This window comes from Myroides sp. N17-2, from assembly GCF_002286775.1.
Classification (GTDB): Bacteria; Bacteroidota; Bacteroidia; order Flavobacteriales; family Flavobacteriaceae; genus Flavobacterium.
In genome coordinates, this window is sequence record NZ_NSGJ01000013.1 from 1 (window position 1) to 57,671 (window position 57,671).

At 34.8% G+C, this 57,671-nt stretch carries 54 protein-coding genes, 2 tRNA genes and 1 riboswitch (1 of these 57 running past the window's edge); of the genes, 33 read left to right on the top strand and 23 right to left on the bottom strand.

Annotation, left to right across the window (positions count from 1 at the left end; all coding sequences use genetic code 11):
• Positions 1–87 precede the first annotated feature (87 nt).
• Positions 88–558, bottom strand: coding sequence for a GNAT family N-acetyltransferase (locus tag CF599_RS07075; RefSeq protein WP_121965344.1), 471 nt, complete (start codon positions 556–558; stop codon positions 88–90).
• Between the two features lie 107 nt (positions 559–665).
• Between CF599_RS07075 and CF599_RS07080 the strand changes: the two genes are divergently transcribed.
• From CF599_RS07080 to CF599_RS07115, 8 genes are all read left to right on the top strand, one after another.
• Positions 666–1,118 (top strand): MepB family protein, encoded by a 453-nt coding sequence (locus tag CF599_RS07080; RefSeq protein WP_121965345.1) that lies wholly within the window; start codon positions 666–668, stop codon positions 1,116–1,118.
• 57 nt (positions 1,119–1,175) lie between these two features.
• Positions 1,176–1,356: riboswitch (cobalamin riboswitch) on the top strand.
• Positions 1,357–1,469: 113 nt separating this feature from the next.
• The gene (locus CF599_RS07085; RefSeq protein WP_121965346.1) at positions 1,470–3,539 is read left to right on the top strand and encodes a TonB-dependent receptor; all 2,070 of its coding nucleotides are present in this window, start codon (positions 1,470–1,472) and stop codon (positions 3,537–3,539) included.
• A complete protein-coding gene (locus CF599_RS07090) occupies positions 3,536–4,672 on the top strand; it encodes a YncE family protein (RefSeq protein ID WP_121965347.1) in 1,137 nt (378 codons plus the stop codon). Before CF599_RS07085 ends, CF599_RS07090 begins: the two co-directional genes overlap by 4 nt.
• 16 nt (positions 4,673–4,688) lie before the next feature.
• Positions 4,689–5,642 carry a PKD domain-containing protein gene (locus tag CF599_RS07095; RefSeq protein ID WP_121965348.1) on the top strand — a complete coding sequence of 318 codons (954 nt, stop codon included), beginning with the start codon at positions 4,689–4,691 and terminating at the stop codon, positions 5,640–5,642.
• 71 nt (positions 5,643–5,713) lie between these two features.
• Positions 5,714–6,754 carry a PKD domain-containing protein gene (locus tag CF599_RS07100; protein WP_121965349.1) on the top strand — a complete coding sequence of 347 codons (1,041 nt, stop codon included), beginning with the start codon at positions 5,714–5,716 and terminating at the stop codon, positions 6,752–6,754.
• 35 nt (positions 6,755–6,789) lie between these two features.
• Positions 6,790–7,896 carry a DUF4465 domain-containing protein gene (locus CF599_RS07105; protein ID WP_121965350.1) on the top strand — a complete coding sequence of 369 codons (1,107 nt, stop codon included), beginning with the start codon at positions 6,790–6,792 and terminating at the stop codon, positions 7,894–7,896.
• A gap of 18 nt (positions 7,897–7,914) precedes the next feature.
• The gene (locus CF599_RS07110; protein ID WP_121965351.1) at positions 7,915–9,015 is read left to right on the top strand and encodes a DUF4465 domain-containing protein; all 1,101 of its coding nucleotides are present in this window, start codon (positions 7,915–7,917) and stop codon (positions 9,013–9,015) included.
• Positions 9,016–9,074: 59 nt separating this feature from the next.
• Positions 9,075–9,884 (top strand): DUF4465 domain-containing protein, encoded by an 810-nt coding sequence (locus tag CF599_RS07115; protein ID WP_121965352.1) that lies wholly within the window; start codon positions 9,075–9,077, stop codon positions 9,882–9,884.
• Positions 9,885–9,940: 56 nt separating this feature from the next.
• Here the strand turns inward: CF599_RS07115 and CF599_RS07120 are convergent, their stop codons facing one another.
• A complete protein-coding gene (locus tag CF599_RS07120) occupies positions 9,941–10,774 on the bottom strand; it encodes a hypothetical protein (RefSeq protein ID WP_121965353.1) in 834 nt (277 codons plus the stop codon).
• A 270-nt stretch (positions 10,775–11,044) separates the two neighbouring features.
• Here CF599_RS07120 and CF599_RS07125 point away from each other — a divergent pair, with 270 nt between their 5' ends.
• From CF599_RS07125 to CF599_RS07145, 5 genes are all read left to right on the top strand, one after another.
• On the top strand, positions 11,045–11,470 hold the full coding sequence (locus CF599_RS07125; protein WP_121965354.1) for a hypothetical protein: 426 nt from the start codon (positions 11,045–11,047) through the stop codon (positions 11,468–11,470).
• Positions 11,467–11,835 (top strand): BlaI/MecI/CopY family transcriptional regulator, encoded by a 369-nt coding sequence (locus CF599_RS07130; RefSeq protein ID WP_121965355.1) that lies wholly within the window; start codon positions 11,467–11,469, stop codon positions 11,833–11,835. The genes CF599_RS07125 and CF599_RS07130 overlap by 4 nt, the downstream gene beginning before the upstream one ends.
• 3 nt (positions 11,836–11,838) lie before the next feature.
• On the top strand, positions 11,839–13,029 hold the full coding sequence (locus CF599_RS07135; RefSeq protein ID WP_121965356.1) for a M56 family metallopeptidase: 1,191 nt from the start codon (positions 11,839–11,841) through the stop codon (positions 13,027–13,029).
• A gap of 68 nt (positions 13,030–13,097) precedes the next feature.
• Positions 13,098–13,826, top strand: coding sequence for a hypothetical protein (locus tag CF599_RS07140; protein ID WP_254050253.1), 729 nt, complete (start codon positions 13,098–13,100; stop codon positions 13,824–13,826).
• 69 nt (positions 13,827–13,895) lie between these two features.
• A complete protein-coding gene (locus CF599_RS07145; RefSeq protein ID WP_121965357.1) occupies positions 13,896–14,369 on the top strand; it encodes a TonB C-terminal domain-containing protein in 474 nt (157 codons plus the stop codon).
• Between the two features lie 76 nt (positions 14,370–14,445).
• On the opposite strand, the gene CF599_RS07150 is transcribed toward CF599_RS07145, so the two are convergent.
• The 6 genes from CF599_RS07150 to ruvC form a co-directional block, all read right to left on the bottom strand.
• The gene (locus tag CF599_RS07150) at positions 14,446–14,976 is read right to left on the bottom strand and encodes a GNAT family N-acetyltransferase (protein WP_121965358.1); all 531 of its coding nucleotides are present in this window, start codon (positions 14,974–14,976) and stop codon (positions 14,446–14,448) included.
• A gap of 15 nt (positions 14,977–14,991) precedes the next feature.
• Positions 14,992–15,360, bottom strand: coding sequence for an MmcQ/YjbR family DNA-binding protein (locus tag CF599_RS07155; protein ID WP_121965359.1), 369 nt, complete (start codon positions 15,358–15,360; stop codon positions 14,992–14,994).
• A gap of 1 nt (position 15,361) precedes the next feature.
• Positions 15,362–15,733: an MmcQ/YjbR family DNA-binding protein gene (locus CF599_RS07160; protein ID WP_121965360.1), complete on the bottom strand. Its 372-nt coding sequence runs from the start codon at positions 15,731–15,733 to the stop codon at positions 15,362–15,364.
• 2 nt (positions 15,734–15,735) lie between these two features.
• Positions 15,736–16,506, bottom strand: a complete 771-nt coding sequence (locus CF599_RS07165; RefSeq protein ID WP_121965361.1) for a cyclase family protein — start codon at positions 16,504–16,506, stop codon at positions 15,736–15,738.
• 218 nt (positions 16,507–16,724) lie between these two features.
• On the bottom strand, positions 16,725–17,852 hold the full coding sequence (gene hemW, locus CF599_RS07170; protein ID WP_121965362.1) for a radical SAM family heme chaperone HemW: 1,128 nt from the start codon (positions 17,850–17,852) through the stop codon (positions 16,725–16,727).
• The gene (gene ruvC, locus CF599_RS07175) at positions 17,852–18,409 is read right to left on the bottom strand and encodes a crossover junction endodeoxyribonuclease RuvC (RefSeq protein WP_121965363.1); all 558 of its coding nucleotides are present in this window, start codon (positions 18,407–18,409) and stop codon (positions 17,852–17,854) included. The genes hemW and ruvC overlap by 1 nt, the downstream gene beginning before the upstream one ends.
• Positions 18,410–18,547: 138 nt before the next feature.
• Between ruvC and CF599_RS07180 the strand changes: the two genes are divergently transcribed.
• Entirely contained in the window at positions 18,548–19,495 is a 948-nt protein-coding gene (locus CF599_RS07180) for a lysylphosphatidylglycerol synthase domain-containing protein (RefSeq protein WP_121965364.1), read from the top strand.
• A gap of 221 nt (positions 19,496–19,716) precedes the next feature.
• Here CF599_RS07180 and CF599_RS07185 read toward each other — a convergent pair whose 3' ends face one another.
• On the bottom strand, positions 19,717–20,196 hold the full coding sequence (locus CF599_RS07185; protein ID WP_121965365.1) for a hypothetical protein: 480 nt from the start codon (positions 20,194–20,196) through the stop codon (positions 19,717–19,719).
• A 47-nt stretch (positions 20,197–20,243) separates the two neighbouring features.
• Here CF599_RS07185 and CF599_RS07190 point away from each other — a divergent pair, with 47 nt between their 5' ends.
• Entirely contained in the window at positions 20,244–20,753 is a 510-nt protein-coding gene (locus CF599_RS07190; RefSeq protein ID WP_121965366.1) for a DUF456 domain-containing protein, read from the top strand.
• 67 nt (positions 20,754–20,820) lie between these two features.
• On the opposite strand, the gene CF599_RS07195 is transcribed toward CF599_RS07190, so the two are convergent.
• Entirely contained in the window at positions 20,821–21,147 is a 327-nt protein-coding gene (locus CF599_RS07195; protein WP_121965367.1) for a hypothetical protein, read from the bottom strand.
• A 201-nt stretch (positions 21,148–21,348) separates the two neighbouring features.
• Entirely contained in the window at positions 21,349–22,218 is an 870-nt protein-coding gene (locus CF599_RS07200) for a DMT family transporter (RefSeq protein WP_121965368.1), read from the bottom strand.
• A 1,106-nt stretch (positions 22,219–23,324) separates the two neighbouring features.
• Between CF599_RS07200 and CF599_RS07205 the strand changes: the two genes are divergently transcribed.
• From CF599_RS07205 to CF599_RS07215, 3 genes are read left to right on the top strand one after another with little or no spacing between them, the layout of a single operon-like run.
• A complete protein-coding gene (locus tag CF599_RS07205) occupies positions 23,325–23,531 on the top strand; it encodes a hypothetical protein (RefSeq protein ID WP_254050254.1) in 207 nt (68 codons plus the stop codon).
• A gap of 14 nt (positions 23,532–23,545) precedes the next feature.
• Positions 23,546–24,316 (top strand): energy transducer TonB, encoded by a 771-nt coding sequence (locus tag CF599_RS07210; RefSeq protein WP_121965369.1) that lies wholly within the window; start codon positions 23,546–23,548, stop codon positions 24,314–24,316.
• Positions 24,317–24,338: 22 nt separating this feature from the next.
• A complete protein-coding gene (locus tag CF599_RS07215; protein WP_121965370.1) occupies positions 24,339–24,752 on the top strand; it encodes a hypothetical protein in 414 nt (137 codons plus the stop codon).
• A gap of 89 nt (positions 24,753–24,841) precedes the next feature.
• On the opposite strand, the gene CF599_RS07220 is transcribed toward CF599_RS07215, so the two are convergent.
• A complete protein-coding gene (locus CF599_RS07220; protein ID WP_121965371.1) occupies positions 24,842–26,416 on the bottom strand; it encodes a hypothetical protein in 1,575 nt (524 codons plus the stop codon).
• A gap of 450 nt (positions 26,417–26,866) precedes the next feature.
• On the opposite strand from CF599_RS07220, the gene CF599_RS07225 reads away from it, so the two are divergent.
• Complete coding sequence (locus CF599_RS07225; RefSeq protein WP_121965372.1) at positions 26,867–27,661, top strand: DUF4261 domain-containing protein; 795 nt, start codon at positions 26,867–26,869, stop codon at positions 27,659–27,661.
• Positions 27,662–27,692: 31 nt separating this feature from the next.
• Positions 27,693–28,151, top strand: a complete 459-nt coding sequence (locus tag CF599_RS07230; protein ID WP_121965373.1) for a hypothetical protein — start codon at positions 27,693–27,695, stop codon at positions 28,149–28,151.
• Positions 28,152–28,225: 74 nt separating this feature from the next.
• On the opposite strand, the gene CF599_RS07235 is transcribed toward CF599_RS07230, so the two are convergent.
• Positions 28,226–28,807, bottom strand: coding sequence for a tRNA-(ms[2]io[6]A)-hydroxylase (locus tag CF599_RS07235; RefSeq protein ID WP_121965374.1), 582 nt, complete (start codon positions 28,805–28,807; stop codon positions 28,226–28,228).
• Positions 28,808–28,914: 107 nt separating this feature from the next.
• Here CF599_RS07235 and CF599_RS07240 point away from each other — a divergent pair, with 107 nt between their 5' ends.
• A complete protein-coding gene (locus tag CF599_RS07240) occupies positions 28,915–30,168 on the top strand; it encodes a glycosyltransferase family 4 protein (protein WP_121965375.1) in 1,254 nt (417 codons plus the stop codon).
• Between the two features lie 36 nt (positions 30,169–30,204).
• Here CF599_RS07240 and CF599_RS07245 read toward each other — a convergent pair whose 3' ends face one another.
• Positions 30,205–30,510, bottom strand: a complete 306-nt coding sequence (locus CF599_RS07245) for a cupin domain-containing protein (RefSeq protein ID WP_121965376.1) — start codon at positions 30,508–30,510, stop codon at positions 30,205–30,207.
• Positions 30,511–30,648: 138 nt separating this feature from the next.
• Here CF599_RS07245 and CF599_RS07250 point away from each other — a divergent pair, with 138 nt between their 5' ends.
• On the top strand, positions 30,649–31,566 hold the full coding sequence (locus tag CF599_RS07250) for an AraC family transcriptional regulator (protein WP_121965377.1): 918 nt from the start codon (positions 30,649–30,651) through the stop codon (positions 31,564–31,566).
• Positions 31,567–31,630: 64 nt separating this feature from the next.
• Here CF599_RS07250 and CF599_RS07255 read toward each other — a convergent pair whose 3' ends face one another.
• Positions 31,631–33,019, bottom strand: a complete 1,389-nt coding sequence (locus tag CF599_RS07255) for a dipeptidase (protein ID WP_121965378.1) — start codon at positions 33,017–33,019, stop codon at positions 31,631–31,633.
• A 131-nt stretch (positions 33,020–33,150) separates the two neighbouring features.
• On the opposite strand from CF599_RS07255, the gene CF599_RS07260 reads away from it, so the two are divergent.
• The 4 genes from CF599_RS07260 (at position 33,151) to CF599_RS07275 (ending at position 36,044) form a co-directional block, all read left to right on the top strand.
• Positions 33,151–33,232, top strand: a tRNA-Leu gene (locus CF599_RS07260).
• Positions 33,233–33,898: 666 nt separating this feature from the next.
• A tRNA-Leu gene (locus tag CF599_RS07265) sits at positions 33,899–33,980 on the top strand.
• A gap of 268 nt (positions 33,981–34,248) precedes the next feature.
• Complete coding sequence (locus CF599_RS07270; protein WP_121965379.1) at positions 34,249–35,088, top strand: mechanosensitive ion channel family protein; 840 nt, start codon at positions 34,249–34,251, stop codon at positions 35,086–35,088.
• 65 nt (positions 35,089–35,153) lie between these two features.
• On the top strand, positions 35,154–36,044 hold the full coding sequence (locus CF599_RS07275) for a glycoside hydrolase family 25 protein (RefSeq protein WP_121965380.1): 891 nt from the start codon (positions 35,154–35,156) through the stop codon (positions 36,042–36,044).
• A 65-nt stretch (positions 36,045–36,109) separates the two neighbouring features.
• Here the strand turns inward: CF599_RS07275 and CF599_RS07280 are convergent, their stop codons facing one another.
• Positions 36,110–37,195, bottom strand: coding sequence for an ABC transporter permease (locus CF599_RS07280; RefSeq protein ID WP_121965381.1), 1,086 nt, complete (start codon positions 37,193–37,195; stop codon positions 36,110–36,112).
• Position 37,196: 1 nt separating this feature from the next.
• Positions 37,197–39,431 carry a carboxy terminal-processing peptidase gene (locus tag CF599_RS07285; protein ID WP_121965382.1) on the bottom strand — a complete coding sequence of 745 codons (2,235 nt, stop codon included), beginning with the start codon at positions 39,429–39,431 and terminating at the stop codon, positions 37,197–37,199.
• A 184-nt stretch (positions 39,432–39,615) separates the two neighbouring features.
• Here CF599_RS07285 and surE point away from each other — a divergent pair, with 184 nt between their 5' ends.
• From surE to CF599_RS07310, 5 genes are all read left to right on the top strand, one after another.
• Positions 39,616–40,383: a 5'/3'-nucleotidase SurE gene (gene surE / locus CF599_RS07290; protein WP_121965383.1), complete on the top strand. Its 768-nt coding sequence runs from the start codon at positions 39,616–39,618 to the stop codon at positions 40,381–40,383.
• A 1-nt stretch (position 40,384) separates the two neighbouring features.
• A complete protein-coding gene (locus tag CF599_RS07295; protein ID WP_121965384.1) occupies positions 40,385–40,663 on the top strand; it encodes a hypothetical protein in 279 nt (92 codons plus the stop codon).
• Positions 40,664–41,788, top strand: coding sequence for a lipid-A-disaccharide synthase (lpxB, locus tag CF599_RS07300; protein ID WP_121965385.1), 1,125 nt, complete (start codon positions 40,664–40,666; stop codon positions 41,786–41,788).
• Between the two features lie 21 nt (positions 41,789–41,809).
• Positions 41,810–42,436, top strand: coding sequence for a C40 family peptidase (locus tag CF599_RS07305; protein WP_121965386.1), 627 nt, complete (start codon positions 41,810–41,812; stop codon positions 42,434–42,436).
• A gap of 196 nt (positions 42,437–42,632) precedes the next feature.
• Positions 42,633–44,654: a ComEC/Rec2 family competence protein gene (locus CF599_RS07310; RefSeq protein WP_121965387.1), complete on the top strand. Its 2,022-nt coding sequence runs from the start codon at positions 42,633–42,635 to the stop codon at positions 44,652–44,654.
• Between the two features lie 31 nt (positions 44,655–44,685).
• On the opposite strand, the gene CF599_RS07315 is transcribed toward CF599_RS07310, so the two are convergent.
• The 6 genes from CF599_RS07315 to CF599_RS07340 form a co-directional block, all read right to left on the bottom strand.
• Positions 44,686–45,138 (bottom strand): DUF255 domain-containing protein, encoded by a 453-nt coding sequence (locus tag CF599_RS07315; protein WP_121965388.1) that lies wholly within the window; start codon positions 45,136–45,138, stop codon positions 44,686–44,688.
• A 19-nt stretch (positions 45,139–45,157) separates the two neighbouring features.
• On the bottom strand, positions 45,158–47,266 hold the full coding sequence (locus tag CF599_RS07320; RefSeq protein ID WP_121965389.1) for a peptide MFS transporter: 2,109 nt from the start codon (positions 47,264–47,266) through the stop codon (positions 45,158–45,160).
• Positions 47,267–47,906: 640 nt separating this feature from the next.
• On the bottom strand, positions 47,907–49,544 hold the full coding sequence (locus tag CF599_RS07325) for an MFS transporter (protein WP_121965390.1): 1,638 nt from the start codon (positions 49,542–49,544) through the stop codon (positions 47,907–47,909).
• Between the two features lie 340 nt (positions 49,545–49,884).
• Complete coding sequence (locus CF599_RS07330) at positions 49,885–51,423, bottom strand: peptide MFS transporter (protein ID WP_121965391.1); 1,539 nt, start codon at positions 51,421–51,423, stop codon at positions 49,885–49,887.
• A 39-nt stretch (positions 51,424–51,462) separates the two neighbouring features.
• Positions 51,463–53,232 (bottom strand): peptide MFS transporter, encoded by a 1,770-nt coding sequence (locus tag CF599_RS07335; protein ID WP_121965392.1) that lies wholly within the window; start codon positions 53,230–53,232, stop codon positions 51,463–51,465.
• An 81-nt stretch (positions 53,233–53,313) separates the two neighbouring features.
• On the bottom strand, positions 53,314–55,479 hold the full coding sequence (locus tag CF599_RS07340; protein ID WP_121965393.1) for a S9 family peptidase: 2,166 nt from the start codon (positions 55,477–55,479) through the stop codon (positions 53,314–53,316).
• A gap of 213 nt (positions 55,480–55,692) precedes the next feature.
• Here CF599_RS07340 and CF599_RS07345 point away from each other — a divergent pair, with 213 nt between their 5' ends.
• Complete coding sequence (locus tag CF599_RS07345) at positions 55,693–57,009, top strand: hydroxymethylglutaryl-CoA reductase, degradative (protein WP_121965394.1); 1,317 nt, start codon at positions 55,693–55,695, stop codon at positions 57,007–57,009.
• Positions 57,009–57,671, top strand: the 5' portion of a protein-coding gene (locus tag CF599_RS07350) for a GYDIA family GHMP kinase (protein WP_121965395.1). The gene runs 258 nt beyond the window's last position; 663 of the gene's 921 nt are visible here — the first part of the coding sequence; the start codon lies at positions 57,009–57,011; its stop codon lies beyond the right edge, outside the window. The genes CF599_RS07345 and CF599_RS07350 overlap by 1 nt, the downstream gene beginning before the upstream one ends.

The window sequence follows — 57,671 nt, forward strand, 5'->3', positions numbered from 1 at the left end:
TAAAAACTCAGGTAAAATCATTTTTATAAACTCAATATAGTTTTCCACGTTTATTATTTATCATTACAAAGATCTGTAGTTTTTAATTCACACACAACTTTTGAGATTGATCCCTTCTTTATCATTCTTCACAAAAGTGTAGTTCATATAAATAGCATTTCGCGTATTTCTTTTATTATAAGCACTCACTTTAGTAAAACCAAGGCTAGTGTATATCGCATTCTGACCATCTAACTCCTTGAAGGTTTCTAAATATATGGATAGTGCTCCTTTTTTTTGTGCTTCAAGTATAACATATTGACATAATTTGTAGCCTAGGTTTAAACCTTGGTAATCTGGAGTGATATATAGTTGACCTATTTCATAGTTTCTATCTGTCAAACGCGTTAAGGTAATACACCCAGCCTGAACACCATTTACTAATATAACGTATAGATTATTGTGAGAAGAAGTAGGATAGCTATGATTTAGTATTTTGGTTAAGTTCTTCTGTTGTTCTAATAGTAATTTTTTAGAATCATCATTATCTATTGTTGTTTCTATTATAAGTGTTGACATGACTTTAATCTATGTTAATAAAGGTAAATGTACAAAAAGGTTTATTATATAGATTGGTTTAATATGGTTTGAAAGCTTTAATTTTGGTTACTTCAAAGTAGATTGTTATGTTTCTTAAATCTCTTATTACTTCTTTAAATAAAGTATTCTCTTATGAAGGTGATACTATAATTAGTTCAGTTCAGATGATGTCTGAAAAGAATGAATACAGTGCGTGTACTTTTATAATAGGAGATAAGCGAATTATCTATAGGGAAGCGAAGGTTACCCCTAAGAAGATTGGATTGTTCGTTGCTATTTGGCAACGCAATACTGTAGGAGTGACAGTGCCATATCATGTGGAGGATGAATTTGACTATATGATGATCGGTGTGAAGACAGATACTGATTTGGGCTATTTCTTATTTCCGAAGGCAGTATTAGTTAATCTAGGTATTATCTCTACAGAGACAAAGGAGGGTAAGCGTGGAATGCGTATCTATCCTAATCTAGAAGAAGGGATGAATAAGCAGGCATTGAAAACTTATCAATCGCAAGTGTCTTTTTTCTATAAAGATTAAATTATCTTCAATAAATGCACATTAACAGATTAAATACTTTCCATTAACCTTTTTTTATATATTTGCAATAAGACTGGTTATCAAATTGATATTAAGGGGGAATTAGGTGAGAATCCTAGACAGACCCGCTACTGTAAGCTCATAAGATGTAATGAATCAAGTCGTCCTCTGTCGTTACGAGGGGGAGGATATTCGTTAAGAGCAAGTCAGGATACCCGCCAATCTACAATAAGTTTTGATGTTTTCGAGGAATAAGACATTAGGCGTTCAAAAGGGTAGGCATTGGTGACAGTGTGTTTTGGTGCGTTTATGTTTTCTTGAATTGTCAAGATTAACAAGCCAAAAACAATTATGACCAAGACGCAATTACTATCAATAACTACTTTAATGTGTGTGGCTAGCTATGCTGTACACGCTCAGAGCCCTAAAGACAGTATCACTTCTCTTAAAGAAATCGTGATACAAAAAGAGGTGTTTAAAGATCTAATCCCTGTACAAACTTTAGATGGTGCTAAACTAGAGCGCCTAAATAGCCATAGTGTAGCTGATGCTCTAAGATACTTCGCTGGAGTTAAAATTAAAGATTTCGGTGGTATGGGAGGACTTAAGACTGTAGATGTCCGTAATATGGGGACACATCACGTAGGTGTATTCTATAATGGAGTACAGGTAGGTAATGCTCAGAACGGTATCGTAGATTTGGGTAAATTCTCACTAGATAACATCGAGACTGTGAAGCTATATAATGGTCAACGCAGTGCTATATTCCAATCAGCAAGAGAGTTTGCATCTGCCTCTACAGTTTATCTACAAACAAAGAAACCAGTATTCGAAGAAGGAAAAGACGTAAATATATCTGCTAAGTATAAAGCTGGTTCTATACAGCTAGTCAATCCATCTGTGCGTACAGATATCAAAGTTAATGATAATGTGAATACATCTATCAGTGCTGAATACATCTACTCGAATGGTGATTATAAGTTTAGACAGAAACGCCATAATATAGATGGTACAGTGGCTTATGATACGATAGGACATAGACAGAATAGTGATATAAAAGCTTATCGAATCGAGAATAGTTGGTTCGGTAAGACAGAGAAAGATACTTGGCAGGCTAACCTTTATTATTATCAATCAGATAGAGGACTTCCGGGTGCTGTAATCAAGAAGAGTGATGTTACTTTAGAGACTGAAAACATCAATGAACGTCAGAGTGATAAGAACTTTATGGCGCAGGGAGAGTGGACTAGATTTGTATCTGATAGATACCAGTTCCAACTCAAAGGAAAATATGCTTATGATGAGATGCACTATCTATCTCGTAAGACAGTGGATTTTGAAGGAGAAGAGGTGACTTATAATCCTCAATTTGATAATACTTACTTCCAACAAGAATATTATGTCTCAGCTGCACATCTGTATAAGATAACTGATATCTGGGATGTGGCTCTAGCAACAGACTTACAATACAATAAACTTAATGCTACACGTATAGGACAAGGAACTCCGTTTACTTATCCTGAACGTTATACCTTTTTAACTTCGTTAGCGACTTCTGTGAATCTAGGTAAGGTGAAAGCTCAGGCTAATATCTTAGGAACATTTACTAAAGAGAAGGTACGTTATAATTATGAAGCACCAGATCGTCAGTTTTGGGCACCTTCTATCTTCTTAAGTTATAAACCATGTGATAACGAGAATTTCGTAGTACATACATTTTATAAGTACATCTATAGATTACCTACGTTTAATGATTTATACTACACACAGCTAGGTACTGCTAACTTAAAACCAGAGGCTTCTAAGCAGATAAACTTAGGATTCACTTATAATAAACAGTTTAACAATGCTTTGTTTGAAGAGGTGCATTTATCAGTAGAATCGTACTTCGCTAATATAACGGATAAGATTATCGCTACACCTACCTCTAGTATGATGAGATGGATGATGACTAATCTAGGGAAAGTGGAGAACTATGGGATAGAGACAAATGTAGGAACTACTGTAAGGTTAATGGAAGATTTGCGATTAGGTGTTAATTTAACTTATGAGTACACAGTAGCGAAAGATAAGAGCGAGACACTATATGGTAAGCCATCATACTATGGAGATCAAATACCGTATGCTCCTTGGCATTCTGGTTCTTCTATCGTGAGCCTTGATTATAAAGATTGGTCTCTTAATTATAGTTTTATCTATGTAGGGGAACGTTATAATGGTAATAAAAATAATATTAAGCGAAACGAGATACAGCCGTGGTACACACACGATGTGTCATTATTAAAAAGTTTCAAATGGCGTGATTATAGATTCAAGGCTAGTGTAGAAGCTAACAATATCGCTAATCAGTACTATGAGGTAGTGAGTAACTTCCCTATGCCTGGACGCAACTTCCGTTTCACTTTAAGCTTTGATATATGAGATTTAAAAATATAATAATGCTTACTGCTGTTTTACTAGCGGTAGTAAGTTGTCGAAAAGATGAGATGATATTCTTATCTGATAGTTCTGATGTGTCTATTCCTGTTAGTACGGAGAAGTACAGTGGATTCTATTTGCTGAACGAAGGGAATATGGGAATGAATAGAGCCTCTATAGATATGTTCGAATATCATACAGGTACTTATACGAGGGATATATTCTCAGAGCGTAATCCTCATATTACAAAAGAACTTGGGGATGTAGGTAATGACATCAAGATATATGGTAAGAAAGTGTATGCGACTATCAATGTGTCTAACTTCGTAGAGGTATTCGATGTAGAAACAGGTAAGCATATTAAGCAAATACACGTTCCTAACTGTCGTTATTTGGCTTTTAAGGATGGTAAGGCTTATGTAAGTTCGTATGCTGGTAAGGTAGAGATAAATCCAAATGCAGAGAAGGGATTCGTCGCTGAGATAGATACTTTGTCTTTAGAAGTTACGAGAAGAGTGACTGTGGGTTATCAACCTGAAGAGATGGTAATCAAAGGCAATAAGCTTTATGTAGCTAATTCGGGAGGATATCGCGTACCGAACTATGATACGACTGTGTCAGTGATAGATATACCTAGCTTCACAGAAACAAAGAAGATAGATGTAGCGATAAACTTACATCGTATGCAGATAGATAAGGCAGGAGACATCTATGTGTCGTCAAGAGGTGATTATTATAATGCGGAACCTAATCTGTATGTGATAGACTCGAATACGGATAAGGTAAAACAACAGCTCGATATACCAGTGTCTAATATGACGATGGATGATGACAAGCTTTACTACTATGCTACGTCTTATAAACACAATACAGGTGCTAATAGGGTCACCTATGGGATACTGAATACACTGACTAAAAAGGTGATCACGGATAATATCATTAAAGACGGTACAGATAAGAAGATACAGATACCTTATGGGATAGCTGTGAATCCGGAGACTAAAGAGATATTTATGACAGATGCTCAGGATTATGTAGGAACGGGGTTTGTATATTGTTTCTCTCCTGAGGGAATGTTGAAATGGAAAACAACAGGTGGGAATATTCCTGCTCACATAGCATTTATAAAGAAATAATACCAATAACTAAATAATGAAGACAACAAGAATTAGATTAAGCTTAATAGCGACGTTATGCTTATCTGCAATGACATTTATCGGGTGCTCTAGCGATAGTAGTTCTGATGATAAAAAGGGTGAAGGAGGAGCAATAAGTTACGATTATAGCGATGTGACTAAGGTGTTTGACTTCCGTCCTGCGCCAGGTCAGTTCGTTAATACAATGCCTAAGTATGCTGCGGGAGATACGCAAGAGACTATGAATGCCAAAGCTCTTAAGGTTGTCTCTGGTAAAAAGCCTAGTGGAGTAAGTTTAGGTGGATTTGGAGGGTATATCGTGATGGGATTTGCAGAACCTATAAATAATGTTGCAGGACAACGTGATTTCTCTGTATTAGGAAATGCGTTTACTAATAGCTCAGAGCCTGGTATTATCTTAGTGTCTTATGATAAGAATGGAGACGGACTACCTAATGATGAATGGTATGAGATAGCTGGTAGTGAGTATAAGAATGCTAAGACTATTCGCGATTATGAGATAACGTTCTACAAGCCAACTAGTGAGCCTATAGGCAATGTCGCCAACTATATCAAGTATAAGAATAACCAAGGAGAGGAAGGGTATAAACCTAAGAATCAGTTTCACGAGCAAAGCTATTATCCAATGTGGATAAAAGAAAATACTATGACATTTAAAGGAACGAAGGTACCGAACAATGCTTTTATAAATAATACTAGTGAATTATGGGAGTTACCTGCTTTATTATACGGGTATGCAGATAATCATATTAATGGTGAGGCAGATGCAGCTATGGATATTGATTGGGCTGTAAATAGTAACGGGAATAAAGTGAAGTTAGAGAAGATCCACTTTATTAAGATATATACTGGTATGGATCAGGACGCAGGAAGGCTAGGAGAGACTTCTACAGAGGTAATGGGTATTATTGATCTTCATAAAGCTAAAGTAAACGTACCAACTAGATAGTGAATACAAACTAATCAATCCCCACTAACCCCCAAAACTAACAACCGATTAATTAACCAAAATTATCTATTATGAAAAAAAGTTTAATAAGAGTAAGTACTTTCTTACTCTTTGGAATTACTTTAATTACGGGGACACTGTTTATAGGGTGTTCTAGTGATAGTAATGAAACTACTGAGATTATTGATCCACCAGCTGAAATAAAATACAATTTTAGTGATATCACTAAAGTATTTGATTTTCGCCCTGCACCAGGACAGTTCATAAATGAACTTCCAAAGTATGTAAAAGGTGATACTCAGGAAGTAATGAATGAGAAGGCTCTAAAAGCTATCTCAGGTAATAAACTTTCTATGGTTTCTTTAGGTGGTTATGGTGGGTATATAGTTGTGGGATTTGATCAAACAATACAGAATATAGATGGACAAAGGGATTTTAAAGTTTTAGGGAATGCTTTTTGGGCTGATGCAAACCCAAATCCTAGTGCTAGTAAAAGAGGTGGTAGCTGTGAACCAGGTATTATTATGGTAGCTTATGATAAGAATAAAAATGGGATGCCAGATGATGATGAATGGTATGAAATAGCAGGAAGTGAATATTATAAAGTTGAAACGAATAAGAATTATAAAATTACTTATCATAAACCAGACCCGAGTAAAGCAGCTGTAAAGGATCCTAATAATAATTGGGCGACTGATATAGAGTACTTTAAATGGGAAGATAATACAGGTGATAAAGGATGGAAAACTAAAAATAGTTTTCATCATCAAAATTATTATCCAGAATGGTATGTTGAAAATGAAGTTTCTTTTAGTGGAACTAAACTTGCTAATAATGCAAAAGACGAAAGTGGAAAGGGATCTTATTGGGTACTTTATTCTTATCCTTGGGGCTATGCTGACAATGCGCCTAACAATGATGATGAGTCTGCTATTGATATTAATTGGGCTGTAGATAAAGATGGTAATAAAGTTCATCTAACTGGGATAGACTTTGTTAAGATATATACAGGTATAAATCAAGAGTCTGGGTGGTTGGGTGAAGTTTCAACTGAAGTAGTCGGAATTGTTGATTTACATAAAGCAAAAATAAAAATACCAACAAGAAAATAATGCTATAGAAACACTATTAACCTTATAATACAATTATGAAAAAACAATTAACTAGATTAAGTACTTTCTTATTACTTGGTTTGACACTTTTGACAGCTAACACATTTGTTAGTTGTTCAAACGATGATAATGTACCTTATTCTATTCCTACTCCTAGGGGTAGTGTAGCGTCAGTTACATTCGATGAAGTTACTATCGATCCTGCTTTAAATAATGCTGGCGCTTCTTACAGATGGATAAATAACGCTACTCAGGAAGTATTATCAACTCAATCAGTATTTAAATATACTTTTAATACTCCAGGGACATATAGCTTAGTATTATCAGAGCAACAAGGAAGTTCTTATAATTATTACACATATACTGTAGTAGTTGGTAAGAGTTATAATTACAATTATGTAACACTAGATTTGTCTTCATTTAATTTAAGTGATGGTGAAGATAGACAGGGTGGTAAGATTTGGAAAGATACTTACACAAGTAATGTATTGTTTAAGTCACAAATATTTACTTTCGCTCATACTGCTGAAAAAAGTTGGAATTATTGGGATGGATTTACTGTGTCTAATATTAAAGATAATGCGACACATTCTAATGATGGCTCTTCTAACGGATGGTTAGATAGTCAATGGGGAGCAATGCCTAAAGGAGGAGTAAAAGGTGAAGGCACACCTTATGTAGTTGGATATTGGGGATATTATATGAAAGATTGGCAGGCAGATGAAACAATATTTGATGAAAAACAATATTCTAATTGGATTAAGATTGGAGATAAAACAGATTCTTATAATGCTGTTAGTGTTTCGTTAGCAAACCACCCTTGGCCTTATTGGGGAAATTTAAATGGAGATGGTTTTGCAACTAAATTTGAAAAAGGAGATTATTTTACAATTACAATTAAAGGGGTTGATAAAAATAACAAAGTTAAGTCAAATTCAATTACACATTATTTGGCTGATTATCGTGGGGATAAGTTAATAATGTCAAAAGAATGGGAAAAAATTGATATTTCTTCTTTAGGAGAAGTAAGTTATATTTTCTTCCAATTAGATTCAACTGATGAGTTGCCTGGGTTTGGACCAAATACAGCTGTATACTTTTGTGTGGATGCACTTACAGTAGACAAGATAGAGAAGAAATAGTTTAATAGATAACTAACAATGAAAAAAACAATTACAAGAATAAGTAGCTATGCCTTTTTAGGACTAGCATTATTAACAACATCGGTATTCACTAGCTGTTCTAGTGATGATAATGTACCATACTCTATTCCTACTCCTAAGGGGAATGTAGAGTCAGTTACATTTGATGAGGTTACTATTGATCCTGCATTAAATAATGCAGGTGCATCTTACAGATGGATTAATAATGCAACTCAACAAGTATTATCAACTCAAGCGGTGTTTAAATACACTTTTAATACTCCAGGGACATATAACTTAGTCTTATCAGAACAACAAGGTAGTTCTTATAAGTATTATACGTATACTGTAGTAGTAGCGAAGAGTTATAACTACAATTATGTTGCATTAGATTTATCTACATTTAATTTAGCTGATGGAAAGGCGACTGCTGGTGGTAAGATATGGAAAGATACCTTTACTGAAGAGGCAGTTTTAAAAAGCGGTATTTTTAACTTTAATCACATAGCTATAGAAGATTGGAATACTTGGATGGGATTCACTGTGTCTAATAGCAATGATAATTTAAGTCACTACACTACTAATGATGGTGGTTGGGTAGCAAATCAATGGGGTACAATGCCTCAAGGAGGAGTAGCAGGAAAGGGTTCTCCATTCTTGGTTTCTTTTGCTGATCATAAACCTGCAGAAGGTATACTAGTTCCTAATCAACCAATAGACCTTGAGAGGTTCTCTGCTGTGGTAACTATCGACGATACTAATAGATATAAAGCTGTTAGTACAAGTTTAGCAATCAGTCCTTGGCCTTACTATGGTGTTTTGAATGGTGATGCATACTCAACTAAGTTTAAAAAAGGAGATTATTTTGCTATTCATATCTATGGAGTAGATAAAAATAATAAACTTACTTCAGCTAAGCCTGTAACGCATTATTTCGTTGACTTTAGAGGAGGAGAAAATAAAATAGATACGAATTGGAATAAAGTTGATTTATCTTCTTTAGGAGAGGTTAAGCATCTATTGTTTTTCTTAGAAACTACTGATGTAGGAAAGTGGGGAGCTAATACAGCACTTTACTTTACTATGGATAATCTAGTAGTAGATAAAATAGAAAAATAAGATATTACCAAAGACAGTCGCTAAGGCTGTCTTTGGCTTTTAAATACAAATAACTAAGAATGAAAAAAACAATTACAAGAATAAGTAGCTATGCCGTATTAGGATTAGCCTTATTAACAACATCGGTATTCACTAGCTGTTCTAGTGATGATAATAGTTCAGACTCTTATAATGAGTTGTCATTAGACTTGTCTAAGGTTCCTTTAGAGATTCCAACAGAAGGAGGGAAGATATGGAGTGAGACACTTAAAGAGAATACACCTTTAGTAACTGCTCCATATACGTTTAGTCATAAGGTAACAACTTCTGAGTATGGTTCATTTTGGAATGGATTTACAGTTTCAAACAGTACAGATAAAAAGGATCACAAGGGAGATTTTTATTTAAAGATGTATGGTACTATGGCAGAGACAGCTAATAATATGCCATTTTTAGTAGCAAATACAGAGGAGGTATCCGAAAAGTACGTTAAAGGTACATCTATAGATATTGATAAAGCTTTAACAGTGGTTACTTTAGAAAATAATTATACTCCAGTAGCAGTAGAGTTAGCATTGAGTCCTTATACTTATCATTCTACTCAACGTGGGGATCAGTTTGCTAAGAAGTTTGAGAAAGGAGACTTCTTTAAAGTTGTAGTTTTCGGATTAGATGAGAATAAAGTTATTATTAATTTACCTGTAGAATATTATCTGATTGATTATCGCAATGGTGTTGTAAAGGTAGATACTAATTGGAAAAAGGTTAATTTGAAAGCACTAGGTAAAGTAAAGTATTTAGTGTTCTATATTGATTCATCAGATAAAGGAGAATGGGGAGTAAATACTCCGGCATACTTTACTGTTAAGAATTTAGTTGTTTCGAAATAGATTTAAATAAACAGAAATGCCTCATCAACGGATGAGGCATTTCTGTTTTTATATAGTTACTTATTTACAGTCATTTGATTATAGCTAAACTGCTCTTTTTTGATTCCTCTATTGTTTTTAGTAACACTAGAGATAGGGTAGTTATCTTCGTTGTATTCATAAGTTAAATCACCTACTGTGGAGTTATGTATATTATAAGACTGAATGTTATTAGTTGGTTTATAATAATACATAATGTCAAAAGCAGTAGTGTTTATATAATGTAGAGGTATATTAATAGGCATATTTTTAAAGGGATTATTGTGCTGATCGTATGTATATGATTCTACTATATTCGCATTGTCATTTTCTCCTGCATTTATTAAGTTTCCATTGTGATCATATTCGAAGTTAGTAGTGGAAACTAATTTATTACTTAGATACATTGCTTCAGTAATTTGCTTACTTGAATTATGCTTAAATTCTAAAGTAATGTTATTGTCAATATCTATACTTTTAGTCATCTGACCTTTAGTATCATATTCAAAAGTATAGTTCTTTACTCGCTTGTTTTTGTCATTAACTTCTACTATACCTATTAGTTGTTTTTTATTGTTGTAGGTATAGGTGCATTCAGACTTACTCTTAGTGGTAGTATTGCCGGCTTTTGCTTCATAAGTAGTATAGTGATTTGTCACATTTCCTGCATCATCATAGGTAAAGTCTACAATAAATGTATCAGAATCTCCTTTGTAAGTTTCAGTACTAGTGTAGTTTTTAAGTACAGTAATATTCTTTTTGTTCTCTTTTGTAGGACCATCATTCTTTGGTATATCATTGCTATCAGTACTACAACTCATAGGGATTAATGCTACCAAGATCCATAAAGTGGTGGGTATGATCTTTTTCATAATTCCTTTAATTTAACTCTTGTTATTAACTGCAAAATTATATATAATAATGTGTTTTTTATATTTTGTGGTTTATTATTGTGGTTGTTTTAATGGATTTTGTGATAGACAAAAGAAATGTTGTAATAAAATAGCATTTAGATATGTTTAATGTGCTTTCAGCGTGTTTAGATAATTAATTGTTAGTTTTTATTATATTTAAACAGTTGTTTATTTGGCTGTTATACTTATTGTTCTATATTTGTAGAACAACATCTACAAATACTATTTATGAGAGATACTAGACTAGTAATTGCGTTATTTATTATAATGCTATTTGGCTCGTGTAAGGTGAACCAAAAAGCGAATGGTGAGAAAGTAGGGAGGTGGGTATATACAACTACTGTAGAGGGAAATAAGGAGGTACATCGTGGGAAGTATCGTCAAGATGGTTTTCAAAAAGGAACTTGGAGATATAAGCGCAATGGCAAGTTATATAAGAAGGAGGTCGTTAAAGATTCCATTGTAGAGATAACGTATTATTATCCTAATCACAAAGTAGAATCGGTAGGGCAAAGCATCTATATAAAAAAGGATAAAGGCTTACACTATTATTACACAGGGTCTTGGTTTTTATATGATCCTAAGGGGATGCTGATAGGAGTAAAGCATTATAAAGAGGGAGTATTAGAACATTATACAATCGTAAGACAATGATAAAGTTACCACAGACAGAAGAGCAGTTAATGGAATATATATGGGAGATGCAAGTGGCATTTACTAAAGATATTATCGAGAAGTATCCTTCTCCTAAACCTGCTCAAACTACTATAGCAACACTATTAAAGAGATTAATAGATAAAGAATTTATAGCTTATAAGGTGTATGGCAATTCTAGAGAGTATTATCCTTTGATAAAAAAGGAGGATTATTTTGAAAAGCATATTAATACGATGGTAGAGAACTTCTTTGATAACTCAGCATTGAGTTTTGCTTCATTCTTTACTAGGAAGAGCAAGATGACGAAGAATGAATTAGAAGAACTAAAGAAAATAGTAGATGAACAATTAAAGAACTCTTAGCTTATGCTGTTATACTTAACCAAAATAACACTCATTCTCTCTGTTTCAATTATAGCGTATAAGCTATTCTTAGAAGATACGAAAGTGCACGTTTATAAGCGTTTTTATCTACTGATAACGTTGATAATGGCATTAGTATTTCCATTTATTATTATTGAATCTAGTATAGTGTCTGCTGATCAGACTTTTGAACAATTAGGCGATATTGTCATTGCTCCAATTACTCAGGTTACTACAATGAGTATTAATTGGACTGTTATTTTAATCGTAGGATATGCAATAGGAGTTGTAGTAGTAGCTAGCAAGAGTGTTTTAGAAATTGTTAAGATTTATCAGATTAAAAGTCAAGGCTCACTTATTAAGTTTAATGATTCGAAGATAGTATTGTCAAGTCAAATAAGCAGTGCATTCTCTTTTTGTAATATTATTTATCTTCCATTGAGTGAAGAACTTTCGGAAGGAAATAAAATACTTATTCACGAACAAGTACATATAAGACAGGGACACAGTATAGATATCCTATTGATAGAACTGTTAAAGGTTGTCTTTTGGTTTCACCCTCTATTTTATTACTATAAAACGTGTATTGCTTTAAATCACGAATTCTTAGCAGATAGTAAGAGTGTGGATTCGGAAGAGGACGTAAATCAGTATCTACAACTACTATTAACGCAGACCTATAAACAGAGTGAATTAGGTATTACAAGTTCATTTAATTTTAACCTGACTAAGAAGCGGTTTTTAATGATGACTAAAAAGAATATACCATGGAAAAATAGAGTAGGTATTAGTATGTCTTGCATTCTTTTTTTACTGGTTAGCACACTTGCTATTCATGCTAAGACAACTAATCAGAAAGTGACATCAGATACAGCTAATATACCTTTTCAAGTAACAGATACTCGAGCTCAGTATCCAGGAGGAATGAATAAGTTCACGAATGACTTTGTTTTAAAGTTTATAGATCCATATCCATATTCAGAAGAGGACGAAGCTAAAATAGTAGTGCAGTTTACTGTTGAGATAGATGGGACATTAGAGAATATAAAGGTTTTAAGAGATCCACTTGGAGTAGGACAAGAGATAATTAAGACCTTAAAGAGTATGCCCAAATGGTTTCCTGCACAACATAATGGAGAGGTAGTCAGTACGGTATTTACTTTACCAATAACTTTTAAAAGAACAACGCAATGAGATCAATAGCTACAATGTTTTCATCATTTAAACTTTATTTTACCTTTGTCACAACTCTATGAGGAGGTATGCTAACAAGCATGGGACAAGAGGTATTAGAGGATTACAATAACTTTCTAGCACTTGAAAAAGTTGAGCTATCTTCAGGTAAAGTGCGTTTTTTAAAAACTGTAAAAGAAGTGGACTCTAATATTAAAGGATCAGAGTATATTAATAAGCATCGTTTGTTTTGGGAATATCTTGTAGTGAACTTTTCAGAACCTTTACAAGAGAATACATTTGATCCAAATACAGAGATTAGTTTATTACAGAATAATTTTCTCTCTATGATGGTTACGGATACTATTTTTAGTCCTCTAGTAGAAAGATATAGCTCACAAGTGGTAAAGAGGAATAGTATAAAGGATACTATTTCTATAGATCAAGTACTTAATGTCGCAGTCAAGTTCTTTAGTATAGAGAAGATTACACCTGAGGGAGATTATTCAGCGAGGATCTGTGTAGGACTAAATGGTATCAAAAATACAGAGGCTGTACGTATGCCTTTTGTTGAAGCTTTTGCTTTTTATGCTATAATGAAGAATCTTAGAAATGAACAGTATAATGTATATACTTACTTTATAAATGCAATAAAAGGAATCTATAAGTTAAACCTTGGTATTGATAAAGAAGAAAGATTACTTCGTGCTCAGGGTGCCCTTTTTATACAGATGCTTCAAAGTGATAGATTGATGGAGTTATTAGTAGATGAATATCAGAAGAATAAAGATATACTACCATTTGCTCTTAGTTTATAGAATTATTTTATTGGCTATTTCATTTCTATATTTCAATAATCCGTACTTTAGTTGAAAATTCTTAAAACAATGAATGGTAAGTATATTGCATTGACAGTAGCTGTGCTTAGTATGGCGATTAGTTATGCTCAGAAGAAAACAGTGATACCTGCACACACTCCTAAATCTGCTACAGTATGTGCTAGGTCTAATACAGATACGATAGAATTTACCCACAACAAAGATTTTAAGCCAGCACATTCTCGCATAGCTACTAATCAGTTGTCGATTAACTTCTCTAAACATTTTACTCAAGCCTTTCCTGAAAAGCCATTGAGTAATAATGCTTCTGTGATTTTTGAATTACAGATAGAGACAGACGGTTCTATTAGTTCTGTGAGTATATTACGCAGTGGATTTAAGTCAGAGTATAATGATAAATTAAAAGAAATAGTGCGCACTGTGACAGCTGATACTTGGTCACCAGCTACCTATAAGGGAAGTAAGATACGCTCACAGTATACATTGCCGATTACTATTTTTGCAAATGTAAACGAACTATAACAGAGAGGTTTATATAGAGTGGATAGATAAAAACGAATATAACAGAGACCGTTTATCATTAACTCGATCTCTGTTTTTACAGCTCTATTTCATATAACACATGTGTACGGTAAGGGTGATCTATAGGAACTAAGGGATGGTTAAAATCCTTTACATACTTCATTCCTACTTTTTGCATTACATTAGAAGAGCGAATGTTCGTAGTCGTAGTAAATGAGTATACTTTATTTAAACCTAAAGTATCTTTCGCAAATACTAAGCACGCTCTAGCAGCCTCAGTAGCATATCCTTTACCCCAATATTGTGGTAGTATACGCCACCCTATCTCTACTCCAGGAGTGAAGTCTACATCAAAAGTTATATCTAATAATCCAACAAACCCTATAAACTCACCACTGCTTTTTTCTTCTACAGCGAAGAATGCATATCCTTGACTATCTATCTTATTTTTAAAACTGTGAAAAGCAGCTGTTGATTCTTCAGCAGTTCTCTTACCTAAGAAGAACTCCATCACCTGATCATCTTGGTTCATTGCTATCATAGCAGGTAAATCACTGTCTTTGTATTGGCGTATTAATAATCTATCTGTTTCTATAAATACTTTCATCTTCTTTGTTTGTGTTTATCGTAGAGCGGTAATCTCCTCTTTTAATTTTTTAGTCAGGCTATTAAATACCAATTCATACGAATGATCTATCAGTTCTTTTAATAGTCCCCACTGTACCGAACCTCCTAATATCACACTGTTCCAGTGTTTCTTACTCATATGGTATCCAGGTACTATCTCGTTATAGTCTGCACGTAGCTCTTCTGATCGTTCGGGGTCGCACTTAAGATTAATAAAGCGATTACCTTGCTCCCACTTTGTCAAGTTTAAAAGCAAGTATATTTTGCCACCTACCTTGAAAGTTAGTGTTTCTTCATCAAAAGGAAATTCTTCTGTTGTTCCTTTTTTGCTTAGACAGTAATCATATATCACATTAATATCCATACTATAGTTTCTTTTTAGGTAAGTTTAAAAGTTCTTTTCTTGTGAACGTATCATATACTAAATCATACGAGAGATCTATCCATTCTTTGATTTGAGTAGGAGAGAAGTCTCCTCGCATATAGACTGTATTCCAATGTTTTTTGTTCATCGTATAGCCATAGGTGATATCCTCATATTGTTCACGAAGTTCTATTGCCAAATTAGGTGGACACTTAAGAATGATATTCCTGTCTCCTTGTTCCCAATAGTGTAACGCAATCATAGCAAATATCTTTCCTCCTATTTGAAAAGTAAGTAAGTTCTTATCAAATGGAAATCCACTATCTACATATAGTAATGTGGAGCAATATTCGTATAACTCGTCTAGTTCCATAGCTAGATGATTTGATATAATACAGGCTTACTAGGGCTAGCATCATTTACAAAAGAAGCCAACTGAATATTTAAGAAGTACATCCCATCCTTTATCTCATTTGGCACGTAGATCATCTCTGTGATTGTAGCTTCTAATCGAGCATCTTCGTTAAGATGGCGAGTGTCTTTTACATTCCAGAACGCCTTATGTGCTAGTAGTTGTCCCTCGTCTTGTTCTCTATCTACACTAGGCAAATCTATAAGCAGATGATCTATACCCTGCTCTCTAAAAAACACAGCTGCCTGAGCCTCTAGATAAGGAGGATTAGTATGAGAGTACTTGGTATGCGTCTTTGTTATTTCATTTGGAGTAGTACGGATGATAACAGCTTTTTGATTATTACCCTTCCATACGTTCTTTACCTGATCTAGCGTGATTATATAATCTCCATTCTCTTGAAATTCGGGGCTAATCGTAATTAACTGAGCGAAGAAGAAGTAATTCTTCAAGCTGTCATTTACATTGTAGAAGTCATAGGTGATATGTCCTAAGCACTCTGTATGCGTACCGTGTGCGTGAGGGTTAAACGCGATATTATTAAAGTTAGTCGAAGATTTTCCTTCACTGACTTTCCCTATCCAGTCATCCATCATCACAGGAGATATCTCAGGAGCATCGAGATACCACGCTATAGGATTAGCGGCTGTGTTGACTAGAGGTATAGAGATATCTATCGCTTTAGTTAAGTCGATTAGGTACTCCTTACCAGTATAGGTTATCGTAGCTCTCATTGTTTTATTTCAAAGCTAATTAAAATAATCCAAACTTTTTGCTCCGAATTATAGCTATTACCTTAAATCTGCAGATAACATTTAAACGAGAATGAATTATACAAAACAGAGCGAAATTAGTGATTAAAGCACACTGTAGTTTGGTTTTAGAGCTAATTGAAGCTATGTAAAGTAGAATTTATTCGCAGTAAATGGTGGTTGCAGATTTAAGGTATTACTTAAGCGATATAAAACAAATCAGAGGCAATACCATCACTTAAGAACTTTCCTTTATCTGTAATCGTAAGAATGTTATGCTCATTTCTCATCAAGTCATCTCCTATAAATCCAGCAGATAATTTGACTAAGTAATCGTGATATACTGTCCCGAACTCCTGCTCTACACGTGATAGATCCACTCCCCAGATGGTGCGCAGTCCAGTCATAATATATTCATTATAGCGGTCTGTGACACTTAGCTTTTCTACCTCTAGAGGAAGTTTGTCCTCGGATATATCTTTGATATAAAGACTATTATTAGCGATATTCCAACTGCGGTATACACCATCGAAACTATGCGCCGAAGGGCCTATACCTAGATATTTTTTCCCAAGCCAATACGCTGAATTGTTCTTAGAGAAGTAACCAGGTTTAGCGAAGTTAGATAGCTCATAGTGGATATATCCATTAGCTTTCAAGGTTTCTATAAGCAACATAAAGTGCTGATGTGCCACCTCTTCTTCAGGGCTAGGGATAACCCCTTTTTTTATCAATTTATTTAATGCCGTGCGCTCCTCTACAGTCAGCGCATAACACGAGATATGTGGAATACCAAGGTCTAATACACGTTGTACATTGGATAACCAGCGCTCATTAGTCATATTCGGAATACCGTATATCAAGTCAATCGAAATGTTGTCAAACAGCGTAGTTGCTAACTCTAAACATTCGATAGCCTCAGTAGAGTTATGAGCCCTATTCATCATCTTCAAATCCTCTTCATAGAACGACTGAATACCGATACTTAATCTATTTACTTTAGACTCGGCTAGTTTATATACAGTTGACTTATCCAAATCATCAGGATTGGCTTCTAACGTTATTTCAGGAGAATCGATGACCTCAAACAAGTTGTATACCGTTTGGATCAAATCATTAATTTCACTGACCTCTAATATACTAGGAGTACCACCACCGAAATAGATAGTCTCGATGATCTCACCTGCTAATTTGTCCTTGCGCAAGTATAGCTCTCGTTTAATGCTGTCGAGCATATCTTCTTTCTTCTTTAAGGAAGTCGAGAAGTGAAAGTCACAGTAGTGACACGCCTGCTTACAGAACGGAATATGTATATAGATACCTGCCATTATTTCTTTACTCTTTCTTGATTTTGTTTGACGAATGCATCCCACCCGCTATAACTCTTGGTAGCCACTATTCTACCACTATTAAAGTAGTGACATACGGCAGCAGCTAACCCATCTGTACTATCTAGGTTCTTAGGAAGTTCTTTTAGGCCAGGGAGTAATTGTTGTAGCATCTTAGCCACCTGTTCTTTACTCGCATTACCACTACCAGTAATAGCCATCTTGATTTTCTTAGGCTCATACTCCGTCACAGGGATATCGCGAGATAGCGCAGCAGCCATAGCGACTCCTTGAGCACGTCCTAGTTTTAACATAGACTGTGGATTCTTACCTAAGAATGGAGCTTCGATAGCAATCTCATCAGGGTGAAATGTCTCTATCAACTCTATGGTTCTATCAAATATCAACCTCAAACGAGTATAACGATCTTCATATTTAGCCAATAGCAATTCATTTAGCTGAAGGAACTCCATCTTTTTATTGACCACCTTGATTACTCCGAACCCCATTACGGTTGTTCCTGGGTCTATACCTAATATGATTTTTTCTACTGTCAAACTATGTGTAATTATATTTAATGCAAAGATGAAACGAATAATACATTACTCCAAAAACTGTTCAGTTTCGCATTCTGTGCCTTTACTTTTTTATGCTAAACACACTATCCCACTAAAATTATCGTTTACTTTGCATCGATGAAGATACTATCAGACAAAATTAAGCAATATCTCGTACTTCTAATTAAAATATTGGTTGTAAGTGCTGCTTTTTATTATATCTATAACCAGCTGTCTAATGATGAGACACTAGACTTTCATATCCTAAGTGAGGTAATCTCTAAGCCAGAGAACTACCTAGCTATTTTTGCGCTGTTGTGTTTGACTTTTTCTAACCGCTTTGTCGAGATACTCAAGTGGCAAAATCTATCTTCTCTTATCAGGCCAGTTTCAGTAGGGCAGGCGACTAAGCAAGTATTAAGCGCATTAACACTAGGGATATTTACGCCTAATGGTATCGGTGAGTACGCAGGTAAAGCGCTTTATTTTGATAAGAAAGATGCTCCTAGAGTTATCTTCCTGAATATGGTATGCAACGGAGTCCAAGTCATCTTTGCTATTGTATTTGGGTTAATCGGGTTATCTATTCTTAATCAATTTCACGAGATTATCTCTAACACTTATTTATATATTGTGTATGGCGTTATAGCAGTGGTACTTACCCTGTTGTTCACTGTACGCAACTTCGCTATCAAGGGATATTCTATACAGACGATAATTAACTTGCTTAATGAAATACCAAAGAAGAAACACCGTAAGAATCTATTCTTAGCCTTACTTCGCTATGCTTCTTTCACCCATCAGTATGTGATTTTATACTATTTGTTGGGAGTAGAGATACCTTATTTTGAGTTGTTATGTGCAGTATCAGCTATTTATTTGATGGCATCTTCATTGCCTAACTTTCAGTTTTTAGAGTTCGCTGTCAAAGGGAGTATAGCTATGTTTATCTTCACTGCTTTAGGTGTTAATCAGTGGGCTGTAGCATTAGTAGCTACTTTAATATGGATACTAAATATCGTATTGCCAATCAGTATTGGAAGCTATTTTGTACTGACTTTTAAAGTAAAGAAAGAAGAACAATAAAAAGGTAAATAGGGAACAGGAAGCGGGGAACAAGGAAACAAGAAACAACAGTAGAGACACAATAGGTAACTACAGTCCACATCACCCTATGTCACGCAAGACAAGTACCTCAAAATATGTCATCCTGACAAAGGAAGGACCCCACTAGTATATCACATAATCCAATTACATCATGCCTGAAGGCAACAATTCCTAATTCTTAATTAGAGCGCAGCGACCGTCTACTGTTTATTCAGCTGTACAGGAACTACAAATTGGCTCTTTACAGGAACACCTCTTTTAAGCGCAGGATGAACTACTGAAAAGTCTTTACTCTGTTTAATCAAGAATTCATCAATAGCTTTAGTCATCCCTTGTAAGCTATCGGGTATTTCATAAAGTTGAAAGTCCACTTTAGCATCAGGCTGTACGGTTACTAATATTTTTAGTGTTTCTAGATTCTCAAAGTTACCAGTTATGGTATCTTGATTTAATCTTAGTTGTAGGTTTTGAGTAACATAATCGAAGAAACAATCTTTCTTTAGCTTTTCATCAGCGATAGTATCACACTGATCTACCGTAGGGTAAGTATCTACCTTTGACCAGTCTATCTTTTCTAACTCTTCTTGTAACAGAACCTCCTCGTCTAATCGTTGGCTAGCCTTAGATTGACAGCTTAAGATAAAGACAGATAGGAAGACAGACAAAAGCAATTTTTTCATAACTTAGATTATTGAATCTTGAATCATCAAAAATACGAAAAATACAGATGGAATATATATTATTAATGCTCAGTATGCTTTTATTAATCGGAGGGCTAGTTGGGAGTGTTCTTCCAGCTTTACCAGGACTTCCAGTTAGCTGGCTAGGTATCTTATGTCTATATTTGACTAAAGGCGTAGAGATGAATCATCCTATCCTATGGGTGAGTTTTATCGTAATGATAGCCGTATCTATCTTAGATTATGTCATCCCATCCCAAGGAACTAAGAAGTTCGGAGGTAGTAAATATGGTGTATGGGGAACTAATATTGGATTAGTAGTTGGTATTCTTGCCCCTATTCCGTTTGGTTTTTTAATAGGGCCTTTTGTAGGTGCATTAGTAGGAGAATTAATTTATAATAGCAGTGACCAGAAGAGAGCACTTAAAGCAGCGACTGGTTCACTAATAGGGTTCTTGGCTTCTACATTTATGAAAGTTATTGTGTCTTTTATGTTTATTGGACTAGGACTTAAGATCGTTTGGGATAATAGCAGAGTATGGTTTTCATTTAATTAGTAATTAATGCTTACGGCTTATGAATACCTTGTCGCGGAATAGTCCGCGACGTGTATTCTACATTAATTTAGTTCTCTATTTTTACTTTAAAAGAGCTACCAAACGAACTACTTACTGACGTTTTTATCTCTGAGTTAGTGATACGAACTTTAAGTTCATCATTAAATCGCACGTTTACGTCATTAGCATATTCGCCAAAATTGTTGACACGTACATTCATACTTCCGTCTTCATTAAGTGGTACAAGCCCATAATTAACATTAGTAGAAGGGATGAAATTAGTAGCATTATTCGCTTGGGCAGGAGTGATGATAGATACATCTTTTAATACTAATACCACTAGACAAGTAGCGATAACAGTAAGTATAGCCTTAGTATACAAATCTATTTTCATAACAATGTATTTTAGAGTTAAGTCATTGTAAGTTATGAAATTATATTTATTATTTGGATTTAAAACCAGAATAAGTGATAGACATATCAACGAAAAGTAATTATACAAAATAGCTAATGAAATAGCTATGAAGTAGAATTGCTTTATAGTATTTGGCTAACGCTGATTCTGGGTTTGATTGACGTAGTTTTTAAATCATTGCTAGTTACTACTTAGTAATGGTTTCTCTCTAAATGTAATACCTATTCCTATTAAGATAATCACCCCGCCAATGATCATTTGCATCGTGATTTGTTCATCTAAGAATACCCAAGCCAAAATAGCTGCTAGTAATGCTTGACTCAATAAACTTAGTGATACACGTGTTGCACGCATATGCTGAGTAGAATAGCTAATCAGTAACCAAGCTAATAATTGACAGATAATACCTTGTATGATTAGAGTTGTCCATCCTGCAGTAGACCAACCTGTAAAGGCTGAACCCGCAATCAGATTCACTACTCCTAAGAAAATAGAAGATACTAGTAAACTATATGTCATAAAGGGAATTACTCCTACTGTAGAGAGTACTTTCTTGCTCATTAGGATATAACAAGCATACAGTATCCCTGATAATAATCCAAAGGCAAAAGGCAAATCAAAAGAAAAGTCTAAAAACACATCTACCCCAATTAAAACTACCATCCCTACAATAGCGAATACTGTTCCTATCCAAAAGTTAGAAGTAGGCTTAGTACTTAAGAATAAATAACTCCCGACGCCCACCCATACTGGTGCTAGATTAGTTAGTAAAGTAGCTTGAGTAGCAGACGACCCCTGTATAGCATAGTTCCAAACAGCGATATCTGACCCAAAGAATATACCACATAGGACGATAAGAAGCATCGTCTTGTTATCATAAAGTTTTAATTGTTTCGTGAATATCGCATAAGGGACAACAAATACTGCTGCTATGGCCATTCTATAAAATGCTGATATCAAACTGGGTGTTAGATTTAACTTCACTATAACTGGAAAGATAGATATACAGATGATTCCTATAAATAAGGCTATACGAGGTTTGTTTCCCATCATTTTTACTCTTGATTTTTGTATGAATCACAAAGTAACACTTTTTATAGCTAATAGATATTTAGTTTCGCGAGATAGATTAGTAGTTTACTTCTTCTTAATAGAATTTGTTAATAGGATATTTTAGTTTTTAGCACTTATTTTCCTTTAAACTCCTCTTTTTTATTTTTCACTTTTTTTGTTTAACTCCTTAATCTTACCCCTAAAAATTAAAATTAGCACCTGTAATTATTGTTTTTTTAACTGGAGAGCTTCACATTGAGGCTAATATAGATAGAGAAAGTAATTTTTTTTGATTTTTTTAATTTCTGTTTCAGTGTATGTTGTTGGTATATAGTGTGTTATTTATTAAAGCGTAAATTCATCTTCTATCTTGAATACCCTTTGAAGTCAATGAACTAGGAGGTTGATAGCGGATCCTAGGACACTTATAGGAGTATAGTAGGACTATAATAGGGTAGAAAGGCTTTTTGCCCAAGTATAGTCCCTTTATTCTTTGTTTAATCTTCTTTAATGAGGCCGTTATTTTATTTAGAGATTTTAATATGACGGAATAGTGCTTTTTCTATAGAGAGGAGATGGAGTTTTTATAAGGTGTTTTTCTTGGAATGAATTAATAATGATTAGAAGATCAATATAGAGACAATGTGTATTAAAATGAGTAAATAGTTGTTATTGTGTGTGTTAAGTTGGTTGTTTTTTTTTTAAAATGTAATTTCAGTACATTTGTTAAATAGATTGTTTTTAATTAGTGTATTTTGTTAAAAAATCATTTAAAAAATACTTATATTCGTTATAGAAAAAGAAAATAAAAAGATTGCTATGAAAAAGTTGGTCCTCTATGAGAGGATAAAATGGAATTCTAGGGATTGGATAAATCTACTTGGAATTTGGACTTAGTTATAGTTTAGAAAGTGAAGAGATAAAACTAATCTCTATACGGATACTATTTATTTAGTAAGTGTAAGTGATAAGACGTATACTAAATAATAGGATATGGCCAGAAGAATTCTTCTGGCTTTTTTTGTATATTGTGTTGTGAATTAAGTTGTTAAAATAGAAAGTAAAAAGAACGTTGATGTTTAATATAGTTGATTAAAAGTGTAGTGAGAAAAGCAGATTTAAATCAAATCAATCCTGACCGGACAAATATGAGTAGCTATAGAGATGCGTATGATCGAATGAGAATAGGCACGTTTATGAAGGAAGGACAGCCCATTTATTGGGGATTACAGAGTTATAGTTTCGGTTGTCCTGAGGTGTTCACACTTGATGGGGATGTTATTGAAATAGGGTGTGTTAATAACCATTAAAATTTGAGGTACTAATGAGAGATAAATTGGGAGTAATACTAGTCAGCTTAGCGGTAGTGCTATGTACAAGTATTGGATATGGTCAAGAAATGAAAGTATCGGAAAGAACCCTTCCGGTAGATCAAGATCAAAATCGAGATCCAAATGAAGTGTATTTAGCTGTACAGATTAAGGCAGAGCCTTATGGGGGTATGGCTGCATTAAATCGAGAGTTTAAAGCCCGATTTAATATACCTGAGGTTACGATAAAGGATGGGGCTATTATGAGGTTTCAGATAATTATACGGTTTATAATAGAGAAAGATGGTAGTCTGTCTGATATTATGACTCTACGCGATCCAGGGTCAGGACTAGGTGAGGAGGCTGTACGTGTGCTGAGTGAGATAACGAAGTGGAAGCCCGCTATGCAAAACAATAAAAATGTGAGAAGTCAGTTTACGTTACCTATTACCATAGGTAAGAGTGATATTAATATAGAGTCAAAAGCACAATGGGGTGATAAAGCTTATCTAAATACAGCTGTCCCAATTATGGGTGAGTACTTTTATGTAGAACGACTTAGAGAAGAGTATAAAAAAATTAGGTATCATAAGTTTGAGGATAAGGTGAATATGTATTTGTCTATAAATGAAGAAGGAGAGGTAGTAGGTGTAGAGGCTTTAAATGCTGAAGGAATGATAGATAGTAGCCCTGAGTTACTTGAATTAGTTAGATCTTTAGGCAAATGGTTACCTGCTCGTATAAATAAGGAATCTATTAAGGATGTTGTAGCTATAGGGTTATAAAATATATGTTAGTGGTTAAGATATGAGAAAGAGTCTACGGTGGATGTTTACAATGCTATTTGTGTTAGTTATAGGGCAGTTGTACGGGCAAGAACAGGAGAAAGAAAAACCTGCTAATGTTTATAGCGAAGGTGCTACTGCGGTGCGTTCTCGTATCAGCACTGTTCAGTTTTCTCGTAACTTCACGAAGTTATTTAATGAGAAGTTTCCTGATCGTATAGTGCCACACGAGCGTTGTATAGTATTCTACTTTGTTATAGATGCTGATGGGACGGCTTCACATATAGAAGTTATACGTAGTGACTTTAATGAGGAGTATAATGTGCACTTTCTTCAGTTTATTGATAAGGTGACGATGAACGCTTGGGTTCCTGCTTCTTTTAAGGGGCAAAAGGTACAGAAGGATTATACGTTGAAAGTGAGGGTAGGTGAATGACAGGTTGTTGTTAGATATAAAAAAACGAGACTGTAAGGTCTCGTTTTTGCTTATATGTTTTTATAAGTTAGGCTTGTATTCTAAATTAATTATCGGTGTCCTAGTATTCCTTTAAGATAAGAGTTGCCTTTATCGATAGCCTCTTGGAGTTTGATTTCCTCTTCAGTTAGGATTACTTCTTCCTTGATATATACGCGTTCGATATATTTCTGTAGATAAATAAAGTAGCTAATCGCTTTAAGCATACGTCGGCGAGTACATACTTCTAAAAAGTATACATCTGCTTCCGGACCATTCTTACGTTGATAATACATCTGTACATATGGCTTGCTCTTTGGATCAGGATCTTGTTCTAACTCATAGTGAAAGTATTCATACTGGTTCTCGTTATTATCACCTTTACCAAGGTAGTTAAGGATGGTGATACGAGGTACTTGGTTCTCTGCTTTGTTTTCTACTCTGAACCTCCACTGTTGTCCACAATAGAATACCGTAGAATCTTCTTGCTCATAGTATCGCTGTCCTAATCGCTGTACGATAGGTCGTTTCATAATATCGTTAAAGTTAAGCGCAGTGACAATTTTTTGTTTCTTATAATAGATACCGATCATATCACTATACTCCCTTAATAATTTCTCCCATTCGATGGTTAAAGATTCTGCTATACTCGTGTTGACTAATGGTTGCCAAGTATCATCTTGATCACTAGGATATCTATAAAAAGTTTGCACTATGTAATCTTTAGAAAAAGGAAGAAGAGACTTCTTTTTCTGTATAGTGACTAGCATAGCATACAGATCCTCATATTGAAAGTAAACAGATGTAGAGTATGAATTACCATTGATAAATGAGATGCGTTTATACATGGCATCTTCTGTGTACTCTACGATTATTTCTTCCCCATCAGGTATGTGATCTTGGTTAAAGATAGTACCACCGGCTAGTTTCATTAGGTTATCTAAGTTGATATCCTTATTAGGAAAAGCAAAGGGATATTTCACATCCGCAAAGGTGGGATTTGGTGTATCAAGGAGAATAGTTTGATTACTAGCTACTGCGTTTAATATAACGTCAGTGCGCAACCAATTATCCCATGAATATATGGTGTCATCAATATCTTCTCGGGTATATAAAAACTCGGGTTTTATCAAATGAAATAACACAGTAGGTTCTGCTACGTCACGTTCTAGGTCATGATTAAGTAAAAAGTCAATATCTATGCGTTCTTTCATACTGAAACGATAATCATCTACACCATAGTCTGTATTAATGAATAAGTGACTATGGATAGTTCCCTCTACTACAAGATCTCCATGATTATAATCTCCCCAAAATACTTCAGAGACATTCAAATCTCTTTTTACATATATCCCTTGTCCCCCTACTACGACGTTATTAGCTGTTAGATGACCTAGTACTACAAGCCCTGTGGAGTTATCTGTATTCGCATTATAAATTTGTGGAACAGATAGATTTCCATTTACTAAAATAAACGGAATGATATCATCAGGGTATAATTCTGACGCTACAGCATCAAGATTTAGTGGCGTATCCCACTTCTGGTGCCCTTCGTAGTAAAGAATTGGTAATTCTGTTTGTTCATGTTTATACCAACAATTATCTGGTAGTAAGTGCTTTATCTCTGCAAGAGGGATAAACTTCATATGTGAGGAAATTAGTATTGTTTTATAGAGTAAATGTAAGGATAATTAACATTTAAAGCATAAGATTTTTATTAGTTATGGTTAATAAATATGTGTTTTGTTTTTAGATATTGAGGTAAAATTCGTTGGTTATGGATTTCATTCTTCTTTTTACTCTTCTATTGTAGTTATTTGAATTGTGTGATAATGACTTAGTGCTCTGTGAGGAGTGTTATTAACTAGGTAAGTGATATTTATGAGTTTAGAAGAAGTTAATCTTTATTTTGGAGGAAACTTATAGTATAGGGAAAGGCGAATAAAGAGTGTATTCTAAAGCCACATAATCTTGAAGATGATGTAAAGACCTAAACTATAGAAATATAGTTAGGTCTTTTTTATTTATAGTAATCAATAAAACAGGTAGTTAAACGTTATTTAGTTTACCTTAGTATTAAATTTAATTGTTATAAAATGGGATTGTTCGATTTATTTAAAAAGAAAGAATCACCTAAAGATCAGGAGATGGAAAGTAAATTGTTATTATCTATGCCAATGTTTAAGAATGGTGATAGATATAGTATAGTAGATGTGATCGCTCACTTAAAAAACGTATGGAAACTGCATATAGAAGCTGAAAATGTTAATGATGATACAGCTGTGTTCTCCATAAATGGGAATACAGTAGCTATAGCTTTTATGCCTGTCGCTATACCTAGAGAAGATATAAATCACTGTATAAAGTATGCTTATGGTTGGCCTACTGCGGATGAAGAAACTGCTCAGATGACAGGGCATGCTATAGTAACTGTTATGGGGGGTGAGACTAGTACTTACGCTAATTATCTATTACTGTCTAAAATGCTTTTTAGTATTATGGCTACATCTAAGGCTATAGGTGTCTATCAAGGACAACAAACGCTATTATTATCTAAAGAGCAGTATCTAGAGTATGAGGAGATTTTAGAAGACAATGAGGCTCCTGTGCCCCTATGGGTGTATATAGGCGTTCAAGCTACACAGACAGGTAACACACTGTATACGTATGGACTTAAAGAATTTGGTTTTATGGAACTGGAAGTGGTTAATTCTCAATTAGACATGGAGGATTTGTTTAACTTCATCAACAATATATGTGCCTACATGTTAGAAAACAATATTACACTTAGAGATGGAGAAACCTTCGGGTATACAGAAGAGCAAAAGATTAATATCACACAGTCTAAAGGGGTAAATTTAGATGGAGATACACTTAAGTTGGAAATGTAAAAGTATCTTTGGATTATAATAGAACATACCTATGAGAAAGTTAATCGTCATTTTCTGTTTATGGCTTATTAGTGGAGTGAGTATGGCTCAGTTCAAAAAGCTAAATTATGAGCCTATCATAACCGCTGGATATCAGCAAAATTCACACAGTCAGTTCCAATTAGGACTTGAGCATAGTCTTTTAAACAATAGTAGTGATTGGCTATTTGTGGGGGCAGGTGTGATGGCTACGCCATATCACGATAAATGGTATTGGTTGCCTTATGCAGATGTAACACGTAGTTGGGGTTTGGCTTTTTATGGAGCAAAAGCAACTACACATCATATACAACCGCAATTAGGTATTTCGCTGCTTAATTTTATGGACATAGGAGTGGGGTATGCTATACCGTTTAATGAGAATAGTAGTAATCCTGTTATTAAGGGTTTTACCTTCTCTCTCAAGATACGAATGACTAATGACAACAAGACTTATCTGAAAATAATGTAGATAACTATTTTCTGTTTTTATAAGAAAAGCCTTAGTAATAAACTACTAAGGCTTTTTATCATTTAGGGTTCTAATTACCCGTGTATGTGTTCTTTGTTACCATAAGATTGGATAAGTTCTCCTTCGAACTCAAGCCATTCTTGCCAACGCTTATCTACATCTACGCGTTCTGTGTATTTACGTGCGAACTTTAGAAAAGTAGTATAATGATTAGCTTCTGATATCATTAGCTCGTGGTAAAACTTAGCAAGCTCTTCATCTTTGATATTCTGAGATAGTGTTCTAAAACGCTCACAACTTCTCGCTTCGATCATCGCAGCAAAAAGAAGTTTGTCTATAAAGCATTCATTGCGACTACCGTCTTTTTTAGAGAACTTATATAGTTGTCCTACGTAGTCATCTTTGCGTTCTCTACCTAAAGTATATCCACGCTCCTTAATGATGTTATGTACCATCTGGAAGTGTTGCATCTCTTCGATAGCTATCTCTGTCATTTCAGTAACTAAGTCTTCGTGTTCCGAATTATATGCGATAATAGTTATAGCATTCGTAGCTGCTTTTTGTTCACACCAACAGTGATCCGTTAATATCTCTTCTAAATTAGCCTCAGCGATATTTGCCCAACGTGGGTCAGTTAATAGTTTTAATCCTAACATAATTCCTTTTCGTTTGATACAAAAGTAGTAATTATTAGGTAGATAAAAAATGAAGAGAGTCTATGATGATTGTCTTGTCTTTTGGGATTATAGTCTATTTTTGTGATATGGAACAGAGATTATCAGGAAAGAAAGTATTAGTTATAGGTCCTGTATGGCCGGAGTCTAAGTCTTCTGCAGCAGGTAAGCGTATGCTACAGTTGCTTCAATGCTTTAAGGATTGGGGGATGCAGATCTATTTTGGCAGTACAGCGAAGAAGTCTGATGTAAGTGATGACTTATCTATTTATGGTGTACAGGAAGTAGAGCTTTGGCTTAATGATATCCGTACTGATGAGGTATTGGCTAACCTAATGCCTGATGTGGTGATGTATGATAGATTTATGATAGAGGAGCAGTTTGGCTGGCGTGTGACTGAGCAATGTCCTGATGCGTTTACTATTTTAGATACTGAGGATTTGCACTTTTTGCGTTTCGCACGTCAAGAGATGCAGAAAAAAGGAGGAGAGGATATTGCCGAGTTTCTGTATACAGAGCGTACTAAGCGCGAATTAGCAAGTATATTGCGTTGTGATTTGACGTTGATTATCTCTGAATACGAGTTTAAGTTGCTAACAGATACATTCCATATTCATCCTAATAGCTTGTTATTCCTGCCTTTTATGGAGCAGAATATTAGTGAAGAGGAGGTTAGTAAGTGGATAAGTTATGAGGATAGAGCTGACTTTGTGTTTATCGGAAACTTTATTCACGAGCCAAATTGGCAAACGGTGTTGTATTTAAAGAAGGAAATATGGCCACTACTGCGCAAACGATTACCACAAGTAAATATGCATATCTATGGTGCTTACCCTTCACCTAAAGTGATGCAGTTAAATAATGAGCGTGAGCGATTCTTAGTTCACGGTAGAGCAGAGGATGCTTTAGAAGTACTTAGTAAGGCAAGAATGCTTTTGGCACCTATACCATTTGGTGCTGGTATTAAAGGGAAGTTTGTAGATGCTATGCGTGCAGGTACACCTTCTGTTTCTTCGTCAATAGGTGTCGAATCAATGAAAGGGGATTTAGAATGGAGTGGTTTTGTAGCTGATGAGGTGGCTGATTTTATTGATAAAGCAGTTGACTTGTACACTAATGAAGCGCTGTGGAGAGAGAAGCAACGACATGGTATCAAACTGATGGCTACTAATTTTGATTATACACATTATGCAGAGGTATTCTTACATGCTGTATTGCGCTTATCTAATGACTTAAAGGCTACTCGTAGAGTGAATTTCTTAGGAGAAATGCTAAAACACCACACTACTCAGAGTAGCAAGTTCTTTGGGATGTGGATACAAGAGAAAAATAAAGGAATATAGTTAACAGTATACTGATGTAAACTGTTAACTAGTTTATTATTTCCTTGTCGGTTCGAATAACATTAATGTTACTTCATCTTTACCGACAGGTTTATTCTCTACTCCTTTAGGGATAATGATACAATCATTCTTTTGTAGTTCTAATACTTTATCTCTAAAGTGTAGTTCTAGTACACCGTCTATGACCATAAATAGCTTGTCTTCCTCTTCGTGTGTATGCCATTCAAATTCACCTTTAATCTTGATTAGGTTAATCGTGTGATTATTGATGTTTCCTAATGTCTTTAACTGCCAAAAGTCTTTTAGGCCTTGTGATTCTTGTGTTAAGTTAATCTTATTCATATGAGTATATCGCGTATTATGGAATTAATAGTATCTTTGTTATTTAGAATTGGTAAAAACAACTATGCAAATATAGAGGTGTAGATATACGGTATTTGCAGTAATGTATTTGTTTTTTGCAGTAATGGAAAGCAGGGTATGGAATTAAGTTTTGATAAGTATAAGACAGAGGAGGGATTAGTGCAACGACACAGACAAATGAGTACTGCAGAGTTGGATTTGCACTTCTATCAAAGCTGTCAATCCTTAGAGAGAAAAACGTATGTGTATAAAGAGGAATCCTATATACAAATGCACTATGAAATAGCGAACGGATTTACATCTTATCATTCTAAACATAATTCTCAATCATCTATAAATACTGAAATGGGTAAGAGTACCTTGTTTTATTTGCCTGTGTTAGATGGATATCTATATGATCCTGTATGTCAGAACGCTTTGAGTTTTGAAGTAGTGATAGGTGAGAGTTGGTTAAAACACAACTTAAGAGAAGAATCAAAAAGTACCTATCAGTTTTTAAAACAAATGTCATCTAAAGAAACAGCTGTTCTTGGTAATAAGAGTCATTACATCACTCCTGAAATGCAACAGATTATTTATGAGATCAATACTTGTCCTTATACTGGGGTAGTTAAAGAGTTGTTTATAGAAGGAAAAGTAATGTTGTTATTGGGATTACAATTGCATCAGGTAGAGAATACAACTGATTTGCCTAATAAATTGGCGATAGAGCATCGTGATATAGAGCTATTATGCAGTCTAAAAGAAATATTAGATACTAATAGAGCCACTAAGCATACGATCGAAGACTTAGCAGTAGAGGTAGGGATGAATCGTACGAAGCTACAGAAGGCTTTTAAACAATGTTTTGGGATGACGATACACGAATATGTTCTTGAAGGTCGAATGAATGAAGGATATCGTTTATTAACTTCTTTTGCTAAAGGAACGTTTACTGTAGAAGAAGTTGCTAATCTCGTAGGTTATAAGAATTACGGACATTTCTCAACGATGTTTAAGAAGAAGTTTGGTGTGCTTCCAAGTACTTTTATTTAAAGGGTATAGGATACAAAAAAAAGCGAGTAATTACTTACCCGCTTTTGTATTAATGAGAAGATGATTATTTCATCATTTCTGTGTAATGTTTGTAGAACAATGGAATAGTCTCAATACCTTTAAGGTAGTTAAATACTCCAAAATGCTCATTAGGAGAGTGGATCGCATCAGTATCTAATCCGAATCCCATCATCACTGATTTAGAACCTAATTCTTCTTCGAATAAAGCTACGATAGGAATACTTCCTCCTGAACGAACAGGGATAGGTGCTACTCCGAATGTATCAGTATATGCTTTAGCAGCTGCTTGGTATCCGATAGAGTCGATAGGAGTCACATATCCTTGACCACCGTGGTGAGGTTTTACTTCTACGCGTACTCCTGCAGGAGCGATGCTTTCGAAGTGTTTTTTGAATAGTTCAGTGATTTCTTCCCACTCTTGGTTAGGTACTAAACGCATAGATATCTTAGCGAATGCCTTACTAGCGATAACTGTTTTAGCTCCTTCACCTGTATAACCACCCCAAATACCGTTAACGTCTAATGTCGGACGGATAGAGTTGCGCTCATTCGTAGTGTATCCTGCTTCTCCATATACCTCGTCGATATCTAAAGCTTTCTTGTAATTATCTAAAGAAAATGGACGTTTAGCCATTTCATCTCTTTCTTCGCGAGATAATTCTTCTACTTTATCATAGAAACCAGGAACAGTGATATGGTTGTTCTCATCGTGAAGAGAAGCGATCATTTTAGTTAGTACATTGATTGGGTTAGCTACAGCACCACCGTATAAACCTGAGTGTAAGTCACGGTTAGGACCAGTAACTTCTACTTCTACATAACTTAATCCTCTTAATCCTGTAGTGATAGAAGGTTGCTCATTAGAGATCATACCTGTATCAGAGATCAGGATAACGTCATTCTTAAGCTTTTCTTGGTTTCTCTTAACGAACCAACCTAAACTTACAGAACCTACTTCTTCTTCTCCTTCAATCATAAACTTGACGTTACAAGGTAGCGTATTATTAGCCACCATATATTCGAAAGCTTTGACATGCATAAACATTTGACCTTTGTCATCACATGCACCACGAGCGAAGATAGCACCTTCAGGGTGTAACTCTGTTGTTTTGATCACTGGTTCGAACGGAGGAGATGTCCAAAGTTCAATAGGATCAGCAGGTTGTACATCATAGTGTCCATATACTAATACCGTTGGTAGTGTAGGATCAATGATTTTTTCACCATAAATAATAGGGTAACCTGGTGTTTCGCATAATTCTACTATATCACATCCAGCTACTTCTAAACTTTTTTTAACTGCTTCAGCAGTATTGATTACATCTTGTGAATACGCACTATCAGCACTGATAGAAGGCATTTTTAATAGTTCAATTAGCTCATCTAAAAGACGTTGCTTGTTTTCTTGAACAAATTGTTTTGAATCTTTCATAATATAAAAGGATACATTGATTTTGTTACTCACAAAGCTAAGAATAAAAAAATACAATTTTTTTCTTGCAGATAAAAAAACCTATTGTATATTTGCAACGTCTTAAAGGAACAGGATGTTCCACTGATTACGCGGGTATGGTGAAATTGGTAGACACGCCAGACTTAGGATCTGGTGCCGCAAGGTGTGAAGGTTCGAGTCCTTTTACCCGCACAAAAGCCTCTTCAATCGAAGAGGCTTTTTTTATGGAGTTTTATTTTGAGTGAGTCCATAGTGAGTCCATAATGAGTCCATAGTGACTCCATTAAAACAATCTTTTTAATATAGTCATGATGTACTCACGATGTTGTCAATATACATTCGTATAAATCGAAATAGGAACAGTTTTAAAAGAAACTATTGATAAATTGATTTCTGATTGATTTAGGGTAAATTTGGATTAAATATTTTGAAATAGAATTGTTGATTTCTAATGAGATAGAAATTGAAAGATGAGATAAGGTTACAAATTTACTTTAAATATATAGGAGTACTAGACTCAATGGAATTGTTTTTTAAAAAATACATTATCTTTTTTGTAGAAAAGGTGAAGTAATCTGTGTTAGAAAAATTGATATTTCTTTTGTGTTTAGGTTGTACATTCTTTTTATAGATGGAACTTGGATGGTGTGTAAATAGCCTAAACTATTTGTTCAATATTAAATTGTATCGATTTTCTTAGAAACAAGATATATTCAAAAGCATTGAAACTTAGGTATTGTCTTGATTATAAGTTACTTTATTAATCGAGTAATATTTTTTCCTTTTAGATTTGTATATAAGCGAAAAAATCTATTATATTTGCCACGTCTTAAAGGAACAGGATGTTCCACTAATTCCGCGGGTATGGTGAAATTGGTAGACACGCCAGACTTAGGATCTGGTGCCGCAAGGTGTGAAGGTTCGAGTCCTTTTACCCGCACAAAAGCCTCTTCGATTGAAGAGGCTTTTTTTATACCTATTATTTAGCGATTTTATTGTTAGCTATACTAGAGATATTATCAAAGTATGGTAATCAATTTTAGTACAGCTGTGTTAGTTGTACTGTTTATTTAGTTGCATCAGTTGTCAGTTTTTCGTAAATTCCATTCTTATTAAGATGCAATTAGATTTTAGTGGTGTGACTTTTGCTGTATGGCTTGTCTAATTAATAGAGAATATATAGAACTTAAAGTAGTTAAACTTTGGAAATGGAATTAAAGAATTTGCTTACGACAATGTTAGAATATGAGTTATATGCTAGTAAATCTATTAGTATAACTATTGGGACTATACTATTTATAGTTTTTACTTTAATGATTACTAATGTTGGAGTACGATTACTTAAGAAGGCTTTCATTCGTACAGCTACTCCTGATGTAGCGGCTAGATTAGGAAGTGTATTTAATTTTATCAATTATTTCATTTACCTAATTATGTTTTTCTTTATTCTAAATGTGATAGGGATTAATATCAGTATGTTCTTAACTACCTCTGCAGCTTTGTTTGTTGGTTTAGGTTTTGCCTTGCAGGATATCTTTAGAGACTTGATAGCGGGTATATATATCTTATTTGATAAAACTTTAAATGTAGGTGATGTAATTGATATTAAAGGAGAAGTCGGTCGCGTAACGACAATAAATCTTAGATGTACTATCGTAGAAACACGTAATCGCAAATCAATCGTTATTCCCAATCGCAAATTAATAGATGATATTATGAATAACTGGACACATGAAGATCCTATTATTCGTGCTAGAATAGATGTTGGAGCCTTTATAGGCACTGATGTCGATTTAGTAAGAGCTGTATTGCTTACTTGTGTAGAAGATAATGAAGAGGTACTTAAAGATCCTAAACCGATTGTTTTTATAGATCAGTTTGGAGAGTCTTCTATTCGCTTTATTCTATATTATTTTATTGACAATGCGTTTGATAATGATAGAATAGCAAGTACTATTCGCTTTGAAATAGATAAGAAATTTAAACTGAATAATATTGAACTTCCAGTACCGGTTTTGAAACTAAATAAGAATCAAGAGGAGGTGTAAACTAATCTTCTATAAAGCGTTCATTTAGTCAATAAAAGATTTAATTTTGCATTTTTAAATGTCAAATGGCTACTAATAAAACTACTCCTAACCCTATGGCTGCTGTCGGTGCTAGACCTAAAAGAAAGCCACCTACAAAGCGCAAACCAACCAATAAAAAAAACACTAAGTCAAATACTTGGACTCAGGTGAAGTGGGTTGTTATCATTACTTTTTTTGTGGGTATAGGTATTTGGTTTGGTATTAGTTTTAAAGAGGGGATTCGTTACTTCTTTAGCGGAGACAAGAAGTCAGAAGGCAAATCTATCTTTGATGTTCGCACTGTTGAGGTGCTAAATAGACATGATGATATGTTGGTTGGTTTTGATGTTTCACATTATCAAGGTGTGATTGATTGGAAAGTAGTCGATTCAGTAGCAGGTAAGGCTTCATTAGATTTTGTGTTTATCCGTGCGACGATGGGTAAGAATGGAAAAGATAAGGCATTTAACCTAAATTGGAAAGGTGCAAGAGCGAATCACTTTATTCGTGGAGCTTACCATTACTATCGCCCTGATGAAAATTCGACAGAACAAGCAGAGAACTTTATTAAAAATGTCAAGATATCAGAAGGAGACTTTCCGCCAGTATTAGATATAGAAGATATGCCTAAGGAGCAATCTATGGAGAACTTGAGAAAAGGTCTACAAAATTGGGTTAAACTTGTGGAAGCTCATTATAAAGTTAAACCAATCTTATATTCAGGAGAGAACTTTTATTCTCATCATCTTAAGGACTGGTTTCCTGACCATGTATTATGGATAGCAAATTATAACTTCTTTGTAGAAGAAATTAAGCCTGAATGGCACTTTTGGCAATTCACAGAGAAAGGTGTAATCGATGGTATTGATGGTAAAGTGGATTTGAATATTTACAATGGTAGTAAATCAGATATACGAGATCTGTTAGTACCTTAGAAATATATAAAAGAGAGAGGCTGTTCTAAATAAGAACAGCCTCTCTCTTTTATATATTGTAATGATTATTTTCGAACGTCTAGTGCGTCTCTGAGTGCATTTCCTATTAACATAAAGCTAATCACTAATACGAACATAGCGAAGCCTGGTAGGAATGCTAAATAAGGCTTGCCTAGAAGGATGTAGTTATAGTTCTCTTTAATCATTGCACCCCAACTAGGTGTTGGTACTTGTGTTCCCAATCCCAAGAAGCTTAGACCGCTTTCTACTAATATGGCTGAAGCGAAGTTAGCTGCAGAGATTACGATCACAGGCGCCATGCAGTTAGGGAGTATGTGTTTAGTGATGATTCTATAGTTAGAATATCCTAGTGCATGCGCAGCTGTTACATATTGTTGCTCTTTAACGCTAATTACTTGCCCTCTAACAACACGTGCTACCTCTACCCACATAGTTAGGCCTACAGCTATAAATACTTGCCAAAACCCCTTGCCTAGAGCTAATGTAATAGCGATGACTAATAGTAATGTAGGAATAGACCAAAAAACATTAATTAGCCATAAAATAAGCGCATCCGTCTTACCACCAAAATATCCTGCTATTGCTCCTAATGTGATTCCTATGACAAGAGATATCAGTACAGCTACAAAACCGATTGATAATGATACACGAGCCCCTATAACTAGGCGACTTAGATAATCTCTACCTTGGTTATCTGTTCCTAACCAGTATTTCTTCTCTTTAATAATATCAGATTCTTTAGCATCGCCAAACTGACTTAGGGCAATCTTCTTTACATCTTCTAATTGTGGTTGATTACTGTAGTTTTTATAGTGAATAGTATCGTTCTCTATCTTGTATTCTGAGACAGGGATGAACTTTGTTGCTTCTTCTTTTCCGAACCATAATTCACTCCAAGTTCTATCAGCGTTAGAAGGGATCGTAATGGCAGTGACTGTAAATCCAGGAGCTTGTGAGCGTAGCGCTAAGTCTCCAGCATTAGCATTCTTAGAATTATCTGGGATAAGGAAATAAGCGAATAGGGCAATGGCTGAGATAGCGATAATTACCCAAAAACACAAAACGCCCCAAAAATCCTTTTTGAATCTTTGGAGCGCAATCTGTGTATATGATTTACTAGTGTTAGACATTCTATAATTTAGAACTTACGTTGTTTTTATCACCACTTACTTTGTAAGTTTTCTTTGTGTCTAAGTCATTTAGGATCTTAACACCTTCTTCTATATAGATATCACTATTTAGCATTTCGTGCCATCTATCTCTTTTGCTTTCAAGGATAGTGTCTTTTTTGACTCTAGCCATTTCGCTTGGTAAAGAAGAGAACTTCAAGTTGCTTTTGTATTTAGAAATAGCTTTAAATTTCTTCGCTTTTTCTTCTACTTCTTTTTGTCTAATCTGATATTTATCTAAGTTAAGAGAGAATTGTTTCTCATCTTTTCTTTCGTTAATCCACTTCGCGTTTTCATCTATTAATTTGAATTGCTCATTAACAGCGATACGATCTTTACTAGATTTGATCACACTAGAGAAGTCATTAGCATAAGGAGTATATACTGCTCTGTCTATTTTATCCCAAGGCATAGCATTATCCATATCTCTTTCTCCCATATCGATATATGAATATCTGTCTGGTAACACGATGTCGCTTAATACACCTTCACGTTGAGTAGAACCTCCATTGATACGATAGAACTTCTGTAATGTAACTTTAAGTGCTCCTAATTCTCCGAATGGCTGTGTCTTAAGTAAGTCATTAAGCGTGATTAAGTTTTGAACAGTTCCTTTACCATAAGTATGTTTACTACCGATGATAACACCACGTTTATAATCTTGGATAGCAGCAGCGAAGATTTCAGAAGCAGAAGCAGAGAAGTTATTTACTAATACTACTAATGGACCTTCCCATACGATAGGAGTATCTTTATCATCTAATACTTTCTGTTTTCCTCTAGAAGATTTTACTTGTACTACAGGACCTTCTTTAGCGAATAGACCTACCATTTTGATAACAGTTTCTAAAGAACCACCACCATTATTTCTAAGGTCCATAATGATACCATCTATATTCTGTTGCTTTAATTCTTTGATCTCTTTCTCAACATCTGTAAATGCATTACGGCTGTCTTTATTTTCAAAGTCAATGTAGAATTTAGGCAAGTGAATGATACCGTATTTCTTATCTCCATCTTGTATGATACTAGACTTAGCATAAGTCTCTTCCATCTCGATAACTTCACGCATCACTGGTATAACCTTGATTGTACCGTCTATCTTTTTCATTGTTAAGTAGACAGTAGTGTTTTTCTTACCTTTGATAAGTTTTACTACATTATCTAGACGCATTCCTACGATATCGATAGGTTCTTCGTCTTTAGACTGTCCTACTTTAAGAATAATATCACCTGTTTCTATTTCTTTTCCTCTCCATACTGGACCACCAGGTACTAATTCGTTAATTTCTACACCTTCTGGTTTCTTTCTTAGCACAGCACCGATACCTTCGAAGCTACCACTCATGCTAGCATCGAATTTCTCTTTATCTTCAGGAGCAAAGTAGAATGTATGTGGGTCAAAACGCTCTACAATAGAGTTTAAGTAGATTGAGAACCAATCTTTTCTTTCTAAGTCTTTAAGAACATCAAAATACTCTTCTAAAGATTTTAAAGCACTTTCTCTAGCTTCTTTCTCTAGCTGTTCAAAAGGTTTTTTCTCTACAGGTTTATTGTCTTTTTTCTTTTTATCGTCTTTCTTCTCCTCTTTTACTACTGGCTCACCGAACTCATCAAGTTCTTCTTCCTCAACATTTTTACCTTCTTGAATTTTTAAGTTGTCGGTAATAGTAGAAAGGACGTTTAATTTTAATTGTTTACTCCAACGTTCTTTTAATTCGTCAGCGTTTTTCGCATATCCGATACTGTCGTAGTCAGCATTGAATACGTCATCAGATTTAAAATCAAATGGTTTGTCTAAAACTTCAGTATAGATACCTTTAGCTTCATTCATACGTTGAGTGATACGGTCATAAGTCAAGTTAAAGAAAGAAAGTTCTTTAAGTTGAATCATATCATCTATTAGGTATTCGTATTTCGAAAACTCATCTATATCAGACTGTAAGAAGTATCTCTTCATTGGGTCTAATGCCTTTAGATATTCTTTATATACTGTAGCAGAGAATTTATCATCAATCTTAGCTGGAGAGTAGTGTGTATTTTCTAAGATATACGTGACTAACTCTAGAAGCAATTGATCTTTCTCAGGAGTATCTTTCTCTTGTTTAGGCATAAAGCTCCATAAAAGTGCAGACACTCCGACTAGTAGAAGTATAACCTTATAATTTCTTTTCATAAATAGCTTAAAAGTATTCATTAATTAGTTTTGAACTAAAGTAGTTAAAAAAGTAAATATTTGTATGGTTAGGCAGATAATTATTTGTTAAAACACATAAACGCCGTATAAATAGTATCTGTCTTATGTTGAAAACTGAGTAACTTCACAGACGAAATAACATATATTCCTTACATTAGCGAATGTAATTAAAAAAAATGAAACGATGCAAAAACCGTTAATACTTGTTACAAATGATGATGGTATCACTGCTCCTGGTATGAGAGCTTTGATTAGCGTAATGAAAGAGATAGGAGAAGTAGTAGTTGTAGCTCCAGATAGTGCGCAGTCTGGTATGGGACATGCCGTGACAATTAACAATACACTGACCTTGGAGAAGGTAAATATTGATCCAGAAATAGAAATTGAATATGCTTGTTCAGGAACACCTGTTGATTGTGTGAAGATAGCATTAGGACAAATATTAGATAGAACACCTGACTTATGTGTATCTGGAGTAAACCATGGCTCTAATTCATCTATTAATGTTATCTATTCAGGTACGATGAGTGCTGCTTTAGAAGCTGGAATGAGTGGAATACCTGCTATTGGTTTCTCTTTATTAGATTTTAGTTGGAGTGCTGACTTTGAGCAAATCAAACCTTATATTAAGAAGATTACTACTGAGGCACTGAAACATGGTATACCTAAAGATGTAGTGTTAAATGTGAACTTCCCTAAACTTCCCACAGAAGATATTAAAGGAGTGAAGGTATGTAGACAGGCTAAGGCTACATGGGTTGAGAATTTTGACAAACGAGTTAGCCCTCATGGCAAGGAATATTATTGGCTAGTAGGTGAGTTCGTAAATCAAGATAAAGGAGAAGATACTGATGAATGGGCATTACATCATGGGTATGTATCTATAGTTCCTGTACAGTTTGATTTGACAGCACACCAAGTTTTAGAGAGAATTAATAGATGGGATCTATAATATGAAAGATAAAGTACTAAACGTCTTTTTAGGTTTTTTAGCAGGTATAGTAGTTACCATTCTTGGGATGGAGTTATATCTTTTGCTATTTACTAACTTCGAATTATTCGGAGATTTTGAGTTTATAAAATCAATTGGAATATTGGGTAGAGTCACGGCTCTAGGCAGTTTACTTAATTTGTTTTTATTTACATTTTTTATTAATCGCAAGTTAGATTTATTAGCGAGAGGTTGTATTTTAGCCGTTATAATTTTAACCATAGTAACACAATTAGTGTAGATGAAGTATTACATAATAGCAGGTGAAGCGTCTGGAGATTTGCATGGATCTAATTTGATGCGTTCTATATATAAGAAAGATCCAGAAGCAGAGGTGCGTTTTTGGGGTGGTGATTTGATGCAAAGTGTTGGTGGAACCCTAGTAAAACATTATAAAGACCTTGCTTTTATGGGGTTTGTAGAGGTAGTACAAAACCTAGGAACGATATTGCGCAATATTAAGTTATGCAAAAAAGATATCTTTAAGTTTCAGCCTGATGTAATTGTCTTTATTGATTATCCAGGATTTAATATGCGTATTGCTAAGTGGGCAAAACGCATGGGAATAGAGACACACTATTATATTTCTCCTCAAATATGGGCATGGAAAGAAAATCGTATTAATGATATCAAAAGAGATTTTGATTATATGTATGTCATTTTGCCTTTCGAAAAAGACTTCTATGAGAAGAAACATAATTATCCAGTAACCTTTGTTGGGCACCCGCTAATTGATGCTATTGCTCGTTATCGTTCAGAAGCACATGTTGACTTTAAATTAAAGCATAATTTAGACGAGCGACCAGTCATCGCTTTACTACCTGGAAGTCGAAAACAGGAGATAAGTAAGCTATTAAATGAGATGCTTTCGGTGATTCATCACTATCCTCAGTACCAATTTGTCATTGCAGGGGCTCCGGGACAGGAAGCTTCGTTTTACGAATCTTTTATAAAAGACCAGAATATCTCATTTGTTTTCAATGAAACGTATGCTTTGTTAAATATTGCGCATGCTGCATTAGTGACTTCTGGGACTGCCACTTTGGAGACTGCTTTATTTAATGTTCCACAGGTAGTCTTATACAAAGGAAATCAGGTATCTTACGAGATTGCTAAGAGAATTATCAAGTTAAAATATATCTCTTTAGTCAACTTAATTATGGATGATGATGTGGTCGTAGAGCTTATACAAGCGGACTGTAATGCAAAAAGGATAGAAGAAGAATTCGCAAAAATCATAAATGGAGAAAAAAGAAATGAAATATTGTTAAAATATAATAAATTAATTTGTAATTTGGGCGGTGAAGGAGCGAGTGATCAAGTCGCTAATGAAATTATCAAAAATCATGTGAAAAAGAAAAGTTAATCAACCACCACAAAAACTATTATGAAGAAGTTTACAATATTATTAATCACTATCATTGGGCTGACCGGTATGACGACGGTACAAGCTAATGTTAAGCATACTAAGTCGTATAGCGTAGCAAAGAATCCAGTAAAGAAGAAACCTATTACAGTTATAGCAGAAAGTAAAAGTGTTGATACACAGATACAAGATGATATAGATGCTTTATTAGGGGATATACCTGAAGAGAATAGAGCATTAAGAGTAGAACCTAGTGATTTAACTAATCAAGTATTGACTACGGCTTTTGATTATAAAGGAGTACGTTATAGATACGGAGGTATGAGCAGAAGCGGAATAGATTGTTCTGGTTTAGTAAGTACAGCATTCGAAGATACTAGTATTAACTTACCTCGTAGTTCTAGTGAGATGGCTCAAGTAGGTGAGCAAGTAAGAAGATCAGAAGCTCAAATGGGTGATCTTATTTTCTTTAAAACTCGTGGCAACAGAATCAGCCATGTAGGTATTATTACAGAAGTTCTAAATGATGAAATCAAGTTCATCCATTCTTCAACTAGTAGAGGTGTTATCGTATCTTCTACAAAAGAGAATTACTACAGTAGAACATTTGCACAAATTAATCGTGTAGTGACTGAAAGTTTAAACTAAGAGAGATATTAGTTTTAAGGTTTAATATATATACTGCCTAGTGTAGGTTAGTAGAGAACTCCCATTAAGTCTATCCGTAGCTTTAATGGGAGTTTTTTTGTGCAGTAATGTTAGTGAATACTCTCTATGTTAAGTTTGTGTAATCTTTATTTAAAAGGGATAATTGTGGATTGAATATTGATGTAATATATTCTATATGAAACCATTGAAGATATCCTTTCTGTTCTATTCTTTATTTCTCTTTTTAGGGATATATATAGAGTTACCCGTCATCCTTATATACCTCGGGAGTTGTATTATTATTCTGTTAGCTCTTCTTGCGAGTGGATTGCTTAATCGTTTTTTTGTTTTGCCATCTCGCTTTACGTTTTATAGAGATGTACTATTATTCGCTAGCATCTTTTTCAGTTTAGGAGTTGGTTTAAAGACATTGGTAAGTTCTAATCATCAACAGAAGCTAGTTGCAATTAGTGAATTTATTGACACTAATCCTCAGAAAGTTCAAATAGTTGCTAAAATCACTGAGACGGTCAAAAGCAAAGATAGTAAACGGTTTATAGCAGAGCTTATAAGGGTAGGCGATACCTTGACTACAAGTAAGATTGCCCTTAGTTTTCAAACTAGCCAGTCTGATCTTAAACCTGGTGATATTGTTGCTTACTATAATAATATTAGAAGAATTAGCGCTCCTAAAAACGTTGGTCAGTTTGATTACCAACGCTATATGATGGGTAAGGAGATTTACATACAGAGTTATATTACTGACTATGATGTGCTAGGCGAGGATAAACACTGGAGATATCAGATACTGAATGTTAGAAGAGCTTTAATTGAAAAGATTAATGGACAGGATAGTCCTTTAACAGAAGAAGCGAAGGGATTATTAGTTGCATTGTTATTAGGAGAGAAGTCTTATATAGATGCAGATGTGGTAACGCAGTTTAAAGATGTCGGAGTGATGCATATCTTAGCGATATCAGGGCTGCATGTCGGGTTGATCTATTTGGTGTTAATACAAGTTTTCTTCTTCTTGCCTCCGAAATGGAAGAGAATAGTGGTGTTAGTGGTGCTGTGGGTATTTGTATTCTTGTCGGGGTTTTCACCATCAGTGTTTAGAGCGGTATTTATGTTTAGCATATTTACCATATGTCAATTGATTAAGCGTGAACAGAATTTAGAGCACAGTATAGGCTTGGCACTGTTCTTCGGACTGTGTATTTATCCTTATTGGGTATATGATATTGGTTTTCAACTGAGTTATCTCGCTGTTATCAGTATCGTGTATTTCTTACCAATGTTTAAGAATTACTATTCTAAAAATAAGATAGTTAAGTATGTGCAAGGCATCATATATGTGTCACTAAGCGTACAGATAGGGCTTATTCCGATTCAACTCTATTACTTCCATCAGTTCTCCTTCATATTTTTATTAGCTAATCTAATAGTAATTCCGCTTGCGACAGTATTAGTTATCGTAGGCATGCTATACCTAAGTACGATGTGGATAGGAGGAGTATCTAATGTGGTAGGATGGGTTTTTAGTCGATTTACAGATCTTTTGTACTATTCTATAGCAAGTCTTTATAAGATAGATTATCTATCTTTTAGTGATGTTAAAATAAGCTCGCTGCAATTGTTGTTTATTATAACCGCGATTATCTTAGTTGCTTTGACATATTATAGACAAAAACTTCGCTATATTATCATTTGTTTAGTCTTAGGTGTCATCGCACAGGGAAGTACTGTTTTTATCAATGAAAATAGTACTAGGAATGAAGTAGAAGTAGTCATACCCTACATATCGGGTAAACGAGACTTGACGGTTTGGGTAAAAGAAGAACAGGCACTCACCGTATTCTCAAAACAATGGGATACACTGAGGAGATTTGCTCAAGAAAGCTATGTTCAAGAGCACGATATCCTTGAAATTTCGTATCATAACCTTGAAGGTATAGTACCAAGTACTACAACAGATATCCTAGTGTTAGATAGTGACCAGGTAGATTATGACTTGCCTTTTGATACAACTATAGTTGTAGTAGCTAATCATCCAAAAGTGAACTTTGAGCGAATGCTAGACATGAGAACTCCAGGCGTAGTTGTATTTCATAATTCTGTACCTTTTTGGTTTAAGCAGAAGTGTATGGTTATATGCCTTAAAAAAGATATCCCTTTTCATGATATATATGAAAAGGGATATTGGTCTTCTTTATTATAAATGTCTTAGATAGTTATCTTATAGAACTAATTTATATCTGTTTTAGCAATTGATCAGGAGTTTGGTATCCTACGATTACTTTAGTTACGTCACCTTTAGCTCCGAAGATAACCATAGATGGGTATCCAGGTACTCTTAAAAACATAGTGAAGTCATGTGTAGCATTTCTACCTTTTCTTTCGCTATTATATCCAGGATTAGTGTATTTCGTACCTTTATAGTTGATATCCTCGTTACCCTCAGCATCAAATTTTACTGCATAGTAGTTCTTGTTAATATGCTCGATTACTTTAGCATCGCTAAAAGTATTTTTGTCTAGCATTTTACATGGACCACACCAGTCAGTGAATGCATCCATAAAGATAGGCTTAGCATCTTTCTTTTGTGCTGCAATAGCCTCGTTAAATGTCATCCATTTTATCTCTTGAGCATTAGCTGTTAATCCTAAGAAAGCAATGGTAAGTAATAAAAACAGTTTTTTCATACGTCTTTTAATATTGATGTTATTTGACCCCGTGCATCAATTTTTTAAGCACTGGGTTTAATGCAATAACTAACAATCCTGCTACGATAGGTACGACAGTGAATATTAAGAAGAATACTGATAATGAGTATTGCTCTGTAATGGTCTCGATTTGTCCACCTAATTTCGCGGCTAAGTTGTTCCCAATTGCGATGGCAAGATACCACATTCCGAACATTAGTGCAATCATTCTTGCTGGAACTAATTTAGAAACATAGGATAATCCTACTGGCGAAGAGAATAATTCTCCTAACGTATGGAAGAAGTAAGCGAAGACTAGCCACATCATAGATACTCTAGTTCCTTCTGTGATACCATGAGATCCATAGGCTAACACTCCGAATCCGATAGCCATAATAATTAAACCTAATCCGTATTTAATAGATGCTGGAGGATTAAATCTTGAATCCCATAACTTAGATACGATAGAAGCTAGTGCGATAATAAAGAATGAGTTAAGAATAGAGAACCACGATGCTGTAATCTCTACTTGATTATCTTTAATCTCTGTTACTACTGCTTGAACTATCTCAGGTTGTTTCTCAGCTTTAACGAACTCAGCCATTAAATGTTCTTTTTTATTTGAATCTAGGATATTAAAGTTACCTAACTCTTCATAGACTTCTACTTTATCTCCTTTAGAGAACACCTCTAGTTGAGATACGATAGCAGTATGTTTTACGATATTATCTCCCTCTTTAGGTTGGTTGGCAGCATGTATTGCTTTATAGTCATAGACAGGCTCATTGTGTTTATCTAAGATTGGTTTACCCTCTTTATCTACCTTTTGAATTTGGATAGCTTCATAGGTTAATTCATAGGCATGTGATGACCAGTCTCTATTAAGCATCCAGATAGCTGCACCCCACACCCCTACGAATGTTATCGCTAGGATGATATTAGAAAATAAAGCTTTCTTGATTGTCTGTTTTGCCAATAAGATTAGCACCCAAGAAATGATTAATAACGGAACTACAGTCAGCAGTGTATTAAATATATTAAATAATAAGGCTTTATCTCCAGATAATACTCTCTGTGTATTATCACGTGCGAATATAATAAGTGAAGTTGCTCCCTGTTCAAAGGACATCCAAAAGAAGATCGTGAAGAAAGCAAATATAATAACAGCTATCATACGGTCTCTAATCACCTTCGTATATCTTAGAATACGCGAGATAATTAACCATAGTAAGATTAATAATCCAGCTACTACAACAACAGTCTTTCCATCAACTCCGAATATTTGTTCAGGGAATAATCTGACTTTACCTACGATGTAGAATGCATCACTAAAGGCATATAGGAATCCAATAATAGATGTAATCACGATAAGGATATAATCTACTGTAGTAAATGGATTGCGTTTAAGATCTTCTTTTTCTTCTTCAGTTAAGTCATTTTGACTAACAGTATCTTGTACTTTTATTTCAGTTCTTTTATTAGGTACATCACCGATTGCTCCGAAGATTGGTTTAGCAAACCAAAATTGTAATGTTCCTAGTAACATAAATATACCTGCTAGTCCGAATCCATAGTGCCATCCGATACGCTCACCGATATATCCACATAACATCATACCGAAGAATGCACCAGCATTTACCCCCATATAGAAGATTGTGTATGCACCATCTTTCTTCTCTGGAAATGACTTATACATTTCTGATAAAATAGAAGTCATATTAGGTTTAAAGAATCCTGTTCCAACTACTAGCAATACAAGACCTAAGTACATAAAGAACTCTGTTTCGAATGTCATGGAAGCGTGACCTAGCGTCATAATTAGTGATCCTATCACTACTGCCCATCGGTACCCAATGTATTTATCAGCTAATATACCTCCGAATATTGGAGTGATATATAATAGCATCGCATAGGTAGCGAAGATAGCTCCGGCATCTACTACACTCATTTCCCAACCTGGGTTAAGTCCGATTACAGACATTGTTAAGAATTGAATAAGTAATACGCGCATCCCATAGAAGGAGAATCGTTCCCACATTTCTGTAAAGAATAGAACGAACAGCCCTGAAGGATGCCCTAGAACTTTGCTGTCGAAGAAATTCGGCTGGGCAGAAGTAGTGTTTTCCATATTTTATTTAGTGTCTAGTTTGGTTATAATTATGATAATAAGAAAATCATAAAGGCTAAAAATAGTAAAATAAAGTTAAGTTTCTTTGCTTGACTAAAAAAAATAGTCTAATTCTATTAGAAGAATGGCAAAAGAGGTGTTTTTTATTTGATTATTATCAGTAATAGATTTGTTCTTATTACTCTTGTTGGGGAATAATTAATTAAAAGGGTTGTTTGGTTTGTTATTCGTATAAATTACTAAGTGTAATTTTTTTATTATCAAGATAGTAGTGATACGATTTTTTGTCTAGTGTCGTGAACTACTATCTTCAAAACAGATGTATACTATTGGCTAGGAAAAGTAGTTAAGCCAACAGATCTATAATATTAGCCATAAACCACATCTAGCTATGAAGGCTCTTGACTTCTTACAAGTACTCTAATTGACACTATTGAAAAAACAATGAAATTTTTTAACTAACACTAATTTTGGGATTAAGGTGTGATTGAATCTAATCTGCCAAGAAATGGTGCTTTGATTCTTAATATTGAGAAGAAGGAGGGTAAGTTCTCAAAGAATAACAGCAGTTAAGAGTCAGTAATAATATAAAAAAGCGCCTTAGGCTACTAAGACGCTTTTGTTATATCATAAAGTGTGTTTATATTTTCTTTCTTTCTAGTGGGCGGATGACTAATCTGTCATAAGCTACTAAAGTAATTACTGAGAATAGTCCGATAGCGAAGATTACATACCAAATCTTATTTGGGTTATATGTATTCCATAGCATGTCTACCATGTCCCAGTGAGACATTCCTAGTTTCTGTTCTGCTAGAGCGAAGTACTCATTCTTAGAGAAAGGGAAGTGAACTTGGCTAATGTCTATGCTTTTTGATAAGGCGAAGTCTTTAAATGACTGCGCTACCACTTGCCAATCTACAGAGTCTGCTTTTAGATTAAACTGCTTCTCAAAAGCTGAGATGGACATATTTAAGGCTTTAGACCCTTGTTCTATAAACTGCTCGTGGCTTACCACTTCTGGCATTTCGATATTACGAGTACCCATCTCGCGTTTTAATAGAGATAGTTTATCTGACCACGATTGGTATAGACTTCCAGAGATAACGCTTGTCACGAAGTAACTTGCAGCTACAGGTAAGAAGTATGTACCTTGGTATAATCCTTCTTTTCCCTTCGGTGTGATTAATGCGATGAATGAAGATACAGTAGGACTTGACATCATCTCTCCTACAGAGAATACCATCGTTCCTACGATAGTAAAGATTGGATTATGTGTGTAGAATGTTAGTGCGATACCAATACTTGCTATTACAGCTCCTCTGATTACTGCATTAATATGTCGCATTTTAGTTACAAAATATGAGATACTAACCTGACAAATAATGATCATAAATGAGTCAATATTCGTGAACCACTCTGGCTTTACTTGACCATCTTGTGTCATTAATGTTCCTAAGAAAGGGATGTTCTCGTTTAGCCAATTACTGATGGCAGATGAGTTGACCCAGTCTTCGATAAAGTTTGGCAACGTATTAAATAGTTGGTTAAACATCGTCCAGAAACCAACCATTAATAATAATAAGATACCTAAACGAACATCTTTTAATGCTCCGAATATTCCAACTATAGAATCTTTGATTGCCTTGCCAATAGAGTCTTTTGGTTTCTCTACTTTAGGTTCGTTATAGAATAATAGTAAGATAAGCAGGTTAATAGCGATAACTACCGCTGCCTGAATAAAGATAATCTTCCATCCATAAGTAGTACGCAGTCCTGATGACATCGCAGGTCCGATAAACCCTCCGATGTTTACCATCATATAGAATATCCCGAAACCAAGAGTACCAGTGGATTCGTCTGTATTACGAGCTACGATAGCAGAGGCAACAGGCTTAAAGAATGCGGCTCCTACAGCGACAAGTAAGAATACCATGTATACGCTCCAGTAGCTACTTACTTCTCCTAAGAGATAGTATCCTGTAATCATAATGATAAAGGCGATAGTCAGCGATACTTTATATCCGATGCGGTCAGCGATAACTCCGAATACTAAGGGAAGGAAGTATAATATCCCTACGATGTTCCCCATTATATTACCTTTCTGTACGTGGTCAAAACCCAGACCTCCAGTATCTGTAGAGCCTACTAAGTATAATCCTAATAGGGTATATATTCCGTACCATGCCCAGCGTTCCATCAGCTCCATAAAGCTGGCGATCCAGAAGTTTTTATTAAATGAAGTTAAGGTTTGTCCAAATGATTTATTATTCTCAGACATGGTTATTAGGTTGTTTTAAATTAAGAGGAGTAAGTTAAGTCGTATATTTTAGTTGACAAATGTTTTTTTGTGATTTTGTGATTTTGTTTTTCTGTGATGGTAAGATGTTTGTTTTTTTATGGAGTTGGTTTTTGATAGTTATACTGTGTCCCACTATCTGCGGCAATAATAGAGCAGTAGGGGGCATCAGTAGTCAAAAAAGTCACTAACTAAAATGGGTGTGAGAGGATGTTATAAGTTTGCGGTAAGGTTAGAGATAACACTGTTCTTTGATATATTGTAAACAAAAAAAGCGCCTTAGTTACCTAAGACGCTTCTGTATATTAGAGTAGACAGTGAACTATCTAACTTCTTGCATTAGTTTTTTCATTAATGGAGAAAGTGCAATTAACAGTACCCCTGCGATTACAGCATATAGACCTAAATCTTTATATCCATCTGTATAAGATAGTAATGCATCATAGTTAGGATGGTTACCTGTAGCTGCTTCAGCACGTCCTTTAGACATAGCAGCACCGATTATACCTGCTACATATTGTCCATAAGCACTTGCTAAGAACCACATACCCATCATCATTCCCTGTAAGTTGGCTGTAGATAGTTTAGTCATAATCGATAGACCGATCGGTGATAAACACAGCTCTCCCAGCGTGATAACTAATAAGGCAAATGTAAAGAAGTCTAGTGACGTCATACCTGCAGCGTCAGCAAATAATTTAGTAGCAAATAATGCATAGTATCCAGCTCCAAGTAGGATAAATCCTAAACCGAACTTCATTACTGTATTTGGCTCTATTTTCTTCTTAGCCATCCAGATCCATAATAGACCTAAGATTGGTGCAATGAAGATAATAAAGAATGCACCTCCTGAGTTATTCACACCATTCGGATCTAAATGCATACCTAATAGGTCAGAGTTAAGGTTCTTCGCTGCGAAGATACTTAATGACCCACCTGCTTGCTCATAGATACCAAAGAATAGGATAGAGAAGAAGATAAAGACTAAAGCTGCAATAATTTTCTTACGCTCAGCTTTAGTTAATTTAGTCATCTCATAGAATAAATAGATTAATGCAGCAGGACCTACAGTGTACATAAAGTAAGCTGTGTATTCTGTATTGTCAATCATAAATACAATAACAGGAACCATAGCGAAAGTTAATACATAAGTACCTACTTCTTTCCATAAAGGCATTTTAGTCTGAGTACCATCAGCAGCGATTTGCATAGGTTGAAGACCGATAGGACCTAAATGTCTCTTCGTGAAGATAAAGTTGATTAAACTGATTAACATTACGAATGCAGCTAATCCAAAAGCAACACTCCAACGGTTAGCAGGAGCAATAGTATCTTCAAAGAAGTGACCTTTACCGATAGCGATACATACATATCCTCCGATAAGAGCTCCTAAGTTAATACCTGCATAGAATAATGAGAAACCAGCATCTGTACGATCATCTCCTTTTTTGTACAGTTTACCAACCATCGTAGAGATATTTGGTTTAAAGAAACCAGTACCAATAACTGTGAATGCAATACCTACAAAGAATAATTTGTGAGGATCTATGGCAAGAATAATACTACCTAAGATCATCATCGAGCCTCCCCAGAACAGAGATTTACGGAAACCTAATATTTTATCTGCAAAGATACCTCCTAAGAAAGTAAACGCATATACGAATGCTTGTGTAGCACCATATTGTAAGTTAGCTTGTGCTTCTTCAAAGTGTAGTTGGTCGATCATAAAGAAAACCAACATTCCTCTCATCCCATAGAAGCTAAAACGCTCCCACATTTCTGAGAAGAATAAGCTCCATATTTGCTTCGGATATTTACCCGAGAAATTTTGAATCTCTTCTAATGTCTGTTGTTGACTCATTTTTTTAATTAATTTATTATCGTGCAATGCACAGCGTTCTTATCGAACACCGTGCATTAGTTTTTTCAATAATGGATTCACTAACATTACCAAGATTGCTGCTGCAAAAGGTATTAATGTGAATAAGAAGAAGAAGTGACTAAGAGAGTATTCTTCTTTGATATTTTCAATTTGCCCTCCAAGGATTGCTGCGAACTTCTGTGCAATAGCAAGAGCTAAATACCACATACCAAACATAAATGCAAGCATTTTACCTGGTACTAATTTAGAAACATAAGACAGCCCTACAGGAGAGATAAATAATTCTCCTAAGGTATGGAATAAGTATGTTAATATTAAGAAGATAATAGACATTTTTACTCCATCTGTAGCACCCATAGATCCTAACCCTAAGATTAAGAAACCAATAGCTACGAATATTAATCCAATACCATATTTAAATGCAGCTGATGGATTATACTTAGAATCCCAAAGTTTAGACACTGTAGATGCTAATGAGATAATGAAGAATGAGTTCAAAATAGAGAACCAAGATACTGTAATCTCAGATACCTCTTTATTGAATTCTGCATTTAACATATAGATAGCCATCGCCCAGATACCAGCGAAACAAACAAATAGAATAATGTTAGACATTGCTATTTTAGACCATGTAACTTTAGCTAACTTGATTAGAACCCAAGAAATAATAAGTAATGGGATAATCGTTAAACATGTATTGATAATGTTGAAAGCCATTAATGCAGTTCCTTCTAATGATCTATCTACATAATCTCTAGCAACTAATACAAGTGATGTAGCTCCTTGTTCGAAACTCATGAAGAAGAACATTAAGAAGAAAGCCAATAGAATTACGGCGAACATTCTATCTCTAATGATTTTACCATAACGTAAGATACGTGAAATCACAAGGTATAAGAAAGTAATCAACGCTATAACAGCCATCAAGTTTTGACCTCTTAAGAAAGCAGTGTCAAGTGGTGCAAATAAGTCAAATACTCCATTTTTAGATAATGGATCATTAAATGCATATAATAAACCAATAATAGAAACAATACCAATAAGGATGTAGTCAACTAAAGTGTAAGGGTTTTTAGTGTCTTCATCTTCTTTTAGTTGTTCAGGAGTTTTAACTACTGTATTATCTACTTTTTTAAGTTCTCCTAGTTCTCCTAATAATGGTTTTGCTAACCAGAATTGGATAGTACCTAGAAGCATAAAAATACCTGCTAATCCAAATCCAAAGTGCCATCCTTGCGTTTCTGCTAAGTAACCACAAAGCATCATTCCGAAGAATGCACCAGAGTTAACACCCATATAGAATATAGTATAAGCACCATCTTTTTTGTCTGGTAAAGTCTTATACATTTCTCCTAAGATAGAAGGCATATTCGGTTTAAAGAAACCTGTACCAATCACAAGACATGCAAGTCCAACAAAGAACCATAGTTTAGAGATTCCCTCTGCTGCCATCGATGCGTGACCTAAAGTCATGATAATAGCTCCTACAATAACAGCCCAACGCGAACCGATGTATTTATCTGCGATAACCCCTCCTAGAATAGGTGTAAGGTATAATAGCATTGCATAAGTACCATATAAGGCACCTGCTTGTTCTGCTGACCATCCCCATCCTGAAAAAGCATCTCCAAAGATAACTTTAGCTGTTAAGAATTGAATCAATAAAACTCTCATTCCGTAGAAAGAGAAACGTTCCCACATTTCTGTAAAGAACAGAACGAAAAGACCTGCTGGGTGACCAAGCACCTTTGATTTAAACAAGTCTGAGTTAGCTGTTTCTGCTGACATTTAAGTAAATATTAGTTGTTTTAGTTCGTACTGTTGGTGATATAGTACTTTGGTTGGTTAATAGGTGTAAGGTTTTTTGGCTTATAAATTGTTTAAGATGAAGTTTGTCATCTTAGTGTATAGTTGTAATCTAGTGTTTCCTCCTGAGATACCGTGGTTCTTATCTGGGTAGATTAACCAGTCGAAATCTTTATTCTTTTGTACTAATGACTGTATCATTGCCATTGCATTTTGAACATGTACATTGTCATCTGCAGTACCGTGAACAAGTAGGTAACGTCCTTTTAAGTTATCTGCATACGTGATAGGTGAGTTATCATCATACCCTGTAGCATTCTCTTGTGGAGTAGTCATATAACGCTCTGTGTATATACTGTCATAATATCTCCAGTTGATAACAGGAGCTACTGCGATAGCCATTTTAAACACATCATTTCCTTGTAATAAAGCATTAGAAGACATAAAACCTCCGTAGCTCCATCCCCAGATACCTATTCTACTAGCATCTACATAAGATTGACTACCTAAGTATTTTGCAGCGATGATTTGATCATCTACTTCATATCTACCAAGTTTATTTTGCGTTACTTTTTTAAATTCAGCTCCTTTAAATCCTGTTCCTCTACCATCTACAGTCACTACGATATACCCTTTTTGAGTAAGCATAGCGTGCCAGTAGTCGTTAGAGTCTAACCATTTATCAGCTACAGACTGTGAACCCGGACCACTGTATTGATACATAAATACAGGATATTTCTTAGCAGGATCAAAGTCTTTAGGCTTTATCATCCATGCATTTAATTGTAAACCGTCAACTGTTGGGATTTGAATAAATTCTTTAGTAGGTATGTTATAGTCTACTAATTTGTCTTGTAGTTCTTGGTTGTTTAAGATCTCTTTTACGACTTTACCTGTCTTAGAATTCTTAAGTGTATAAGTAGGAGCTACTTTATTAGAAGAGTATATGTTGATAAATTGTTGGAAGTTAGGGCTGAAGATAGCGTTATTCGTTCCTAATTTATCAGATAACTTTTGTTTGTTTTTACCTGTTAAGTCTATTGAGTAAATGCCTCTATAGATAGAACCCTCCTCTACTGACTGGAAGTATAATTTCTTAGTTTTAGTATCTATACCATAGTAGTCAGATACTTCCCATTTTCCTGAAGTGATTTGGTTTACTAACTTCCCATCTTTGTTATAATAGTAAAGGTGGTTATAACCATCTCTTTCACTTTGCCATACGAAGTCGTTGTTATCTAAGAAAGACAGCGTATTCACATCTACATAAGCCTTATCCGTTTCATTAAGGATAAGTTTTTTATCTAATGTATTACCATCGATAAAGAATACCTTAAGATCGTTTTGGTGTCTATTGATTACTTGAGCACTTAAGTACTTGCTGTCATTCGTCCATTTGATTCTTGGAATGTAGAAGTCATTAAACTCGCTAAGGTTAACCTTACTCGTTTTAGTAGATTTTAAGTCATAAATATGGATAGACACTAGAGAGTTCTTCTCACCTGCCTTAGGATATTTAAACTTGTCTTGTGTAGGATATAATCCAGTACCGTAGATATCCATAGAATATTCTGGTACTTCAGTTTCGTCAAATTTAATGTAAGCTAGTTTATCACCATCCTTGTTCCAATCGAACATACGTACGATACCAAACTCTTCCTCATACACCCAATCAGAAATACCGTTGATGATATGGTTTTTCTTACCATCATTAGTAATTTGTTGTGTTTTTGCAGAAGCGATATCATAAACATAAAGGTTGTTTTGATAAGCATAAGCTATTTTAGAACCATCGTTAGAGAATGTAGGTTCCATTATTTTGTGATCAGCTATTTTAGTCAGCTTATTTTTAGTTGGGTTGAACAAGTAAAAATCAGCTAAAGCCGAACGACGAAAGATAGCAGTTGAGTTTGTCCCAATTAAGATTTGCTCTTCTTTGTGGTCAAAAACGTAAGTATCTATCGATTTGATATTTTCGAAAACACTAGTAGAGAAGATCGTTTTGGCTTTCTCAAGTGTTTCAAAATTGTACAGATTAATCTCTTGGTGGTCTTTGCCAATGCGCTCAATACGTGAGTATTGATTAGACTTCTCCATCGAATTGACAGATTGCATCGCTTTGGTTCTAAATGTACCATTCCAGATTTCTTCTTGAGCGATTTGTTTCTGTGCGACTCCTAATTGAGTAGCGATGATACAAAATAGTAAGGTTAGGTTAAGGTGTTTCATTGTGTAATTAGTCGAAAAAACTTCCAATTTTAATGAAAAAATATGATGTACACCAATTTATTTTTCGAAATAGGCAAAAAAAGCTTAAATCTATTGACTCTATATTGGTAATAAAATTCATAATAAGATAAATAAAAAGTACTAATAGCTGTTTTTTTAGTTTTTTTAACCTTGAAAGAATGAGTTATCTTTGTGGCATAAACAAAAATAAAGATGGAAAGTAATATTAATGGATTCTCTAAGCTGAGTAAACGTGACAAAATCAATTGGATAGCACAAACCTATTTTTCTAATTCTGCTGATACGGTAGAATTGATAGAACAATACTGGAATTCTGATGAAGAATTACAGAAGCTACACGATGAGTTTATTGAGAATACAATTACGAATTTTTATTTGCCTTTAGGTGTTGCGCCTAACTTCAAGATAAACGAGAAGTGGTACACTATACCGATGGTTATTGAAGAAAGTTCTGTAGTAGCAGCTGCTTCTAAAGCAGCTAAGTTCTGGTCTGAAAGAGGTGGGTTTAAGACTACAATCTTAGGGACAGAGAAGATAGGGCAAGTACACTTTATATACAAAGGGGATAAGGATAGGTTAGTTTCTTTTATTAATAAGATAAATAAGCGATTCTATGAGGATACAAGTGCGATCACTCAAAATATGGAAAAGCGTGGCGGAGGTATTTCTGCTATAGAACTTAGAGATAAAACAGCTGAAGTAGACAACTATTATCAACTACATGTGACATTCGAGACAAAGGATAGTATGGGGGCTAACTTCATCAACTCGTGTCTTGAGATAATAGCAAAGACACTTAAAGCAGAAGCGCTTATATACGCTGAGTTTACTGACGAAGAGAAGGTAATAGATGTAATTATGAGTATTCTGTCTAATTATGTGCCTAACTGTGTTGTGAGAGCCGAAGTTAGCTGTCCAATAGCTGACTTAAAAGGAAAAGATATTAAAGAATCTCAGTTATTCGCTGAGAAGTTTGTACAGGCTGTGCGTATTGCAGAGGTAGAGCCATTTAGAGCGGTAACGCATAATAAAGGTGTGATGAATGGGGTGGATGCAGTAGTATTAGCGACAGGTAATGATTTTAGAGCTGTAGAGGCAGGAGTGCACGCTTATGCAGCACGTAATGGTAAATACAGTAGTTTATCTCACGCTAGTATCGAGAATGGAATATTCAAGTTTTGGATAGACTTGCCATTAGCACTTGGAACTGTAGGTGGACTTACTTCTCTTCACCCAATGGTAAAAGTAGCGTTAAAGATGCTTCAAAGTCCTTCAGCAACTGAGTTAATGCAGATTGTGGCAGTAGCAGGATTAGCACAAAACTTCGCTGCTGTTAAATCACTTACTACAACAGGGATTCAACAAGGACATATGAAGATGCACTTGATGAATATTCTAAACCAATTTAAAGCAACAGATGCTGAGCGTGTAAAAGTAGTAGCTCATTTTGAAAAGAATGTAGTCTCACATAGCGCAGTAGTTGAGTTATTAGAAAGTTTACGCCAATAATGATAAAAGAGTATTACAGCAATGGTAAACTTCTCTTATCTGGAGAGTATGTCGTACTAGAGGGTGCTAAGGCATTTGCTATGCCTACTAAGTTTGGGCAATCTATGACTGTAAGTGAAAGAGAAGATGGTCGTATTTCTTGGATTAGCTATGATGTAGATGGAAAGGTGTGGATGCAAGAAGAAGTTGCTTTAGGGGATATTATTAGTAATAATGCTATATCTGAGGGGAGTGAATATTATAAAACATTAGTACAAGTACTACGTGCCGCGCATTCTCAAAATCCTGATATATGTAAAAGTGGTCAAGGGTATGAAGTGATTTGTAAGTTAACCTTTCCTAGACTTTGGGGATTGGGAACTTCCTCTACTTGGATTAATAACGTAGCCCAATGGTTTGCTATTAATCCATATCAATTGCTTCAAGATTCTTTTGGAGGAAGTGGATATGATATCGCTTGTGCACAATATGACAAAGGAGTATTCTATACCTTGACGGATAAATATAATCCAAAAGTAGAGTTAATTGATTTTAATCCTTCTTTTGCCAATGATATTTACTTCGTTTATCTCAATCAAAAGAAGAGTAGCAAGGAGGCAATAGCTAACTTTAAAAGTAAGAAATCTTTGATTAATGAACAAGTTACGCGTATCTCTGTGATT

Bases quoted from the DNA above. Each gene is read 5' to 3' on its own strand.
- CF599_RS07075 (WP_121965344.1), bottom strand. From the start codon at position 558: ATGTCAACACTTATAATAGAAACAACAATAGATAATGATGATTCTAAA.
- CF599_RS07080 (WP_121965345.1), top strand. From the start codon at position 666: ATGTTTCTTAAATCTCTTATTACTTCTTTAAATAAAGTATTCTCTTAT.
- CF599_RS07085 (WP_121965346.1), top strand. From the start codon at position 1,470: ATGACCAAGACGCAATTACTATCAATAACTACTTTAATGTGTGTGGCT.
- CF599_RS07090 (WP_121965347.1), top strand. From the start codon at position 3,536: ATGAGATTTAAAAATATAATAATGCTTACTGCTGTTTTACTAGCGGTA.
- CF599_RS07095 (WP_121965348.1), top strand. From the start codon at position 4,689: ATGAAGACAACAAGAATTAGATTAAGCTTAATAGCGACGTTATGCTTA.
- CF599_RS07100 (WP_121965349.1), top strand. From the start codon at position 5,714: ATGAAAAAAAGTTTAATAAGAGTAAGTACTTTCTTACTCTTTGGAATT.
- CF599_RS07105 (WP_121965350.1), top strand. From the start codon at position 6,790: ATGAAAAAACAATTAACTAGATTAAGTACTTTCTTATTACTTGGTTTG.
- CF599_RS07110 (WP_121965351.1), top strand. From the start codon at position 7,915: ATGAAAAAAACAATTACAAGAATAAGTAGCTATGCCTTTTTAGGACTA.
- CF599_RS07115 (WP_121965352.1), top strand. From the start codon at position 9,075: ATGAAAAAAACAATTACAAGAATAAGTAGCTATGCCGTATTAGGATTA.
- CF599_RS07120 (WP_121965353.1), bottom strand. From the start codon at position 10,774: ATGAAAAAGATCATACCCACCACTTTATGGATCTTGGTAGCATTAATC.
- CF599_RS07125 (WP_121965354.1), top strand. From the start codon at position 11,045: ATGAGAGATACTAGACTAGTAATTGCGTTATTTATTATAATGCTATTT.
- CF599_RS07130 (WP_121965355.1), top strand. From the start codon at position 11,467: ATGATAAAGTTACCACAGACAGAAGAGCAGTTAATGGAATATATATGG.
- CF599_RS07135 (WP_121965356.1), top strand. From the start codon at position 11,839: ATGCTGTTATACTTAACCAAAATAACACTCATTCTCTCTGTTTCAATT.
- CF599_RS07140 (WP_254050253.1), top strand. From the start codon at position 13,098: ATGCTAACAAGCATGGGACAAGAGGTATTAGAGGATTACAATAACTTT.
- CF599_RS07145 (WP_121965357.1), top strand. From the start codon at position 13,896: ATGAATGGTAAGTATATTGCATTGACAGTAGCTGTGCTTAGTATGGCG.
- CF599_RS07150 (WP_121965358.1), bottom strand. From the start codon at position 14,976: ATGAAAGTATTTATAGAAACAGATAGATTATTAATACGCCAATACAAA.
- CF599_RS07155 (WP_121965359.1), bottom strand. From the start codon at position 15,360: ATGGATATTAATGTGATATATGATTACTGTCTAAGCAAAAAAGGAACA.
- CF599_RS07160 (WP_121965360.1), bottom strand. From the start codon at position 15,733: ATGGAACTAGACGAGTTATACGAATATTGCTCCACATTACTATATGTA.
- CF599_RS07165 (WP_121965361.1), bottom strand. From the start codon at position 16,506: ATGAGAGCTACGATAACCTATACTGGTAAGGAGTACCTAATCGACTTA.
- hemW (WP_121965362.1), bottom strand. From the start codon at position 17,852: ATGGCAGGTATCTATATACATATTCCGTTCTGTAAGCAGGCGTGTCAC.
- CF599_RS07180 (WP_121965364.1), top strand. From the start codon at position 18,548: ATGAAGATACTATCAGACAAAATTAAGCAATATCTCGTACTTCTAATT.
- CF599_RS07185 (WP_121965365.1), bottom strand. From the start codon at position 20,196: ATGAAAAAATTGCTTTTGTCTGTCTTCCTATCTGTCTTTATCTTAAGC.
- CF599_RS07190 (WP_121965366.1), top strand. From the start codon at position 20,244: ATGGAATATATATTATTAATGCTCAGTATGCTTTTATTAATCGGAGGG.
- CF599_RS07195 (WP_121965367.1), bottom strand. From the start codon at position 21,147: ATGAAAATAGATTTGTATACTAAGGCTATACTTACTGTTATCGCTACT.
- CF599_RS07200 (WP_121965368.1), bottom strand. From the start codon at position 22,218: ATGGGAAACAAACCTCGTATAGCCTTATTTATAGGAATCATCTGTATA.
- CF599_RS07210 (WP_121965369.1), top strand. From the start codon at position 23,546: ATGAGAGATAAATTGGGAGTAATACTAGTCAGCTTAGCGGTAGTGCTA.
- CF599_RS07215 (WP_121965370.1), top strand. From the start codon at position 24,339: ATGAGAAAGAGTCTACGGTGGATGTTTACAATGCTATTTGTGTTAGTT.
- CF599_RS07220 (WP_121965371.1), bottom strand. From the start codon at position 26,416: ATGAAGTTTATCCCTCTTGCAGAGATAAAGCACTTACTACCAGATAAT.
- CF599_RS07225 (WP_121965372.1), top strand. From the start codon at position 26,867: ATGGGATTGTTCGATTTATTTAAAAAGAAAGAATCACCTAAAGATCAG.
- CF599_RS07230 (WP_121965373.1), top strand. From the start codon at position 27,693: ATGAGAAAGTTAATCGTCATTTTCTGTTTATGGCTTATTAGTGGAGTG.
- CF599_RS07235 (WP_121965374.1), bottom strand. From the start codon at position 28,807: ATGTTAGGATTAAAACTATTAACTGACCCACGTTGGGCAAATATCGCT.
- CF599_RS07240 (WP_121965375.1), top strand. From the start codon at position 28,915: ATGGAACAGAGATTATCAGGAAAGAAAGTATTAGTTATAGGTCCTGTA.
- CF599_RS07245 (WP_121965376.1), bottom strand. From the start codon at position 30,510: ATGAATAAGATTAACTTAACACAAGAATCACAAGGCCTAAAAGACTTT.
- CF599_RS07250 (WP_121965377.1), top strand. From the start codon at position 30,649: ATGGAATTAAGTTTTGATAAGTATAAGACAGAGGAGGGATTAGTGCAA.
- CF599_RS07255 (WP_121965378.1), bottom strand. From the start codon at position 33,019: ATGAAAGATTCAAAACAATTTGTTCAAGAAAACAAGCAACGTCTTTTA.
- CF599_RS07270 (WP_121965379.1), top strand. From the start codon at position 34,249: ATGGAATTAAAGAATTTGCTTACGACAATGTTAGAATATGAGTTATAT.
- CF599_RS07275 (WP_121965380.1), top strand. From the start codon at position 35,154: ATGGCTACTAATAAAACTACTCCTAACCCTATGGCTGCTGTCGGTGCT.
- CF599_RS07280 (WP_121965381.1), bottom strand. From the start codon at position 37,195: ATGTCTAACACTAGTAAATCATATACACAGATTGCGCTCCAAAGATTC.
- CF599_RS07285 (WP_121965382.1), bottom strand. From the start codon at position 39,431: ATGAATACTTTTAAGCTATTTATGAAAAGAAATTATAAGGTTATACTT.
- surE (WP_121965383.1), top strand. From the start codon at position 39,616: ATGCAAAAACCGTTAATACTTGTTACAAATGATGATGGTATCACTGCT.
- CF599_RS07295 (WP_121965384.1), top strand. From the start codon at position 40,385: ATGAAAGATAAAGTACTAAACGTCTTTTTAGGTTTTTTAGCAGGTATA.
- lpxB (WP_121965385.1), top strand. From the start codon at position 40,664: ATGAAGTATTACATAATAGCAGGTGAAGCGTCTGGAGATTTGCATGGA.
- CF599_RS07305 (WP_121965386.1), top strand. From the start codon at position 41,810: ATGAAGAAGTTTACAATATTATTAATCACTATCATTGGGCTGACCGGT.
- CF599_RS07310 (WP_121965387.1), top strand. From the start codon at position 42,633: ATGAAACCATTGAAGATATCCTTTCTGTTCTATTCTTTATTTCTCTTT.
- CF599_RS07315 (WP_121965388.1), bottom strand. From the start codon at position 45,138: ATGAAAAAACTGTTTTTATTACTTACCATTGCTTTCTTAGGATTAACA.
- CF599_RS07320 (WP_121965389.1), bottom strand. From the start codon at position 47,266: ATGGAAAACACTACTTCTGCCCAGCCGAATTTCTTCGACAGCAAAGTT.
- CF599_RS07325 (WP_121965390.1), bottom strand. From the start codon at position 49,544: ATGTCTGAGAATAATAAATCATTTGGACAAACCTTAACTTCATTTAAT.
- CF599_RS07330 (WP_121965391.1), bottom strand. From the start codon at position 51,423: ATGAGTCAACAACAGACATTAGAAGAGATTCAAAATTTCTCGGGTAAA.
- CF599_RS07335 (WP_121965392.1), bottom strand. From the start codon at position 53,232: ATGTCAGCAGAAACAGCTAACTCAGACTTGTTTAAATCAAAGGTGCTT.
- CF599_RS07340 (WP_121965393.1), bottom strand. From the start codon at position 55,479: ATGAAACACCTTAACCTAACCTTACTATTTTGTATCATCGCTACTCAA.
- CF599_RS07345 (WP_121965394.1), top strand. From the start codon at position 55,693: ATGGAAAGTAATATTAATGGATTCTCTAAGCTGAGTAAACGTGACAAA.